Annotated in this window: 58 protein-coding genes (2 of these 58 cut by a window edge); 42 read left to right on the top strand and 16 right to left on the bottom strand. The window is 67.4% G+C overall.

Annotated elements, in window-relative coordinates; translation table 11 throughout:
* Both ACO06P_RS12790 and ACO06P_RS12785 read right to left on the bottom strand, forming a co-directional pair.
* Window positions 1-756, bottom strand: partial view of an ATP-binding protein gene (locus ACO06P_RS12790; protein WP_420345624.1) — the 5' portion only. Its footprint begins 495 nt before the window's first position; 756 of the gene's 1251 nt are visible here — the first part of the coding sequence; its start codon is at window positions 754-756; its stop codon lies beyond the left edge, outside the window.
* Between the two features lie 94 nt (window positions 757-850).
* Entirely contained in the window at window positions 851-1765 is a 915-nt protein-coding gene (locus tag ACO06P_RS12785; protein WP_420345623.1) for a LysR family transcriptional regulator, read from the bottom strand.
* Between the two features lie 138 nt (window positions 1766-1903).
* Here ACO06P_RS12785 and ACO06P_RS12780 point away from each other — a divergent pair, with 138 nt between their 5' ends.
* Complete coding sequence (locus ACO06P_RS12780; protein ID WP_420345622.1) at window positions 1904-2335, top strand: DoxX family protein; 432 nt, start codon at window positions 1904-1906, stop codon at window positions 2333-2335.
* Window positions 2336-2436: 101 nt separating this feature from the next.
* A complete protein-coding gene (locus tag ACO06P_RS12775; protein WP_420345621.1) occupies window positions 2437-3396 on the top strand; it encodes a glutathione S-transferase family protein in 960 nt (319 codons plus the stop codon).
* A 204-nt stretch (window positions 3397-3600) separates the two neighbouring features.
* Here the strand turns inward: ACO06P_RS12775 and ACO06P_RS12770 are convergent, their stop codons facing one another.
* From ACO06P_RS12770 to dapF, 4 genes are all read right to left on the bottom strand, one after another.
* Window positions 3601-4083 carry a hypothetical protein gene (locus tag ACO06P_RS12770; RefSeq protein WP_420345620.1) on the bottom strand — a complete coding sequence of 161 codons (483 nt, stop codon included), beginning with the start codon at window positions 4081-4083 and terminating at the stop codon, window positions 3601-3603.
* Window positions 4084-4166: 83 nt separating this feature from the next.
* Window positions 4167-5114, bottom strand: coding sequence for a signal recognition particle-docking protein FtsY (gene ftsY / locus ACO06P_RS12765; protein ID WP_420345619.1), 948 nt, complete (start codon window positions 5112-5114; stop codon window positions 4167-4169).
* Window positions 5111-6409 carry a tRNA (N(6)-L-threonylcarbamoyladenosine(37)-C(2))-methylthiotransferase MtaB gene (mtaB, locus tag ACO06P_RS12760; protein WP_420345618.1) on the bottom strand — a complete coding sequence of 433 codons (1299 nt, stop codon included), beginning with the start codon at window positions 6407-6409 and terminating at the stop codon, window positions 5111-5113. The genes ftsY and mtaB overlap by 4 nt, the downstream gene beginning before the upstream one ends.
* Complete coding sequence (gene dapF / locus ACO06P_RS12755) at window positions 6406-7254, bottom strand: diaminopimelate epimerase (RefSeq protein WP_420345617.1); 849 nt, start codon at window positions 7252-7254, stop codon at window positions 6406-6408. The genes mtaB and dapF overlap by 4 nt, the downstream gene beginning before the upstream one ends.
* 187 nt (window positions 7255-7441) lie before the next feature.
* Here dapF and ACO06P_RS12750 point away from each other — a divergent pair, with 187 nt between their 5' ends.
* From ACO06P_RS12750 to ACO06P_RS12710, 9 genes are all read left to right on the top strand, one after another.
* Complete coding sequence (locus ACO06P_RS12750) at window positions 7442-8278, top strand: hypothetical protein (RefSeq protein ID WP_420345616.1); 837 nt, start codon at window positions 7442-7444, stop codon at window positions 8276-8278.
* A gap of 303 nt (window positions 8279-8581) precedes the next feature.
* Complete coding sequence (locus ACO06P_RS12745) at window positions 8582-8788, top strand: cold-shock protein (RefSeq protein ID WP_167222589.1); 207 nt, start codon at window positions 8582-8584, stop codon at window positions 8786-8788.
* Between the two features lie 338 nt (window positions 8789-9126).
* Window positions 9127-10497, top strand: a complete 1371-nt coding sequence (gene ffh, locus ACO06P_RS12740; protein ID WP_421935193.1) for a signal recognition particle protein — start codon at window positions 9127-9129, stop codon at window positions 10495-10497.
* A gap of 73 nt (window positions 10498-10570) precedes the next feature.
* Window positions 10571-11029, top strand: coding sequence for a 30S ribosomal protein S16 (gene rpsP, locus ACO06P_RS12735; protein ID WP_420345615.1), 459 nt, complete (start codon window positions 10571-10573; stop codon window positions 11027-11029).
* A gap of 30 nt (window positions 11030-11059) precedes the next feature.
* Window positions 11060-11617 carry a ribosome maturation factor RimM gene (rimM, locus tag ACO06P_RS12730; RefSeq protein WP_420345614.1) on the top strand — a complete coding sequence of 186 codons (558 nt, stop codon included), beginning with the start codon at window positions 11060-11062 and terminating at the stop codon, window positions 11615-11617.
* A 122-nt stretch (window positions 11618-11739) separates the two neighbouring features.
* On the top strand, window positions 11740-12492 hold the full coding sequence (gene trmD / locus ACO06P_RS12725) for a tRNA (guanosine(37)-N1)-methyltransferase TrmD (RefSeq protein ID WP_420345613.1): 753 nt from the start codon (window positions 11740-11742) through the stop codon (window positions 12490-12492).
* A 39-nt stretch (window positions 12493-12531) separates the two neighbouring features.
* Window positions 12532-12987 carry a 50S ribosomal protein L19 gene (rplS, locus tag ACO06P_RS12720; protein ID WP_420345612.1) on the top strand — a complete coding sequence of 152 codons (456 nt, stop codon included), beginning with the start codon at window positions 12532-12534 and terminating at the stop codon, window positions 12985-12987.
* 264 nt (window positions 12988-13251) lie between these two features.
* The gene (leuC, locus tag ACO06P_RS12715) at window positions 13252-14670 is read left to right on the top strand and encodes a 3-isopropylmalate dehydratase large subunit (protein WP_420345611.1); all 1419 of its coding nucleotides are present in this window, start codon (window positions 13252-13254) and stop codon (window positions 14668-14670) included.
* A gap of 113 nt (window positions 14671-14783) precedes the next feature.
* Window positions 14784-14975, top strand: coding sequence for a hypothetical protein (locus ACO06P_RS12710; RefSeq protein ID WP_420345610.1), 192 nt, complete (start codon window positions 14784-14786; stop codon window positions 14973-14975).
* On the opposite strand, the gene ACO06P_RS12705 is transcribed toward ACO06P_RS12710, so the two are convergent.
* Window positions 14969-16369: a glycosyltransferase gene (locus ACO06P_RS12705; RefSeq protein ID WP_421935192.1), complete on the bottom strand. Its 1401-nt coding sequence runs from the start codon at window positions 16367-16369 to the stop codon at window positions 14969-14971. The two genes, ACO06P_RS12710 and ACO06P_RS12705, sit on opposite strands and share 7 nt — an antisense overlap.
* A 421-nt stretch (window positions 16370-16790) precedes the next feature.
* Here ACO06P_RS12705 and ACO06P_RS12700 point away from each other — a divergent pair, with 421 nt between their 5' ends.
* The gene (locus tag ACO06P_RS12700; protein ID WP_420345608.1) at window positions 16791-18440 is read left to right on the top strand and encodes a L,D-transpeptidase family protein; all 1650 of its coding nucleotides are present in this window, start codon (window positions 16791-16793) and stop codon (window positions 18438-18440) included.
* Between the two features lie 112 nt (window positions 18441-18552).
* Here the strand turns inward: ACO06P_RS12700 and ACO06P_RS12695 are convergent, their stop codons facing one another.
* Window positions 18553-18855, bottom strand: coding sequence for a helix-turn-helix domain-containing protein (locus ACO06P_RS12695; RefSeq protein ID WP_420345607.1), 303 nt, complete (start codon window positions 18853-18855; stop codon window positions 18553-18555).
* A 154-nt stretch (window positions 18856-19009) separates the two neighbouring features.
* Between ACO06P_RS12695 and ACO06P_RS12690 the strand changes: the two genes are divergently transcribed.
* The gene (locus ACO06P_RS12690; RefSeq protein WP_420345606.1) at window positions 19010-19246 is read left to right on the top strand and encodes a helix-turn-helix domain-containing protein; all 237 of its coding nucleotides are present in this window, start codon (window positions 19010-19012) and stop codon (window positions 19244-19246) included.
* 66 nt (window positions 19247-19312) lie between these two features.
* Here ACO06P_RS12690 and ACO06P_RS12685 read toward each other — a convergent pair whose 3' ends face one another.
* Entirely contained in the window at window positions 19313-20461 is a 1149-nt protein-coding gene (locus tag ACO06P_RS12685; protein WP_420345314.1) for an IS4 family transposase, read from the bottom strand.
* 489 nt (window positions 20462-20950) lie between these two features.
* Between ACO06P_RS12685 and ACO06P_RS12680 the strand changes: the two genes are divergently transcribed.
* The 5 genes from ACO06P_RS12680 (at window position 20951) to ACO06P_RS12660 (ending at window position 25418) form a co-directional block, all read left to right on the top strand.
* On the top strand, window positions 20951-21484 hold the full coding sequence (locus ACO06P_RS12680; protein ID WP_421938198.1) for a YcbK family protein: 534 nt from the start codon (window positions 20951-20953) through the stop codon (window positions 21482-21484).
* Window positions 21485-21634: 150 nt separating this feature from the next.
* The gene (gene leuD, locus ACO06P_RS12675) at window positions 21635-22240 is read left to right on the top strand and encodes a 3-isopropylmalate dehydratase small subunit (RefSeq protein ID WP_420345604.1); all 606 of its coding nucleotides are present in this window, start codon (window positions 21635-21637) and stop codon (window positions 22238-22240) included.
* A 149-nt stretch (window positions 22241-22389) separates the two neighbouring features.
* The gene (leuB, locus tag ACO06P_RS12670) at window positions 22390-23502 is read left to right on the top strand and encodes a 3-isopropylmalate dehydrogenase (RefSeq protein ID WP_420345603.1); all 1113 of its coding nucleotides are present in this window, start codon (window positions 22390-22392) and stop codon (window positions 23500-23502) included.
* A gap of 177 nt (window positions 23503-23679) precedes the next feature.
* Window positions 23680-25062: an OmpP1/FadL family transporter gene (locus ACO06P_RS12665; protein WP_420345602.1), complete on the top strand. Its 1383-nt coding sequence runs from the start codon at window positions 23680-23682 to the stop codon at window positions 25060-25062.
* 173 nt (window positions 25063-25235) lie between these two features.
* Entirely contained in the window at window positions 25236-25418 is a 183-nt protein-coding gene (locus ACO06P_RS12660) for a hypothetical protein (protein WP_299397877.1), read from the top strand.
* Window positions 25419-25532: 114 nt separating this feature from the next.
* On the opposite strand, the gene ACO06P_RS12655 is transcribed toward ACO06P_RS12660, so the two are convergent.
* Window positions 25533-25907, bottom strand: coding sequence for an Mpo1-like protein (locus ACO06P_RS12655; protein ID WP_420345601.1), 375 nt, complete (start codon window positions 25905-25907; stop codon window positions 25533-25535).
* 148 nt (window positions 25908-26055) lie between these two features.
* Here ACO06P_RS12655 and ACO06P_RS12650 point away from each other — a divergent pair, with 148 nt between their 5' ends.
* The 3 genes from ACO06P_RS12650 (at window position 26056) to ACO06P_RS12640 (ending at window position 28264) form a co-directional block, all read left to right on the top strand.
* Complete coding sequence (locus ACO06P_RS12650) at window positions 26056-27069, top strand: aspartate-semialdehyde dehydrogenase (RefSeq protein WP_420345600.1); 1014 nt, start codon at window positions 26056-26058, stop codon at window positions 27067-27069.
* A 78-nt stretch (window positions 27070-27147) separates the two neighbouring features.
* Entirely contained in the window at window positions 27148-27774 is a 627-nt protein-coding gene (locus ACO06P_RS12645) for a LysE family translocator (RefSeq protein WP_420345599.1), read from the top strand.
* Window positions 27775-28087: 313 nt separating this feature from the next.
* Window positions 28088-28264 carry a hypothetical protein gene (locus tag ACO06P_RS12640; RefSeq protein WP_421935191.1) on the top strand — a complete coding sequence of 59 codons (177 nt, stop codon included), beginning with the start codon at window positions 28088-28090 and terminating at the stop codon, window positions 28262-28264.
* A gap of 142 nt (window positions 28265-28406) precedes the next feature.
* Here ACO06P_RS12640 and ACO06P_RS12635 read toward each other — a convergent pair whose 3' ends face one another.
* Together ACO06P_RS12635 and pdxY are read right to left on the bottom strand one after the other, a co-directional pair.
* Window positions 28407-29030 (bottom strand): DUF1062 domain-containing protein, encoded by a 624-nt coding sequence (locus ACO06P_RS12635; protein ID WP_420345598.1) that lies wholly within the window; start codon window positions 29028-29030, stop codon window positions 28407-28409.
* A gap of 320 nt (window positions 29031-29350) precedes the next feature.
* On the bottom strand, window positions 29351-30208 hold the full coding sequence (pdxY, locus tag ACO06P_RS12630) for a pyridoxal kinase PdxY (RefSeq protein WP_420345597.1): 858 nt from the start codon (window positions 30206-30208) through the stop codon (window positions 29351-29353).
* Window positions 30209-30361: 153 nt separating this feature from the next.
* Here pdxY and ACO06P_RS12625 point away from each other — a divergent pair, with 153 nt between their 5' ends.
* The 11 genes from ACO06P_RS12625 (at window position 30362) to ACO06P_RS12575 (ending at window position 41601) form a co-directional block, all read left to right on the top strand.
* Window positions 30362-31243, top strand: a complete 882-nt coding sequence (locus tag ACO06P_RS12625; protein WP_420345596.1) for an HpcH/HpaI aldolase/citrate lyase family protein — start codon at window positions 30362-30364, stop codon at window positions 31241-31243.
* Window positions 31244-32317 (top strand): MaoC family dehydratase, encoded by a 1074-nt coding sequence (locus ACO06P_RS12620; protein ID WP_420345595.1) that lies wholly within the window; start codon window positions 31244-31246, stop codon window positions 32315-32317.
* Between the two features lie 1609 nt (window positions 32318-33926).
* Window positions 33927-34322 carry a succinate dehydrogenase, cytochrome b556 subunit gene (gene sdhC, locus ACO06P_RS12615; protein ID WP_420345594.1) on the top strand — a complete coding sequence of 132 codons (396 nt, stop codon included), beginning with the start codon at window positions 33927-33929 and terminating at the stop codon, window positions 34320-34322.
* Window position 34323: 1 nt separating this feature from the next.
* Window positions 34324-34707: a succinate dehydrogenase, hydrophobic membrane anchor protein gene (gene sdhD / locus ACO06P_RS12610; protein WP_420345593.1), complete on the top strand. Its 384-nt coding sequence runs from the start codon at window positions 34324-34326 to the stop codon at window positions 34705-34707.
* A gap of 99 nt (window positions 34708-34806) precedes the next feature.
* A complete protein-coding gene (sdhA, locus tag ACO06P_RS12605) occupies window positions 34807-36594 on the top strand; it encodes a succinate dehydrogenase flavoprotein subunit (protein ID WP_420345592.1) in 1788 nt (595 codons plus the stop codon).
* A 71-nt stretch (window positions 36595-36665) separates the two neighbouring features.
* The gene (locus ACO06P_RS12600) at window positions 36666-37445 is read left to right on the top strand and encodes a succinate dehydrogenase iron-sulfur subunit (protein ID WP_420345591.1); all 780 of its coding nucleotides are present in this window, start codon (window positions 36666-36668) and stop codon (window positions 37443-37445) included.
* A 77-nt stretch (window positions 37446-37522) separates the two neighbouring features.
* The gene (locus ACO06P_RS12595) at window positions 37523-37873 is read left to right on the top strand and encodes a hypothetical protein (protein ID WP_420345590.1); all 351 of its coding nucleotides are present in this window, start codon (window positions 37523-37525) and stop codon (window positions 37871-37873) included.
* A gap of 114 nt (window positions 37874-37987) precedes the next feature.
* Window positions 37988-38698 (top strand): FMN-binding negative transcriptional regulator, encoded by a 711-nt coding sequence (locus ACO06P_RS12590; RefSeq protein ID WP_420345589.1) that lies wholly within the window; start codon window positions 37988-37990, stop codon window positions 38696-38698.
* A complete protein-coding gene (locus tag ACO06P_RS12585) occupies window positions 38664-39758 on the top strand; it encodes a glycerophosphodiester phosphodiesterase (RefSeq protein ID WP_420345588.1) in 1095 nt (364 codons plus the stop codon). Before ACO06P_RS12590 ends, ACO06P_RS12585 begins: the two co-directional genes overlap by 35 nt.
* Window positions 39759-39838: 80 nt before the next feature.
* Window positions 39839-41128 carry an NAD(P)H-binding protein gene (locus ACO06P_RS12580; protein WP_420345587.1) on the top strand — a complete coding sequence of 430 codons (1290 nt, stop codon included), beginning with the start codon at window positions 39839-39841 and terminating at the stop codon, window positions 41126-41128.
* Window positions 41128-41601 (top strand): DUF2269 family protein, encoded by a 474-nt coding sequence (locus tag ACO06P_RS12575; RefSeq protein WP_420345586.1) that lies wholly within the window; start codon window positions 41128-41130, stop codon window positions 41599-41601. The genes ACO06P_RS12580 and ACO06P_RS12575 overlap by 1 nt, the downstream gene beginning before the upstream one ends.
* A gap of 14 nt (window positions 41602-41615) precedes the next feature.
* Here ACO06P_RS12575 and ACO06P_RS12570 read toward each other — a convergent pair whose 3' ends face one another.
* Entirely contained in the window at window positions 41616-42602 is a 987-nt protein-coding gene (locus ACO06P_RS12570; RefSeq protein WP_420345585.1) for a Bug family tripartite tricarboxylate transporter substrate binding protein, read from the bottom strand.
* A 190-nt stretch (window positions 42603-42792) separates the two neighbouring features.
* Between ACO06P_RS12570 and ACO06P_RS12565 the strand changes: the two genes are divergently transcribed.
* Together ACO06P_RS12565 and ACO06P_RS12560 are read left to right on the top strand one after the other, a co-directional pair.
* Window positions 42793-43284 (top strand): tripartite tricarboxylate transporter TctB family protein, encoded by a 492-nt coding sequence (locus tag ACO06P_RS12565; RefSeq protein WP_420345584.1) that lies wholly within the window; start codon window positions 42793-42795, stop codon window positions 43282-43284.
* Window position 43285: 1 nt separating this feature from the next.
* Window positions 43286-44770, top strand: coding sequence for a tripartite tricarboxylate transporter permease (locus ACO06P_RS12560; protein ID WP_420345583.1), 1485 nt, complete (start codon window positions 43286-43288; stop codon window positions 44768-44770).
* 61 nt (window positions 44771-44831) lie between these two features.
* Here the strand turns inward: ACO06P_RS12560 and ACO06P_RS12555 are convergent, their stop codons facing one another.
* Window positions 44832-45038, bottom strand: coding sequence for a DUF6494 family protein (locus tag ACO06P_RS12555; protein ID WP_299396334.1), 207 nt, complete (start codon window positions 45036-45038; stop codon window positions 44832-44834).
* A 205-nt stretch (window positions 45039-45243) separates the two neighbouring features.
* Here ACO06P_RS12555 and ACO06P_RS12550 point away from each other — a divergent pair, with 205 nt between their 5' ends.
* The 3 genes from ACO06P_RS12550 to ACO06P_RS12540 all read left to right on the top strand — a co-directional run bounded on the left by ACO06P_RS12550 (window position 45244) and on the right by ACO06P_RS12540 (window position 48272).
* On the top strand, window positions 45244-46038 hold the full coding sequence (locus ACO06P_RS12550; protein ID WP_420345582.1) for a phytanoyl-CoA dioxygenase family protein: 795 nt from the start codon (window positions 45244-45246) through the stop codon (window positions 46036-46038).
* 47 nt (window positions 46039-46085) lie between these two features.
* Window positions 46086-47447, top strand: coding sequence for an NAD(P)H-dependent oxidoreductase (locus tag ACO06P_RS12545; protein WP_420345581.1), 1362 nt, complete (start codon window positions 46086-46088; stop codon window positions 47445-47447).
* A gap of 462 nt (window positions 47448-47909) precedes the next feature.
* Window positions 47910-48272 (top strand): hypothetical protein, encoded by a 363-nt coding sequence (locus ACO06P_RS12540; protein ID WP_420345580.1) that lies wholly within the window; start codon window positions 47910-47912, stop codon window positions 48270-48272.
* 142 nt (window positions 48273-48414) lie between these two features.
* On the opposite strand, the gene ACO06P_RS12535 is transcribed toward ACO06P_RS12540, so the two are convergent.
* Window positions 48415-49116 carry a glutathione S-transferase N-terminal domain-containing protein gene (locus tag ACO06P_RS12535; RefSeq protein ID WP_420345579.1) on the bottom strand — a complete coding sequence of 234 codons (702 nt, stop codon included), beginning with the start codon at window positions 49114-49116 and terminating at the stop codon, window positions 48415-48417.
* A 106-nt stretch (window positions 49117-49222) separates the two neighbouring features.
* Entirely contained in the window at window positions 49223-49381 is a 159-nt protein-coding gene (locus ACO06P_RS12530) for a hypothetical protein (RefSeq protein WP_420345578.1), read from the bottom strand.
* 467 nt (window positions 49382-49848) lie between these two features.
* Here ACO06P_RS12530 and ACO06P_RS12525 point away from each other — a divergent pair, with 467 nt between their 5' ends.
* From ACO06P_RS12525 to mdh, 5 genes are all read left to right on the top strand, one after another.
* Window positions 49849-50775 carry a DMT family transporter gene (locus ACO06P_RS12525; RefSeq protein WP_420345577.1) on the top strand — a complete coding sequence of 309 codons (927 nt, stop codon included), beginning with the start codon at window positions 49849-49851 and terminating at the stop codon, window positions 50773-50775.
* 18 nt (window positions 50776-50793) lie between these two features.
* Window positions 50794-51540 carry an SDR family oxidoreductase gene (locus ACO06P_RS12520; protein WP_420345576.1) on the top strand — a complete coding sequence of 249 codons (747 nt, stop codon included), beginning with the start codon at window positions 50794-50796 and terminating at the stop codon, window positions 51538-51540.
* Window positions 51541-51756: 216 nt separating this feature from the next.
* On the top strand, window positions 51757-52395 hold the full coding sequence (locus tag ACO06P_RS12515) for an outer membrane protein (RefSeq protein ID WP_420345575.1): 639 nt from the start codon (window positions 51757-51759) through the stop codon (window positions 52393-52395).
* A 95-nt stretch (window positions 52396-52490) separates the two neighbouring features.
* Complete coding sequence (zapE, locus tag ACO06P_RS12510; protein ID WP_420345574.1) at window positions 52491-53651, top strand: cell division protein ZapE; 1161 nt, start codon at window positions 52491-52493, stop codon at window positions 53649-53651.
* A 150-nt stretch (window positions 53652-53801) separates the two neighbouring features.
* Window positions 53802-54339: the 5' portion of a malate dehydrogenase gene (mdh, locus tag ACO06P_RS12505; RefSeq protein WP_420345573.1), read on the top strand. Its footprint extends 476 nt past the window's final position; 538 of the gene's 1014 nt are visible here — the first part of the coding sequence; it begins with the start codon at window positions 53802-53804; its stop codon lies beyond the right edge, outside the window.

Genomic DNA, 54339 nt, shown 5'->3' with positions numbered 1-54339 from the left:
GGAGAGCTCGCGCAGTTCGATGATCTCTTCGTGCAGTTCCATCTGCTGGGCTTCGGCCACCGAGAGGTTCAGCAGGTCGTCGACCAGGCTCAGGAGCAACTGGCCGCTGTGATTGATATAGCCGACATGTTCGCTCTGCTGATTGGTCAGCGGCCCGTAAAGGCGGCGGCTCAGCAGATCGGAAAACCCGATGATGGCGTTCAGCGGCGTGCGCAGCTCGTGGCTGACGTTGGCCAGGAACTTCGCCTTTGCGGCATTGGCTTCGGTGACCTGATGCAGCGCGCCGCTCAGGCGCTCGAAGCGCTGGCGGGCGATGGTGGTGGTCATCCGCATCAGCTCCGTGGCCGTGGCCACCCCGTCATAGGCGCCGTCGCGGGTGACGATGAAGCCGTCGATCATCGCCTTCGGTTTGCACGACAGCAGCACCTCGCCGATCTGATCGATGCGCCGGTCCCACTCGACGATCAGGGGGGCCGGGTCCATCAGCTTGGTGATCGGCTTGCGGTTGAACAGCTCCGGCCAGAAAGGCCGCGCCATGTTGGCCAGGAACTCCAGGCGACCGACCAGTCCGATGGGCCGCTCCCCGCGCACCACCGCGACCGCCAGGATCGTGCTGTCGCCGTTCAGCATGGCATGCACGTCGGCGCAGCTGGTCTGTGGAGAAACGGCCGGCGCTTCGTTCACGAGAACGCCCGCGCAGAGCGCTTCGCCGTCTGGGCTGGTGGTGGCGGTTACCTCTGCAGCGGCGCCCATCATGGGGACTGTTCCGGAGTGGTGCTGGTGTTGTCGCGCCACGCTAAACGCTGGGTCGTTAACAAAACCTTTTGGTTGTACCGGCAGAGCCGCAGAGTCAGCGGCCGCTGCCCCCGCAGAGTTCCGCTTCCATCGCCTTCAGGGCCTCATACAGCAGGTCCAGCAGGGCGCGCACGCGTGCGGCCCGGCGCAGGTCGGGATGGGTCAGCAGCCAGAGCCCCGTGTCCAGCTCCGCCGGCGGGTCCATCACGCGGTGCAACCCCGAATCGGGGTCGGCCTGAAAGCAGGGCAGGATCGCCAGCCCCAGTCCGGCACGGGCGGCGCTTGCCTGGTTCAGCAGGGAGTTGGAACGGTAGACGATGGCGCTGTGGTCGATGCGCCGCTGCAGCCATTGCGCGACGGCGGGTGGCCCTGCGCCCTCGTCCCAGGCGATCCAGGGCTCGTCGGCAAGGTTTGCCGGCGCTTCCGGTGTAGGCGCTTCCGGGGTCTGAGGTGAGGCGCGGTAGACGGTGGAAGCCAGGGTCCCGACCCGCCGCCCGACCAGCGTATCCGGCGGCTCGCGGGTCGGGCGCAGGGCGATATCGGCCTCCCGCCGGGTGAGGCTCAGCATGCGGTTGTCGATGACCAGTTCGACGGTGATGTCGGGATAGGCACGGCGGAACGCAGCCAGCAGAGGCATCAGCAAGACCTCGGCGATGTCGTCCGGGGCGGTCAGGCGCAGCGTTCCGGTCAGCCGCAGATCGCGGCCGCTGAGGCGCCGCTCCAGGGCCTCCACCTCGGCCTCCACCCGCTCGGCCGTGCGCAGGAGGTCTTCGCCGGCGGCGGTGGTCACGTAGCTGCCGCTCCGGCGCTCGAACAGCCGGGCGTCGAGGCGCGCCTCGATGGCGGCCAGACGCCGGAAAACGGTGGAATGGTTGACCCGCAGGCGCCGGGCCGCGCCGGCAAGGCTGCCCTCCCGCGCGATGGCCAGCAGGGTACGCAGATCGGCGGTCAGGTCCGTATTTGCATTCATGCAATATATCTTTGCAGATATCGGCAGTCGACGTGCGTTGAAGCAAATCATAGATCGGAGGTCAGAACAAGGCGCCCGGGGCCGGCAAGAGCGGCCTGAAAGCGCAGAGCGGACAGCTTCAACGCAAGGAACCGAGCCATGATCGACACCAGAACCGCCCCTTACGCCGCCCTGACCCTGCGGGTCGCCCTGGGCGTCATGTTTCTCGCCCACAGCCTTTACCTGAAGGTCTTCGTCTTCACCGTGCCGGGCACCGTCGGCTTTTTCGAATCCCTCGGCCTGCCGGCCATCGCGGCCTACCTGACCATCTTCGCCGAGATCGCCGGCGGTATCGCCCTGATCCTCGGCATCCAGACCCGCCTCGTCTCGGTCGCCCTCCTGCCGGTGCTGCTGGGCGCGACCTGGGTCCATGCCGGCAACGGCTGGCTCTTCTCCGCCGAAGGCGGCGGCTGGGAGTATCCGGTCTTCCTCGCGGCGGCGGCCGTGGTGCAGGCCCTGCTGGGCGACGGCGCCCACGCCGTGAAGCTGCCCTTCTTTGGCCAGCAGAAGCCTGCGCCGCAGACTTCTTGAGCCTGCACGGACATCGCGAACAGGGGCCGCCCCGAGTCTCCGCCAACGGCGAGGCTCGGGGCACCTCTCTTAAAACCAAACAAGAACGGAGCACAGCAATCATGAAAGCCCTGATCAGAGGCGTCTGGCATTCCCGCGTCATCGACCGCGACGCTTATGACCGCGCCCGGTCCGAACAGCCGGAGGGCCTCTTCCGCGACTGGGTCAGCGCCGATCCGACGGCGCGCTTTCCGGCGGCGCCGGGGCGCTACCACCTCTATGTCTCCTACGCCTGCCCCTTCGCCCACCGCACCATCCTCTACCGCTCCCTGCTGGGCCTGGAAAAGGTGCTGCCGGTCTCGGTGCTGCATCCGCGCTGGGGCGGGCCCGGCGGCTGGACCTTCACGCCGGACCCGGCCTTTCCGGAAGCGACGGTCGACCACGTCGGCGGCCACCAGGCACTCTGGCAGATCTATGGGAAGGCGCGCGGCGACTACACCGGCAAGGTGACCGTGCCGCTGCTCTGGGACCGGCGGGAGGAGACCATCGTCAGCGACGAATCCGCTGACATCATGCGCATGATGGACCTGGGTTTCGCCGCCTTCGGCGAAAGCGGGCGCAGCTTCTATCCGGCGCGCCTGCGCGACGAGATCGACGCCCTGGGCGGGATGATCCGCCGCCGCGTCAACGGCGGCGTTTACCGCGCCGGCTTCGCCGCCGACCAGCAGGCCTACGACCGGGCGCTGGCGGATTTCTATGCGGCCCTCGACGCGCTGGAGGAACAGCTCGCCGACGGGCGGCCCTACCTTCTGGGCAAGACCGCGACCGAGGCCGACTGGCTGCTGTTCCCGACGCTGGTGCGCCTCGATGCCGCCTATGCCGGCGCCCTCAAGATCAATGCCCGGCGCCTCACCGACTACCCGAACCTGGACCGCCACACCAGGCGCCTCTACGCCTGGCCCGGCGTCGCCGAAACGGTGAAGCTCAATCACGTGAAGCGGCACTACTACGACGACCTGGGCGTCACCAACCCCGACATCGTCCCGCCGGGCCCCGCAACACCGTTCGAAGCGGCGGCCTAGCGGACATTCTTCACGGGGCGAACACCCCCTCACCCTCCCCCTCCCACAAAGGGGAGAGGGAAAACCAGTGCACCTCAAACACCCTCTCCCCTGGCGGGAGAGGGTTGCGCAGGCTTGGCGAGATCGGAGAACGAGCCTAGCCGGAGCTGGGTGAGGGGGAGGGGTGGCCGGTAACCTCGGTCTCGTTGGCATCGAAGCACAGCGTTACCAAGCGCGGACTGCCTTCACAGTGTAAACGCGCTCGCTCGGGGTGCCATCGTAGGGAATCAAGCGATACCTGATTTCCAATGACGTCGCGTCCTCCGATATCGAATACTCGACGAGAGAGTAGCCGAGCGGCGATCGCTTCCCGAAGAAGAGGTCGTCCAAGTCGATGGTGTAGATGTAGCTGCCGCTCTGAACCGTGATTGGGTATATGCCCGGGTCATCCAAAAGCATGTAAGACGGTTTGCCGGCAACGGGCTGCCCGTCGGCTAGGATCTCGACGATGTCGACGCCCCAAACCGCCCAGCCGTAGAGCTGGTCACCAGGTTTTGTGGAGACCGGAAGGGGCAGGACCCGCTGGAAGGAAAAGAACTGGGTTTCCGAGGTTAGGAGGCTGTCACCCGAAACACCGCCGCCTTGGGGACCGGCGCATCCGGCGAGCAGCATGGATAGCGCAAGAAATGCAATGGTGAGAAGTCTCATGGCAGGCCCCCCGAAGATGTCAGCGCCCAAAAGGCACGATCACCTTGCACGAGGCGGCGCCTGCGTCACAGACCGCGTTTCGCTTAGCTGTTCTGCTCCAGCCCCACCAGTGCGCGGGCGAAGTCTTTGGCGGTGAAGGGGCGGAAGTCCTCGGCGCCTTCGCCGACGCCGACGGCATGGACCGGCAGGCCGTATTTCTCGGCCAGCGCCACCAGCACGCCGCCGCGCGCCGAGCCGTCCAGCTTGGTGACCACCAGGCCGGTGAGATCGACAAGCTCCTTGAAGGTGCCGACCTGCGTAAGGGCGTTCTGCCCGGTGGTGGCGTCCAGCACCAGCACCACGTGGTGCGGCGCGCTGGGCTCCACCTTCTTGATGACCCGCGCCACCTTCTGCAGTTCGGCCATCAGTTCGGCGCGGTTGTGCAGGCGCCCGGCGGTATCGATCAGCAGCACGTCGTCGCCCGCTGCCTTCGCCGCCTCCACGGCCTCGAAAGCGAGGCCGGCTGAATCGGCGCCCTGCTTGCCGGCGACGACCGGGCAGCCGGTGCGCTCGCCCCAGATCTTCAACTGCTCGATGGCCGCGGCGCGGAAGGTGTCGCCGGCGGCGAGACGCACCGAGAGCCCTTGCGCGCGGTAGTGGCTGGCCAGCTTGCCGATGGTGGTGGTCTTGCCGGAGCCGTTCACCCCCACCACCAGGATCACGTTGGGCGTCTGCGCCGGATCCAGGACCAGGGGCTGCGCCACCGGCTCCAGCACCCGGGCGATGTCCTCCGCCAGGGCGCTGCGCACCTCCTCCGGGTCGACGTCCTTGTTGAAGCGGGTCTTCGCCAGCTCCGCCGTCAGGCGCGTGGCCGTCGCCACGCCGAGGTCGGCGGTGATCAGCAGTTCCTCCAGCTCCTCCAGCGCTGCGTCGTCCAGCTTGCGTTTGGTGAAGATGCCGGCGATGCCGTCGCCCAGCTTGGAGGAGGAGCGGGTGAGCCCGGCCTTCAGGCGGGAGAACCAGCCGCCTTTTTTCTCTGCCGTGTCGCTCACGCTGCGGGGGAGAGCTGCTGGTGCAGAGGCTCGGCCGTCAGCCGTGCGCCGTCGCGTCCGGTGATGCGGACCCGGACGACCGCGCCGATCTCGCCGTGCTGAAGCAGCACCGGGGCGAAGGTCTCGCTGCGGCCGAGGAAACGGCCGTCATCTTCCTGCTTTTCGATCAGCACGGCGGCGGGCCGGCCGGTCCGGCTGTCGAGGAAACGGTCGAGCGCTGCAGCGCCGGCGGCCCGCAGGCGGGCGGCACGGTCCTTGCGCGCGACCATGGGAACCTGCGGCATCTTCGCCGCCGGGGTGCCCTTGCGCGCGGAATAGGGAAAGACGTGCAGATAGGTCAGGCCGCAGTCCTCCACCAGCGCCAGGGAGTTTTCGAACATCGCCTCGGTCTCGGTGGGGAAGCCGGCAATGAGATCGGCGCCGAAGACGATGTCGGGGCGGAGCTCCCGCAGCTCCCGGCATAGCGCCACGGCTTCGCTGCGCGAATGGCGGCGCTTCATGCGCTTCAGGATCATGTCGTCGCCGGCCTGCAGAGAGAGGTGCAGGTGCGGCATCAGCCGCTCCTCCTCGGCAATGAGGCGGCGCAGGTCCGGGTCCAGTTCGATGGCGTCGAGGGAGGAGAGGCGCAGGCGCTTGAGGTCGGGAACCTGGGCCAGCAGGCGGCGGAGCATCTGGCCGAGCGCCGGGCGCCCCGGCAGGTCGCCGCCGTAGGAGGTGATGTCGACGCCGGTCAGCACCACCTCGGCAACGCCGCGCTCCACCAGATTGCGGACCTGGCGCACCACCTCGCCCAGCGGCACCGAGCGGCTGTTGCCCCGGCCGTAGGGGATGATGCAGAAGGTGCAGCGGTGGTCGCAGCCCTGCTGCACCTGAACGAAGGCGCGGGTGCGCTCGGCAAAGCCGTCGATAAGCTGCGGCGCGGTCTCGGTGACCGCCATGATGTCGTTCACCAGCACCGGCGCAGAGCTCTCCGGCAGGAAGCTTTCCAGCTTCAGCTTTTCCTCGTTGCCCAGCACGCGGTCGACCTCGGCCATCCCGGCGAAGCCCTGCGGGTCGATCTGGGCGGCGCAGCCGGTGACGATGATCTGCGCTGCCGGGTTCTCGCGCCGGGCCTTGCGGATCGCCTGGCGGGCCTGGCGCTCCGCCTCGCCGGTGACGGCGCAGGTGTTGACGATGACGGTGTCGCTGAGCCCGGCCGTCTCAGCATGGCCGCGCATCACCTCCGACTCGTAGGCGTTGAGGCGGCAGCCGAAGGTGAGGATGCGCGCGGCGTCGTGCTTGCTCTGGCCGGTCATGGCCGCAGCTCCTGGGGCGCCAGGCCTTCCGGCAGCAGGCCAGTGAAAGCGGTGGCGACCGGCCCGGTCATCAGCACGTGGCCGTCCTCGCGCCACTCCAGCTCCAGCGCGCCGCCGTCCAAGACCACCTCCACTTTGCGTCCGGTGATGCCGCGGCGCGCCGCGGCGACGGCGGCGGCGCAGGCGCCGCTGCCGCAGGCCTGGGTCAGGCCGACGCCGCGCTCCCAGACGCGCAGCCGCAGACGGTTGGGGCCGATCACCGTGGCGGCGCCGATGTTGGCGCGCTCCGGGAACAGCGGGTCGTGCTCCAGCGCCGGGCCGAGCTGCGCCAGCGGAAGGCTCTCCACCGCCTCCACAAAGAAGACGGCATGGGGGTTGCCCATGTTGACGCCCACCGGGTCGCTCAGCGGTCCGCTGGCGAGGCCCAGGTGCAGGGTGTCGCGCTCCTCGCTCAAGGGGATGTCCTGCCAGCCGGTCAGCGCCTCGCCCATGTCGACGGTGACGCGGCCCTGGCCGGCGGCACGGGCCTCCAGCAGGCCGCGCCGGGTTTCGACAGTCAGCGCATCGCGCCCGGTTTCCGCCATCACCAGGGCGGCGACGCAGCGCGTGCCGTTGCCGCAGGCGCCAACCTCGCCGCCGTCATGGTTGCGGATGCGCATGAAGATGTCGGCGCCGCCGTCGCTCGGCGGCTCGATGATCAGAAGCTGGTCGCAGCCGACGCCGGTGCGCCGGTCGGCGATGGCGCGGGCCAACGCCTCCGACGGTGCAAAGGCCTCGTCCCGGGCATCGACCACCACGAAGTCGTTGCCCAGGCCGTGCATCTTGATGAAGGGCCGCGCGCTCATGAGGCGGGTTATAGGACCGCCGGGCCGGGGAAGTCCATAGCGGGAACCCGGCATCGATCGGAAGCGGCGCCGGCGACAGGTGCCCCATTTTCGCCACAGGGCCGCCCTCATTGCGGGCGTTTCGTGGGAGAGCATCGCTGTGGCGGGCGCGGCAGGGGGCCGCGCCGCTATGCAAAGGGGGAGAGCTATGTATGCGAACACCGTTCTGAAAGCCGCCGGCCAGAAATTCGCCGGCGCTGTGGCGCTCGTCGCCGTGCTGGCGGCCTGCGAACACTCGATCCAGACCACCTCCGGCTCGGACTATCTGGCGGCCTATGCGGCGACGGAGGGCAGCGCCGCGGAGGCTGCGGCCACGGACGCCGAGATCTTCGAAGCCGCAAACGTCGAGCCACAGCTCCGTTTTCCGGCCCGCATCGGTCTGGCGCGCATCGGATCTGACGGTCTCGCGCCGATCCCGGCGGTGGAGGCGGAGGCCTGGCGGGCCCTGGCCGAACGCCTGGGCAGCGGCTATGGCGAATTCGTGCCGGTCTCGCCCCTGATTGCTGCGCTCGCGACGCCGGAACCTCTGCAGCCGGACTATCGGAACAATCCCTGGAGCCAGTATCGCAAGTCGCTGGCCCAGGTCGTGCGCGAGGTGCGCCTCGGCGCGGCGCGCCAGCATCTCGATGCGGTGCTGATCTACGAGACCTCCGGCACCGCCGCGGACACCAGCAACGTCCTGGCGGTCACCAAGCTGGCGCTGATCGGTTTCTTCCTGCCCACCGAGGACGTGGAGGCCCAGGGCGCCGCCCAGGCGGTGCTGGTGGACGTGCGCAACGGCTACACCTACGGCATGGCCTCGGCCGTGGCGGAGAAGCCGGTGCAGCGGATCACCACCTCCGGCAACACCTCCGCCGTGCGGCGCGCGGCGGCGCAGGCGGCCGGCACCCGCGCCGTCGCGGCGCTGACCGGCGAAGTGGAGACCATGGTGCGCGATCTGCGCCTTGCCCTGGCCGAACAGCGGGCAAAGACTGGAGCACAGTAATATGTCCATTCCGGGAGAGGGGGCTATCCATTTGGATTAGCGGGAAAATCAGGTTCGATTCACCTTGCTTTCCCGCGCCGCACCCCCTAGGTCTATGGGTGGTGACGGACGCAAAGTCAGAAGCCGCAGGATCGGTTGCACCGCCGCTGGTCGGAACTCGAGAGGCGTAATCTCAAAAAGTTCGATGGGTGGGGCGGTGATCGTCCGTCCCTGAGCCTTCCTGTACGTTGTTGTGCTTTCACTCGGCCCGGGCAGAAGCGTTCCGGGGCGCACTAAGTTGCAGTTCGAAGGAAGACCCAGACCATGATCACGGGAACCGTGAAGTTCTTTAACACCACCAAAGGCTTCGGCTTTATCGCGCCGGAAGACGGCTCCAAGGACGTGTTCGTCCACATCTCCGCCGTCGAGCGCTCGGGCATGGGCCCGCTTGTCGAAGGCCAGAAGGTGACGTTCGAGGTTCAGCCCGACGCCCGCGGGCCCAAGGCGGTGAATATTCAGGCTGCCGACTGACCAGAGAGGTCAGGGAGCAGGGGACGCCGCCCTTCACGGGAGTATGGGGTCCCAGACCACGAGAAGCGCTTTTCGATACGGCCGCCCAGGACGGGCGGCCGTTTTCGTTTGCGGCTCCTGTAACCGGCATGGTGAAAGACCGGCCATCCCAGGCGCTTGACCTGCCCGCCGCATGTCCCTAATGTCCGCGCCGTTCAGACCAAGGTGACGTAGCCGGCTGAAAGCCCCATATCCCCGGGGCGGCCCCGCCAGTCCGCGAGTTTCGCGCGCTGGCGCGAATTGCTTTGGCCCGAAGCGCCTTCATTGGCGCAAGATTTTTTGAGGATCGACCGAGACCCATGTTCGACAGCCTGCAAGAACGGCTTTCCGGCGTATTCGACAAGCTGACCCGGCGCGGTGCCCTCAGCGAGGCGGACGTGACCGCCGCGCTGCGCGAGGTGCGCGTCGCCCTGCTGGAGGCCGACGTCGCCCTGCCGGTGGTGAAAGACTTCGTCGAGGGGGTTCGGGAGAAGGCGGTCGGGCAGGAGGTGCTGCGCTCGGTGACCCCGGGCCAGATGGTCATCAAGATCGTCCACGACCACCTGGTCGAGACCCTGGGCAGCGAGAGCGTCGGCCTGGACCTGCGCGCCACGCCGCCGGTCGGCATCCTGCTGGTCGGCCTGCAGGGCGCCGGCAAGACCACCAACTGCGCCAAGATCGCCCGCCGCCTGCAGGAGCGAGAGAAGAAAAAGGTTCTGATGGCCTCGCTGGACGTGCGCCGTCCGGCGGCCCAGGAGCAGCTCAAGGTCCTGGGCGAGCAGGCCGGCGTCATGACCCTGCCCATCGTGCCGGGCGAGCCGCCGGTGGCGATCGCCAAGCGCGCCATGCAGGCCGGCGCCCTGGAAGGCTACGACGTGGTGATGCTGGACACCGCCGGGCGTCTGGCCATCGACGAGGAACTGATGGCCGAGGTGGCGGCGGTGCGCGATGCCGCCAAGCCGCACGAAAGCCTGCTGGTGGCCGATGCCATGACCGGCCAGGACGCGGTTACCGTGGCCTCGACCTTCAACGAGACGGTGGGCCTGACCGGCATCGTGCTGACCCGCGTCGACGGCGATGCCCGCGGCGGTGCGGCGCTGTCCATGCGCGCGGTCACCGGCTGCCCCATCAAGCTGATCGGCGTCGGCGAAAAGCTGGACGACCTGGAGGGCTTCCACCCCGACCGTGTCGCATCGCGCATCCTCGGCATGGGCGACGTGGTCTCGCTGGTGGAAAAGGCGGCGGAGACCATCGAGCAGGACGAGGCGGAAAAGCTCGCCAAGAAACTGCAGAAGGGCACCTTCGACCTCGACGACTTCGCCAAGCAGCTCCAGCAGATGCAGAAGATGGGCGGCCTCTCCAGCCTGATGGGCATGCTGCCGGGTATGTCCGGCGCCCAGATGCAGCAGATGAAGAAGGCCAAGCTGGACGACGGCATGGTGAAGCGCCAGTTGGCCGTGTTGTCCTCCATGACCCCGAAGGAGCGCCAGAAGCCGGAGATCATCAAGGCCTCGCGCAAGCAGCGCATCGCCAAGGGCTCCGGCACCACGGTGCAGGAGGTCAACAAGCTGCTGAAGCAGCACAAGGACGCGACCCGCGTGATGAAGCGGGTCCAGAAGATGGGCAAGAAGGGCATGCTGCGCGGCGGCCTGCCGGGAATGATGCCGGGCGGCGGCAACCCCTTCGGCTAGGTGTCGCTTCAAGCCCTTTCGAAACCGAGATAACCGAACAGAACAGCGTGAAAGCAGAAAGAGAGTAACCGCAATGTCATTGAAGATTCGTCTGTCCCGCGGCGGCGCCAAGAAGCGGCCCTTCTATCGTATCGTGGTGGCGGATTCCCGCAGCCCGCGCGACGGCCGCTTCATCGAGCGTATCGGCTCCTACAACCCGATGGTCGCCAAGGACCACCCGGAGCGTATCGTCCTGAACACCGAGCGCGCCAAGCACTGGCTTTCCGTGGGCGCCACCCCCAGCGACCGGGTGAGCCGCTTCCTGGCCGCCGCCGATCTGGCGCCGGCGCGCCGCATCCCGCGCCAGACCAAGAAGAACCTGCCCGGCCAGAAGGCGCAGGAGCGTCTGCAGGAGGCCGAGGAGGCCAAGAAGGCCGCCGAGGAAGCCGCCGCGGCCGAGGCGGCAGCCCCTGCCGAAGAAGCCCCCGCGGAAGAAGCTCCGGCCGAAGAGGCCCCTGCTGAAGAGGCTGCCGAAGAGGCGAAGGCCGAGTAAGCGGCCTGGTGAGGGTCGGGCGGCTCCGCCATGGCGCGCGCGCCGAAAGACGGGGACCCGAAGGACGGGGACCGCGTTTGCCTGGGGGTCATGGTCGGTGCCCACGGCGTGCGCGGTCTGGTGAAGGTCAAAAGCTTCACCGAGGTGCCCGAGGATGTCGCCGCCTATGGCCCGGTGAGCGACCGCGGCGGCCGCCAGCGCTGGACCCTGGAGACCATCGGCCGGGCCAAGGGCGTGGTTCTGGTCAAGGTCACGGGCGTTTCTGACCGCGATCAGGCCCAGGCGCTGCACGGGACCGAGCTTTACGTGGAGCGGGCCGCGCTGCCGGCGCTGGAGGAGGAAGAGACCTTCTACCACGCCGATCTGATCGGCCTCCGCGCCGAGGACCCGGCAGGTGCCGAGATCGGGCGGGTGGCGGCGGTCGAGAACTACGGCGCCGGCGACCTGCTGGAGATCGTCGATGGCGAGGGACGCAGCCGCATGCTGCCCTTCACCAAGGCGGTGGTGCCGGCGGTGGACCTGGCCGAGGGTCGCGTGGTGGTCCTGGCGCCGGAGGAGACCGAGAGCGGCGGGGACAAAGAAGCCTGAGGCCCGGCGCTGAGTGGATTGGGGGGCTGGACAAAGCGGCGCCCCGGCGGCATAAAGCGCCGCCCTGGCCGACGGGCGGTTCCTGAGGCCGGGTGAAAGAGGGCGTCGGGGGAGGAAATGCCGTGGCGGCATGGCGGTCACTGGTCCTGACGCTCTTTCCGGAGATGTTTCCGGGGCCGTTGGGGCAAAGTCTGGCGGGAAAGGCCCTGGATAAGGGCCTTTGGGCGCTCGATGTCCTGGACATCCGGGATTTCGCGCGCGATAAACACCGCAGCGTGGACGACACCCCTTTCGGGGGTGGCGCCGGCATGGTGATGCGGCCGGATGTGGTCGATGCGGCGCTGGGCGCCGCGCAGGAAACCTGGGCCCGTCGGGCCCGGGAGGACGAAGGAGGGTCAGGGGGCGAAGCTCCGGTCCTCTATCTTTCGCCCCGGGGGCGTCTGCTGACGCAGGACCGGGTGCGGGAATTGGCAGCAGGGCCGGGGGTCACCGTGCTCTGTGGCCGCTACGAGGGGGTCGATGAACGGGTCCTGGAGGCCCGCGACGTCCAGGAAGTCTCGGTCGGGGATTACATTCTCTCCGGCGGCGAGACGGCGGCCCTGGTGTTGATGGATGCGGTAATCCGTCTGCTGCCAGGCGTCATGGGGAACGAGGCCAGCCCGGGCGAGGAGTCGTTCGGGGCCGATGCCTTTGAGGGGTTGCTGGAGTACCCCCTCTACACAAGGCCCGCCGAGTGGCAGGGCCGCAAGGTGCCGGAGGTGCTGTCCTCCGGCCACCACGAGAAGATCCGCCTCTGGCGCCAGGCGCAGGCGGAGGAGATTACAAAGCGGCGCCGCCCGGATCTCTGGGCGCGCTACCGGAAGGACAAGCCTTGAGGCCAGGGGGCCCGGGCGAGGGTTTGAGGATTGAGAGCCATGAACGTCATCGAGCAACTGGAACAGGAACAGCTCGGCAAGCTGACCGCCGACAAAGCGCCGCCGGCTTTCGCCCCGGGCGACACGCTGCGGGTCAATGTGAAGGTGCGCGAAGGCAGCCGCGAGCGCGTCCAGGCTTTTGAGGGCGTCTGCATCGCCCGGCGCAACCGCGGCCTGAACTCGGCCTTTACGGTGCGCAAGCTTTCCTACGGCGAGGGTGTGGAGCGCGTCTTCCCGCTCTACAGCCCGCGCATCGAGTCCATCGAGGTCGTGCGCCGTGGCGATGTCCGCCGGGCCAAGCTCTATTACCTGCGCGGGCGCACGGGCAAGGCCGCGCGCATTCGCGAGCAGACCACCGGCCACAGCGGCAAGCTCGAAGCGGCGGCCAAGGAAGAGGCCGCCAAGGCCAAGGCCCAGCGCAGCAAGTCCAAGAAGGCGGAGAAGGCCGAGGGCTGAGCCCCCGGCTTTCCTCCGGAGGTCTTTCCGGACAGGCCTGGAAAAGGGCCCGCCTGGCTGCTTCCTGAGAGCGCCAGCGGGCCTTTTCCGTTGGCGGGAACGGTGTTTGACGATTGTGGCGATGGCGCTATGCTCCGCCTCCCGAAAATCGGCCATAAAACCGGACCATCAGGTCTCGCAAAGGCCGAAATCGTCGCCAGATAGAAACCACGCCCAATAGAAACCACAAGGCCGGATGCAACGGCCGCAAGGAACGAGAAACACATGTCCGCCCGAGACGCCGAGGGTCCGCGCACCCTCTTTGACAAGATCTGGGACAGCCACCTGGTCGACCGCCAGGACGACGGCACCTGCCTGATCTACATCGACCGCCACCTGGTGCACGAGGTCACCAGCCCGCAGGCCTTCGAAGGGCTGCGCTTGGCCGGACGCAAGGTACGCCGGCCCGAGGCGACCCTGGCGGTGCCGGACCACAACGTGCCGACCACGGACCGCTCCAAGGGCATCGAGGAAGAGGAAAGCCGCATCCAGGTGGAGACCCTGGTGCAGAACTGCGCCGACTTCGGCGTGCCGATCTTCGACATGAACGACGTGCGCCAGGGCATCGTCCACATCATCGGGCCGGAACAGGGCTTCACCCAGCCGGGCATGACCATCGTCTGCGGCGACAGCCATACCGCCACCCACGGCGCCTTTGGAGCGCTGGCCTTCGGCATCGGCACCTCCGAGGTCGAGCACGTGCTGGCCACTCAGACGCTGATCCAGCAGCCGGCCAAGAACATGCGCATCACCGTCGACGGCGCCCTGCCGCTGGGGGTGACGGCCAAGGACCTGATCCTCGCCATCATCGGCCGGATCGGCACCGCCGGCGGCACCGGGCATGTCATCGAGTACGCCGGGCAGGCGATCCGCGACCTCTCCATGGAAGGCCGCATGACGGTCTGCAACATGTCCATCGAGGGCGGCGCGCGCGCCGGTCTGATCGCGCCGGACGCGGCCACCTACGACTACGTGAAAGGCCGCCCCATGGCGCCCAAGGCCGGCTCCTGGGAACAGGCGCTCGCCTATTGGCAGACCCTGCCCTCCGACGACGGCGCGCGCTACGACAAGGAAGTGACGCTGGCCACCGGCGAAATCGACCCGCAGGTCACCTGGGGTACCAGCCCGGAGGACGTCGTGCCGATCACCGGACGGGTGCCGAGCCCGGAGGAGGCGCGCGACGACGCCAAGCGCCAGGCCATGGAGCGCTCGCTCGCCTATATGGGCCTGGAGGCCGGCACGCCGCTGTCGCAGGTCGCCATCGACAAGGTCTTCATCGGCTCCTGCACCAACGGGCGCATCGAAGACCTGCGCGAGGTTGCCCGGGTGGCCGAGGGCCGCAAGGTGGCCGAAGGCGTGCACGCCATGATCGTCCCGGGCTCCGGCCTGGTGAAGAACCAGGCCGAGGAGGAAGGGCTGGACCGCATCTTTGTCGAGGCCGGTTTCGACTGGCGCGAGCCGGGCTGTTCCATGTGCCTGGCGATGAACGCCGACCGGCTGCAGCCGGGCGAACGCTGCGCCTCGACGTCGAACCGCAATTTCGAGGGGCGCCAGGGTCGTGGCGGGCGCACCCACCTGATGAGCCCGGGCATGGCCGCGGCGGCGGCGATCGCCGGCCGCCTGGCCGACGTGCGGGAGCTTTAGCGAACCCCAGGGGCGCGGACAGTCCGGCGTCAGACCGGACATCGCGTTCGAGGTCAAGGAGGGGCCTTAACGCCTGCCTTGAGAAGAGGCAGGGAGACACCCAGGGAGATGACATGCCGAAACGCTTTTTGAAGATGCCTGCGGACCGCGGAGGAGCGGGCGGTGAACTGGTTGCGGTGCGCGACATGTCCAGCGGCAAGCTGCGCATCGTCAGGCCCTTTACCCAAGGCATGAAGCGCGACGCCCACGAGCCCGAGCCCGACCTGGCCCTGCTCACGGCGCTGTCCCGCAAGCAGCGTCACTGACCGGCTGCGCGGCGGTCTTTCGCTGCCGGCTCTCCGGTCGCAAGTCCATCGATGGCAGCCGCCGCGCCCGCGGCGCCGGGCTCCGCGCGCAGGGCCTCGCCCAGCGCCGCGGCCCGGGCGCGCAGGCTGGGGTCCTCGGTCGCTGCCAGCGCGGCGGCCAGGGCGGCGGCTGTCAGCCTTTTCTGCGGCAGCGGCGGCGGGCCGGCACCGGCTTTCAGGACCTGCCGTCCCCAGAACGGCTGATCGCCGAACACCGGACAGAGGATGGAAGGGCGGCCCCAGCGCAGCCCCTCGTGGGTGGTGCCGGCGCCGCCGTGGTGAACGACCGCGGCGCAGCGCGGAAACAGCCAGGCATGAGGCGCACTTTCCAGAGCATGCACCTGCGCGGCGGTCTGGTCTTCGGCGATCCCGGCGGCGAGGCCGCCCCAGCCCGTTGCCAGCACGGCGCGCCGACCGGCCAGGGTCAGCGCTTCCAGGACGGTCCGCGTGAGGTGTTCCGCATCCTCCGCCGGCATGCTGCCAAAGCCGACGTAGACCGGCGGCGGCCCCGCCTCGAGAAAGCGTGCCAGCTCTTCCGGCGGCCGCCAGTCGGCGGGACTGTCTGAAAACCAGTAACCGGTGATCTCTTCCTTGACGCCCCAATCCCCGGGCGGCGGCACCAGGTGGCGGCTGAAGCCGTGCAGCCTTAACACCGCTCTGTTCTCCGGATGATGGCCGGCGAAGAGATCCCGCGGCGGCCTGGCGGCCAGCCCCAGACTGTCCCGGCGCCAGGCGCCGATCTGCCCGGCCAGCAGACGGGACATCAGGCCGACCACCAGCCGGTGGCTCGTCCTGTTGCCGAAGCTGCCGAGATCGCCGAGCGGCAGGCCGGGGCTGGGGAAGGCGCCGGTCGGGATGTAGGCCGGAATCAGCGCCGTCGGAATGGCGGTGATCCCCAGCGCCTCGGCGATGGACTGGGCGGCCAGGCCTTTGGGATGGTGATAGACAAGCATGTCGGGCCGGACGTCCTGGGCGACGGCCCACATCTCGTCGAGCTGGCGCCGGTACATGCCCTTGGAGGCGCGCCAGGCCCGCACCTTGCCGGAAAAGGTCCGCAGGGCCTTCTGCATCTCCGGCGTCTGGATCATCTTTCGGACGTCGTCGGTCAGTGGCGTGGCCGCCAGCCCCTGCGCTTCGATCATGTCCTCAAAGCCTTGCCCGGTGGCCAGCGTCACATCATGGCCGCGGGCCTTCAGGACGGCGCCCAGCGCCGCATAGGGCTGCACGTCACCGCGCGAGCCCAGGGTGAGAATGAGGATGCGCATGCGACCGGGATAGAGGCTTTGGCCCCCAGCGTCGAGCCCCGGCAACAGTATCGGCGCTGCTATGGCGTTTAGGATGCGGTGGCTTTGCATGGCGAGGGTATCACCCCCCTCCCGACCTCCCCCCATCAAAGGGGGGAGGGGTGATTTTTGGGTGGCCATACCAGCTTCCCTCTCCCCCTTGATGGGGCAGGGTTGGGGTGGGGGTGCGCCGGCGCACCGATCTTGCCGTCCTGCCGCATCCGGGCTTGAGAGGGCGGCCACCACGCACCGGCGCTGCGCGCTCCCCCTTTTTTGCAGCGTCCCTGGGCCCTGTGGTTGTAGGGGCCGGGGTGGAAACCCGCAGCCCGCTGTGATCCTATAGGGGCGAGAGAGCGGCGCCGAAGGGCAAAACCCGTCGGTGCCTGCGTCCCTGGGGCCAAAAACGCCGTACATGAAGAACGGCGGGCAAAAAACACAGGCCGGGGTCGCCAAAGGGGGCGGCCGAAGGGGGCGGCGAAGAGGGGACGATGCGATGAAACTCCGTGCGATCGGGTTGGGCTTGTGCCTGCTTGTCTTCAGCCTGGGCGCGGCCCCGGGCCCTGCCCAGGCGAGTCCGCTGCAAAATGCCCTGGAGACGCAGCTGCGTGCCGGGGTCGGCGCGGCGGCGACCGACGACGAAATCGAGACCCTGACGGTTCTGGAGCGCTTCTATCAGGCCCGGAGCCTGGAGCCGCTCTGGGTTCAGGAAAGCGGTGCCGGCCCGAAAGCGCGTCAGCTTTCGGCGCTGCTGGCGGCGGCGGACCTCGATGCCCTCGACCCGGCCGACTACGGCACCGAGGCGATTGCCGCCCTGCTGGACAGCACTACGGTGACGGCGCTGGCCGAACTGGAGGTGCGCCTCACCCAGGGTCTGATCCGCTTTGCCGCCGATCTTGGCCAGGGGCGCACCACGCCCCACGTCGCCGACCCGGAGCTCTTCGTGTTCCGCGAGGAGGTGCTGCGCGAGGACGTCCTGGCCGCGGCCGCCGGGGCACAGGACCTGGAAGCCTTCCTGCAGCGCTACCGCCCCAACACGCCGCGCTATGACCGCCAAAAGGCGGCGCTGGCGGAGTACCGGGCGCTGGCGACCCAGGGCGGCTGGCAGCCGATCCCCGAAGGTCCGACCCTGAAGCCGGAGATGACCGACCCGCGGGTCGGCCTGCTGCGCGCGCGCCTGCGCCTCTGGGGCGACCTGAAGCCCGAGAACGACCTGGCCGAGGCGGGCGGCGACCCGGATTTCTACGACGAGCCCATGGTCGAGGCGGTGAAGTGGATGCAGTACCGCCACGGCCTGACCCAGGACGGCGCGGTGGGCAAGAAGTCCCTGGCCGCCCTCAACGTACCCATCGAGACGCGCATCGAGCAGATGGTGCTGAACCTGGAGCGCCGGCGCTGGATGCCGGACGACCTGGGCCGGCGCCACATCTTCGTCAATCTGGCCGACCAGCTCCTGAAGCTGGTGGAGGGGGAGAAGACCCTGCTCGACATGCCGGTGGTCGTCGGCAAGCCCTACCACTCGACGCCGGTCTTCAGCCACAGCATGACCTATCTGGTCATGAACCCCTATTGGAACGTCCCGCCCAGCATCGCCCGCAAGGAACTGCTGCCGAAGATCAAGCAGGATGTGAGCTATCTGGCCAGCAACAACTTCACCCTGTTCAGCGACTGGAGCAGCGGTGCCAGCGTGGTCGACCCGGTGACGGTCAACTGGGCCACGGTCAACCGCAACAGCTTTCCCTACAAGCTGCGCCAGGGCTCGGGCGACGGCAACGCGCTGGGGCGCCTGAAGTTCATGTTCCCGAACCGCTTCAACATCTACCTGCACGACACTCCGGCGAAGGCGCTCTTCGGCAAGGACGAGCGCACCTTCAGCCACGGCTGCATCCGGGTCTCGGACCCGCCGGGCCTGGCCGAGGCGGTGCTGGCGAAGACCGGCGACTGGCCCTTGCAGCGGATCAATCAGACCATCGCCTCAGGCGAGCGGCGCATCGTCACCCTGAACGAGCCGCTGCCGGTGCACATCAGCTACCTGACCTCCTGGGTCAACAAGGACGGCAGCGTGCACTTCCGCAAGGACGTCTACGGCCGCGACGCCAAGCTGGCCGAGGCCCTGCTCGGCGCCCGCGCCGGCGGCTGGCGGTAAGGCAGACGGCTTTCCCCGCACAGAAAATCCTCTCCCCTGGTGGGAGAGGGTTGCGCAGGCTTGGTGAGCGCTGCGAACCTAGCCGAAGCTGGGTGAGGGGGTGCGGCCGGCGCTAGTCGACCGGTTCGGCGAGGCGGACACCGGCGCCGCAGGACGGGCCGGCCTCGATGAAGCGCACGCCGGCCACCTCGAAGGTGAGGCGCAGCAGCCGGGCCGTTGAGGGCTTGATCCTCGTGTGGCCGCGCTCGAAACCGCGCACGGTCACAGCGCTGATCCGGGCGTGCCGCGCAAGATCTTTCTGGCTCCATTCGAGCATGGCACGGGCCGCACGGCACTGGTTCCCGACCAGCAGGCCCGGGGTGGGTCCGCCCCAGTTGAGGGACGGCGAATCCGTGCTAAGGATAGACGCAGCCATCCCCTGACTCCCTTGCAGTCGGATCGTGATCAGGCGCAGTTCGGTGAATGAGCCACCCCGTGATGTCTCTGCGGGGTAGCTCGTCGCCAAACATATTGTATGACAGGTGTAGCAAGCGCAGCGAACTGATGTCAAACAAATTGTATGGCGCTATATGAAGCCAGTATCCGCCGGTCAATGCCGGGCGGCCCGTGGACTTGTGGGCATGTCTCAGGTGGAGCTTGCCGAAGCGGCTGGTGTTGGACGCTCGACGGTCGCTGACTTTGAACGTGGCGCCAGAGAACCGCAGCCGGAGAGCCTCGCTGCCTTGCGCAAGGCTTTGGAGGCTGCCGGCATAGAGTTCCTCGAGGAAACCCGCACACGCGGCGTGGGTGTGTGCCTGCGCCGATAGCCGGTTGGGGCTGTTCACTCTCATTTCGTCATGCTCGGGTCAAGCCCACTGGTGTCCGGTTTAGATTCAAACCCATAGCAAGGCCATTTGATTTGGGTTTTCGCGTGGATCGGGTTGGGCGGTTATCAGCCGATCTATACGGCGTCGGTGCATGAGGTTTGCGCGGACGAGACGGGCGAACTTGAGCGGGCTTTGGATGGTTTTCTGGTCGCCCTGAGCCATGCGCAGGATCAGGAAAGCGATGAGGGCGACGGCAATCTGGATGCGTAGGGCGTTCTCGCTGGCTCCGAGGCAGTGGCGGATTTTGAGGGTTTGCTTGACCCATCGGAAGAACAGCTCGATGGCCCAGCGGCGCTTGTAGAGATCGGCGATTTCCCTGGCTGGGGCCTTGAGATCGTTCGAGAGAATGCGCAAGATCTTGCCGGTGTGGGTCTTGACGCGCACCTCGCGAACCGGGCTGCTGAAGGGGTTCTTGCGGCTGTTAGCCTGACGCTGCGGCAACAGCCCGATGCGGTCGGAGAGGATGCTGGTGCCTTCCACTACGTCGAGTTCAACGGCTCCAGCCAGGGGCGTATTGGACTTGAAGCGGGTGACGATGCGGCAACCGGCGGCATCCATCCTGGCCCACCAGCCGTAATCGTAGTAGGCGAGATCGAAGACGTAGGTAGCTCCTGCCTCTATCGGCATCGTCTGGGCGACGGTGATGTCGTTGACCTTGGCCGCGGTGACCGCCGCATAGATCGGCCGGTCAGCGGCGGGATCATAGATGACGTGCGCCTTGGCGCCGCAGGCTTTGGCTGAAAAGTGCGCCCACTCGCAGCCAATCCCGCTGAGGCGGATACTGGTGGAATCAATCAGATAGACCGCCTCACCGACTTTGCGGCGCAGGCCCCGCTGGGCTTGACCAACCATCGCCGCAAAGAGATCGCTGAATACCGCGCTCGGGCGCAGGGCATTGGCGTCCGACAAAGTCGAGCGTGACACTGGTCGCCCACCCAGGTGGTAGAGCCGCCTGGCATGGCTCTCCAGGCCGCCAACGATCTCCCGCAGGCTCGTCGACCCGGAAAGCTGCCCGTAAAGCAAGGCTATAAACTGGCTCTTGGTTGGCAGACGGCGAACCCGATGGTCCGCTCCGTGCTCAGCCACCAGGCGCTCGAACTCTCCCCAGGGAACCCGCTTTAGAAGATCGTGAAAAACGCTATTCTGGTGTCGCACGGTGTTGTTCCTTTCTCGTGTCCCAGGACGTCGCCAAACGCTTGGACACAAGTAGAATCAACACCGTGCGCTCAGTCCACCAAATCTAAACCGGACACCAGTGGGCTTGACCCGGGTATCCATGGGCATGGCAGTCCCGAACCTCTCCGATTGGGGTTCCAGCGGGCGGCGCCATGGACTCTCGGAACAGGTCCGAGGGTGACGCTTTGACAATCTGGAATAAGGCGACGTCCGAGGCGACAGTAGACTCAGGGGTGGGGACCTGATGGCGTCCGGCTTTCCGCTGTCGCGCCTACTCCCTTCGGATTACCCCTCCCGTTGCTTCGCGCAGCCGAAGCGTGTATTCCGTTAACCGTCCGTTCGTCATTGGGGGCGCAAGGTCTGAACGGACATCTCCCCCGTATCGTATCCGCGCGAGAGAGGACCTAAGGCGGCATGGACCACAGGGCTCACCCTTTGTCTGCAGGGGCGGCGTCGCGCCGCCGATTCGTGACCGGCGCGGCCGCGGGTGCCGCAGCGCTGACCGCCGGCTTGCTGGTGCCGGGCGTCGCCTCGGCCGCCACATCCATGCCGGCAACCCGCAGTCTGGCCTTCCGCTCGCTGCACACCGGCGAGGAGGTGGCCGCCACCTATCTGCGCGACGGCGTGGTCGAGGCCGAGGGTCTGCAGCGGTTGAACCACGTGCTGCGCGACTGGCGCAGCGGCGAGGTCTGGCAGATGGACCGCAAGCTGCTGGACCTGCTCTTCGCGCTGCGCCGCTCCATGGACAGCGACCAGCCCTTCGAACTGATCTCCGCCTACCGCTCGCCCAAGACCAACGCCAAGCTGGCCTCCAAGAGCAACGGGGTCGCAAGGCGCTCCCTGCACATGCGCGGCATGGCCATCGACGTGCGCCTGCCGGAGCGCGACCTGAAGGCCCTGCACCAGGCGGCCCTGGCCCTCCAGGGCGGTGGCGTCGGCCTCTACACCAAGTCCGGCTTCATCCACCTCGATACCGGCCGGGTCCGCCGCTGGGGCGCCTGAGGGCAGGCCACAAGCCCCTCGGAAGCCCGGAAACCCGGGCATGGCTGTCCTGCATGCGCGGGGCTTTGACCTTTTCGCCTGACCTCTTATGATCCGCTTCCGGAACGGGGCAGCGCGCCGCTGCCCGCTCCAGAAGAACATGAGAGAGCGATGGACAAGTTCACCACCCTGACCGGGGTCGCGGCGCCCCTGCCGCTGGTCAATGTCGATACCGACATGATCATCCCCAAGCAGTTCCTGAAGACCGTGCAGCGCACCGGGCTCTCCAAGGGCCTGTTCTACGAGATGCGTTTCGACGAGGCCGGCCAGCCCAAGGAGGGCTTCGTTCTCGACCAGCCGGCCTACCGCGACGCCAGCATCCTGGTGGCGGGAGAGAACTTCGGCTGCGGCTCCAGCCGCGAGCACGCGCCCTGGGCGCTGCTGGACGCGGGCATCCGCTGCGTCATCGCCTCCAGCTTCGCCGACATCTTCTACAACAACTGCTTCAAGAACGGCATTCTGCCCATCGTCCTGCCGCAGGAGCAGGTGGATCTGCTGATGGACGACGCTGAGCGCGGCGCCAATGCAGTGGTGAGCGTCGATTTGGAGAAGCAGGAGATCACAGGGCCGGACGGCGGCAAGATCCGCTTCGAGATCGACGCTTTTCGCAAGCACTGCCTGCTGAACGGGCTCGACGACATCGGCCTGACCATGGAAAAGGCCGATGCGATCACCGCCTTCGAGGAGGCGCGCAGCGGCAGCCAGCCGTGGCTCTAGTCCTCTAGTCTGGTCCGGGAGCGTTAGCGCGCGGGTGCTAAGGCGGCCTCTCTCGAGGGGCAAGACAACCATCCAACACAGGCCGGCCGGTCCCTATGAGGGCCAGCCGGCCCCTTCAAACGAATTCTGCTGCGGGGGAGACGCGAGACATGGCGTCCAACAAGAAGCTTCTGTTTTTGCCGGGCGATGGCATCGGTCCCGAGGTGATGGGCGAGGTGCGCCGGGTCATCGACTGGATGGACAAGCGCCGCGCCGTCACCTTCGACGTCGAAGAGGCGCTGGTGGGCGGGGCCGCCATCGACGGCGAGGGCGCGCCGGTCAGCGATGCCACGGTGGACAAGGCCATGGCCGCCGATGCGGTGCTGCTGGGCGCCGTCGGCGGACCGCAGTGGGACGAGGTGCCCTTCGAACTGAAGCCGGAGCGCGGCCTGCTGCGCCTGCGCAAGGACATGGAGCTTTTCGCCAATCTGCGCCCCGCGCTCTGCTTCGATGCGCTGGTCGACGCCTCGACCCTGAAGCCGGAGCTGGTCTCCGGCCTCGACATCATGATCGTGCGGGAGCTGACCGGCGGCGTCTATTTCGGCGAGCCGCGCGGCATCGAGACCCTGCCCGACGGCACCCGCCGCGGCATCAACACCCAGGTCTACACCACGCCGGAGATCCAGCGCGTCGCCCGGGTCGCCTTCGACCTCGCGAAGAAGCGCGGCAACCGCCTCTGTTCGGTGGAGAAGGCGAACGTCATGGAGTCCGGCGTGCTGTGGCGCGAGGAGGTGACAAAGCTGCGCGAGGCGGAGTTCCCGGAGGTGGAGCTCAGCCACATGTACGCCGACAACTGCGCCATGCAGCTGGTGCGCGCGCCCAAGCAGTTCGACGTCATTGTCACCGACAACCTCTTCGGCGACCTGCTGTCGGACGCCGCGGCCATGCTCACCGGCTCCCTCGGCATGCTGCCCTCCGCCTCTCTCGGCGCCGCCGATGCGAGCGGCCGCATCCCCGCGCTCTACGAGCCGGTACACGGCTCGGCGCCCGACATCGCCGGCCAGGGCAAGGCCAACCCCCTGGCCACCCTGCTCAGCTTCGCCATGATGCTGCGCTACTCCTTCGATCTGGCCGAGGATGCCGATCTGATCGAGAAGGGGGTGCAGGACGTGCTGGCCGCCGGCCATCGCACCGGCGATATCGCCGGGCCCGGCGCCGCCGTGGTCTCGACCGCGCAGATGGGCGAGGCGCTGCTCGCCGCCCTCGATGCCAGGGCGGCCTGAGGCTTCCGGACAACAACCCGGGATTGCTGTTCAGCAAACCGGCGCACGGCCCCCGCAGGCCAAGTCTGCGCCGCATAAGCCATTTTTGTGACACGAGTGGATCAGATATTTTACCACTTAATCACAACGGCTATAGTTCCCCACAACCATAAGCAACAAGCGTTGGGGGGACGCTCAGTGGCACAGACAACTGCGGCAACCCTGTCCGCCAGCCGCCGGCTGCTCGCGGCAATTCCGGCTCTCGCAGTCTCGACGATGATCAGCGGCCCGACCTGGGCCGCGGGTTTCGCCATCAAGGAACAGAGCGCATCGTCGCAGGCGCACTCCTTCGCCAGCGCCTCGACCGGTATCGAGGACATCTCGACGATGTTCTTCAACCCGTCGCTGCTGACCTTTCACGAGGGCAACCAGTTCGTCGTCGTCGGCAGCGTCATCATCCCGCAGGCCGACTTCAAGAACGGCAGCGGCACTTTCACTCCGGCGGTCGGCGGCGGGGCCATCGGCAACGGCACCGGCTTCACTGGGGATCAGGACATCGGCGTCGACGCCTTTGTGCCGGCCACCTACGCGATGATCTCGCCGACCGAGGACCTGCGCCTCGGCCTCGCGGTGACCGCGCCCTTCGGCCTTAGAACCTCCAACCCGGAGGGCTGGGTCGGGCGCTACCACGCGCTGGATTCGCGTCTGACCACCATCAACATCTCGCCGACGGTGGCCTACCGGGTGAACAAGTACCTCTCCCTCGGCGCCGGTTTCGTTGCCCAGTACGCGGATGCCAAGCTGTCCAACGCCATCGACTTCGGCACCATCGGTGCCGGGGCGCCGTTCTTCGGAACGCCGGGCCAGGAGGATGGCCGCGCGGTGCTGCGGGCCGACGACTGGGGCTTCGGCTTCACCCTGGGCGCGACCCTGACACCGATGGAGGGGACGCGCATCGGCCTCGGCTACCGCTCCATGGTCTCCCACACCCTGGAGGGCGATGCCGACTTCGACCTCGGCAGCGGCGTCGGCAACGCCATTTCCGCGGCGACCGGCACCTTCGTCGATACCGGCGCCGACGCCAGCTCTCAGTTGCCGGAACAGGTCAGCCTGGGCATCCACCAGGATATCACCGACGAGATTGCGATCATGGGCGAGGTGCAGTGGACCCACTGGAGCCGGTTTCGCGAGCTGCGCATCAACTTCGACAATCCGGCCCAGGATCCCAGCGTGACCGTCGAGAACTGGACCAATGCCTGGTTCTTCGGGCTCGGCGGCACGTACAAGCCGTTCGAGGACTGGACCTTCAAGGCGGGCGTGGCGTTCGACCAGAGCCCGGTGCCCGACCGTACGCGTACGCCGCGCATTCCCGATGAAGACCGCTATTGGATTTCCGGCGGCGTCTCCTATGATCCCTACGACTGGCTTTCGGTCTCGCTGGGCTATACCCATATCTTCCTGCCGGACGCGGACATCGACCTCGGGTTCGAGGACCCCAACAACGCGGCCCGCGGCAGCCTGGAGGGGACCTACGAGACCTCCATCGACATCATCGCGGTGCAGGGCAAGATCACGTTCTGAGGCCTGTCGGCTGGGAGGCGTCCGGCTGGGAGACATCCGGCTGGGAGACATCCGGCCGCGAGCGGGATGGGTCGGCGCGGTGCCCTGCTTCGCAAGGGTCACAAATCGATCAATTGACCGGGCACCGGCCCGCCGCTACAGTCCTCGCTCACGCTCCAATGGGAGAAGACCTGATGCAAAAGACCCTTACCGCCCTCGTGGTTGCGGCAGGCGTCGCCGGGTTCGCGGGCTCCGCTCTCGCGGCCGGCTGCGGCGGCTATTCCCAAACGGTTGAGATTTCGAAGCCCGTCGTCACGGCGGACGCCAAGCAGTCGACTCCGGTCATCAAGACCACTCCGGAGACTGCCAAGAACTAGGCGACCAGACCCATGGACGATACGAAAGGCCGTCCCTCTGGGCGGCCTTTCTTCTTAAGGGGCGCCTCCGAGGGACAGGATCAGGGACAAGACAGGATCGCTGGCTGCCGCCGCTCAGCGACGGGCCGTCGGGCTGCCGAGATCCTCCCGCAGGCCGCCGCCCAGCCAGGCGAAAAGCATGCGGAAGTCGCTGATGAACGACCACAGCGGGTGGGTGAAGGTGGCCGGGCGGTTGCGCTCGATCGCGGCATGGGACAGCCAGGCGAAGGCGTAGCCGCAGACCAGTGCCGCGGGAAACAGCCACCAGAGGGCCGTGGCGATGCCGCCGGCAAGCAGAACCAGCCCCAGGGACGTGCCGAGATAGTGCAGCGCGCGAGTCGCCGGTTTGTCGTGCTCGCCCAGATAGCGGGGCCAGAAAGACCGATAGTCCTGGGAGCGTTCCACCACGCGCCCTCCCGTTTCGCCGTTGCGAACCCGCCGTGGGCTCACCGCTTGAGCTCCTGCTTGAGCCCCAGCTTGAGCCCCCGGCAGAACTTTGATTTAACCCCTCCCGCGGCCCCGGACAACCACGGCCCCGGACAACTAGGGTCCCGGACAACTAGGGTCCGTCGACTAGGAAAGGCAGACAGGTAGAGTTATGGGATACAGAGTAGCAGTGGTCGGCGCCACGGGCGCCGTGGGCCGCGAGATCATGACGACCCTCTCCGAACGGGCCTTTCCGATCGACGATATCGCGGCCCTGGCCTCCGAACGCTCGGTCGGCAGCAAGATCTCCTTCGGCGAAGACGACGTGGTGAAGGTCCAGAACCTGGCCGCCTTCGATTTCAAGGGCACCGATATCGTGCTGTCCTCGCCGGGGGCCTCGATCTCCGCCCAGTTCTCGCCCAAGGCGGCGCAGAAGGGTGCGGTGGTGATCGACAACACCTCCCACTTCCGCATGGACCCGGACGTGCCCCTGGTGGTGCCGGAGGTGAATGCCGAAGCCCTGGCGGGCTACTCGAAGCGCAACATCGTCGCCAACCCCAACTGCTCGACCATCCAGATGGTGGTGGCGCTGAAGCCGCTGCACGAGTTGGCGCGCATCCGCCGCGTGGTGGTGGCGACCTACCAGTCGGCCAGCGGCTCCGGCAAGGACGCCATGGACGAGCTCTTCACCCAGACCCGCGGCATCTACGTGAACGAGCCGGTGCGCCCGGAGATCTTCACCAAGCAGATCGCCTTCAACGTGATTCCCCACATCGACTCCTTCATGGACGACGGTTCCACCAAGGAGGAATGGAAGATGGTGGTGGAGACCAAGAAGATCCTGGACCCGGCCATCAAGGTCTCGGCGACCTGCGTGCGGGTGCCGGTCTTCGTCGGCCATGCCGAGGCGGTGAACATCGAGTTCGAGAACCCGATCTCGCCGGAGGAAGCGCGCGAGGCGCTGAGCGCCCAGGAGGGTGTGACCGTGATCGATCACCGCGTCGACGAGGGCTATGTGACCCCGGCGGAGTGCGCCGGCGAGGACCAGGTCTACGTCAGCCGCATCCGCAGCGATCCGACCGTGGACAACGGCCTGTCGATCTGGGTGGTCTCCGACAACCTTCGCAAGGGCGCGGCCTTGAACGCCGTGCAGATCGCCGAGACCCTGACCCGCGACTATCTGTAAGGTCACGGTGTAGACCCCACCGAACAGACTTTGGGGTGCGGGCCCCGCCGCCGCCCGCCCTCAGTGATGGAGGAAACCATGTCATTCGATAGCTGGCTGGTCTTCGTCGTGGCGGCGATGCTGATTTCGCTCTCGCCCGGCGCCAACAACCTGCTGGCGCTGACCAACGGCCTGCGGTTCGGGGCCGGCCGCTCGCTGGCCGCGGTGGGCGGGCGCATCGGCGCCTTTGCGGTGATGATCGTCATTGCCGCGCTCGGCCTGGGGGCCGTGCTGGCGGCGTCGGAACTCGCCTTCCAGGTCATCAAGTGGGTGGGCGTCGCCTACCTGGTCTACCTGGGCCTGCGGGCGCTCACCACGCCGGCCGCCGCGCCGAACGATCCCGGCGGCATGGCCCGCGCCAACCAGTCGGTTGCGGTGATGGCGCGGCGCGAGTTTCTGGTCGCCCTCGGCAATCCGAAAGCCATCCTGGTCTTCACCGCCGTCTTCCCGCAATTCGTGGTACCCGGCGAGCCGGCGCTGCCGCAGTTCCTCGTGATCGGGCTCACCTTCCTGGGCACCGAGGTCCTGGCGGCCTTCGCCTACGTGCTCTCCGGCAAGGTCTTCGCACCGCTGTTGCGCGACCGCGCCTCCCTGGTCAACCGCATCACCGGCGGCCTGCTGCTGGCGGCGGCCGGGCTGCTGGCCTCGGCCAGCCGGCGGGCTTGAGTTGACTGCCCCCGGGCTCAGTGTGACGTTTGAAAATCCTTCGTCTGGTTGGATGGACTTTGCAATCGAGTTTGCGGGGCAAAGGCTTTCCGAATCCGTCGCCTGTAGTTCGTCGGTCCTCAGCGACTGCTGTGCTGTGCTAGCCGCAGCGGCAGAAGGGACTCACACAAGACCCCTTGTCCTTCGCGCGGAGCCGAGCGAATTCGAGCTTCATTTCATCCCCGACAAAGCAACGTCGGCTGTGTGCTTGCTTGTCCAGGAGTGGCCAGATTCAGCAAGGAGCGCACTGCACACCCCCGAAGTGGTTTTGACCATGGAAGGCAGCCGCCAGGATGTGGTGATCCCGTTCTGGCGCGCCCTTCGGGGATTGCAAGCCTTCAGGCGAAGAGACCTTTCTGGCGGCTCTCGAAAGCACGTGTTCCCGGACGGCGACTTAGAGAAGTTGACCCTTCGTGTCGAAGCCCTGAAGGCCAAAGCGGCGGCGAACTGAACCGAAGCGGACTGCCGGGAGGGGTGTTCTCCTCCCCTGAAGCAGCCGGGTCGTGTCTGTCCTGGTGCCATCTTCTGCCGGACTGAAGGCCACGTGGCCGCTATGCCTCAGGCATGTCCAAGAAGAACCCGCTGCGGCGTGGTCACCGGGCGGCTGCCGCGATCGCGTCGCAGTCACGCTCTTGCGACAGATCCAACGCAAGTTGCCAGCCATCCTGAGGAGGCTTCTTCAGCCGGCGCGCTCCCGTGGGAGAGATCACCAGCTTGCCTTCGTCCTGCATGCGGTGGAGGTGCTTGCGCGATAGACCGAGTTCTGCCGCGAGGAGCCGGTCCAAGCGCAGAGAGACCGGGATTGCCAGCGCAAAACCGATCTCCAGCCGTGCCGTAGGGCGTGCCGGCACCTGAAGCGTTACCTTCTGTACCTTTGCCCCGCCGCAGGCCGCGATGCGCACAGTTCTGCGCCGCAGGTCTTCGATGTCGAAGGCCAGGTGCCGCGCCAGGCGCGGGTCATTCTGCTGGAGGGCTGCCAGGAGTTGCGGATCGACCGCAGCGGCGGGACGGCGCTCCAGAAACGGGCGGTTCCAAGTCTGGCCGCAGGCCGTGCAGTGGTAAATCAACCAGGCATCGAGGCGCTTGCCGTTGGCGTTAAGGCGGAACTTGTTGCTGCTTTCGAAGGGTTTGGGGTCACCGCAGCGGCTGCAGTGCAGCCAGGGTTGAGGGGCTCTCTGAGGAACCAGCGTCCAGAGGACGCGCAGGGTATCGGACATGCCGGCTTGCTCTTCCCGTTGGGAAGTTCGTCAAGACGACGGCAGTGAGAAGCCGAAGAGGCGCGGTCAGGGGGAGATTCGAAATGCTGGAAAATCAGCCGCGGGGCGGCGGGGATGCCGGTCGCGGTTCAGCCGTGCCATACCGGTCTCGAACCGCCACCAAGAGGAACTCACAGACTTCGGTCCGGCAGCGCGGGGCACTGCCGTGTGGACTGGTGGAACAGAGGAGACCGGCTGTTACGATGGCACGGTGCGGTGCGCCCTTTGCTGTGAGTGGGCGGTTTCTAGCCGAACCGGCTGCGTTTGTGAAGGCTCGATGCTTAGAGCGTCCGGACCGTGAAGCGCCGGCGCGGGGTTTCGAGCCGGTCCTGGGCGGTGATGAGCTGCAGTTCGTCGGCGCCGCTCTCCAGCGTGGTGTCGAGGATCTCGAAGATCGCCGCCGCAGCGGAGCCCAGCGCCTCCGGCAGCGCAGCGGTCTTCAGATAGAAGCCGAGCAGCAGGGCCGCCACCGCATCGCCGGCGCCGTTGGGGCTCATGGCGAGACGCGGGGTGGCGACATGCCAGGCACCTTCGGCGCTCACCGCCAGCATCTCCATCTCGCCCGCGGCATTGCCCGCCGGGCTGAAACTGGTGACCACCACCGCCTTCGGTCCATGTGCGAGCAGCGAGGCGGCGGCATCGCGGATAGCTTCAAGCCCCTCCGGCTTCCGGCCGGTCAGGATCTCCAGCTCGAAGAGGTTCGGGGTCACGATGTCGGCGGCGGCCAGCGCCGGGCCGCGCAGGAAGTCCGGTACGCCGTCTCGCACGAAGAGACCCCTGCCGTGGTCGCCCATGACCGGATCGCAGAGGTAGAGCGCGCGCGGGTTGGCGGCGCGGATGCGCGCCGCGGCATCCAGGATGACAGCCCCCAGCGCCGGATCGCCGATGTAGCCGCTCAGGAGCGCATCGCAGTCTGCCAGGGCGCCGCGCGCCTCCAGGCCGTCCATCAGGCGGGCGACATCCTCGGCGGCAAAGACCTGGCCCTGCCAGTCCGGATAGCCGGTGTGGTTGGAGAACTGCACGGTATGGACCGGCCAGACCTCGATCCCCAGGCGCTGCAGTGCGAAGACGGCTGCCGAATTGCCGACATGGCCGTAGGCGACGTGCGACTGGACGGAGATCACGTTCGGGGCGGACATGGTGGGTTCCAGGGGACTACGCGTGGGCACCAGAAGGGTCTCGGGTGCGCAGCTTGCCACAGGGCGGTGGTGCATTATAGTCGCCAGCCGTGTTCGCAGGTGCGGGATGACCGCCCGCTGCCGCCGTCGTTCCGCCATCGGGAGGTTTCACGCATGACCCTTCGCGCCCGTCCGCGCCGTTCTGTTCTCTATATGCCCGGCTCCAACGCGCGGGCCCTGGAGAAGGGCCGCAGCCTGCCGGCCGATGCGCTGATCCTGGATCTGGAGGACGCCGTGGCGCCGGATGCCAAGGAAAGCGCGCGCCGGCAGATCGTCGAGGCGCTGGCCGCCGGCGGCTATGGCGCGCGGGAGATCATCGTGCGGGTGAACGGCTTCGACAGCCCCTGGGGCGCGGACGACGTGGCGGCGATCGCCCCCACCAAGGCCGACGCGATCCTGCTGCCCAAGGTCGAGACGGCGGCCATGGTGCGGGATCTGGAGGCGCGCATGGACGCCGGCGGCGCCCCTGCGACGATGGGGATCATGTGCATGATGGAAACGCCACTGGGCATGCTGAACGCCCAGGAGATCGCGGCCGCCTCGGAGCGCGTGACCTGCCTGGTCATGGGCACCTCCGATCTGGTGAAGGACCTGCAGGCGGAACACACGCCGGAGCGTCTGCCCGTGCTGACCAGCCTGGGGCTCTGCATTCTGGCCGCGCGCGCCTACGGCAAGGCCATCGTCGACGGCGTTCACCTGGACCTCTCCGACGACGAGGGCTTCGCAGCCCACTGCCGCCAGGGCAGGGAACTGGGCTTCGACGGCAAGACCCTGATCCATCCGAAGACCATCGCCAAGGCCAACGAGGTCTTCGCGCCTTCGGGCGAAGAGGTCGCCTGGTCGCACAAGATCATTACCGCCCATGCGGAGGCGACGGCGGCCGGCCAGGGCGTGGTTGTGGTCGACGGCAAGCTGATCGAAAACCTTCATGTCGAGAACGCCCAGCGGCTGGTTGCCCTGGCCGAAGCGATCTCGGATCTGGAGAGCGCCGCCTAGATGGCCCCAGCAACGGCCCCTGCCGCGCCAAAGCAGAACCCCGGGAACCACTTCGAGGACTTTCGCCTCGGCCAGGTGCTGCGCCATGCCACGCCACGGACTTTGGGTGCCGGTGATCAGGCGCTCTACACCGCGCTCTACGGCTCGCGCTTCGCACCCCAGTCTTCCGACGTCTTCGCCCGGGACATCGGGCTGCCGCGGGCGCCGCTGGACGACCTGCTGGTCTTCCACGTGGTCTTCGGGAAGACGGTGCCCGACATCTCCCTGAACGCCGTCGCCAACCTGGGCTATGCCGCCGGCCGCTTCGGCGCGCCGGTCTATCCCGGCGACACGCTGTCGGCGGAAAGCGAGGTGATCGGCCTCAAGGAAAACTCGAACGGCAAGACCGGCGTCGTCTATGTGCGGACCAGTGGGGTGAACCAGGACGGCGCGCTGGTCGCCGACTACATCCGCTGGGTGATGGTGCGCAAGAAGGACCCGGCGGCGCCGGCGCCGCCGGCGGTGGTCCCCGAGCTGCCGGACGCCGTTGGCGCGGAGCACTTCATCATTCCCGGGGGGCTGGACCTCACGGCCTTCGATTTCACCGCCGCGGGCAGCCCGCACCGCTGGGACGACTATGCGGTCGGCGAGCGCATCGACCACGGCGATGCCATGACCATCGAAGAGGCCGAGCATCAGATGGCCACCCGGCTCTATCAGAACACCGCGCGGGTCCACTTCAACCAGCACGCCGAAGGGCAGGGCCGCTTCGGCCGGCGCATCGTCTATGGCGGCCACATCATCTCGCTGACCCGTGCGCTGAGCTTCAACGGCCTGGGCAACGCAGTGAAGCTGCTGGCGATCAACGCCGGCACCCATGCGGCACCCAGCTTTGCCGGCGACACCATCTATGCCTGGTCGGAGGTGCTGGAGAAGCTGCCGGTCGAAGGCAGGCCGGACCTCGGCATTCTGCGCCTGCGGTCGGTGGCGGCCAAGGACCAGCCCTGCGACGGCTTTCCCTTCAAGGACGCCGACGGCAAGTACGATCCCGCGGTGGTGCTGGACCTGGACTACAGCGTGCTGGTGCCGCGCTGAGGGTAGTCCCGGGGCAGCCGAAGGCCGAGCGCAGGGGACTCGGACTCACGCCAAATCTTGTGTGAAAGTTCGATGACCCCACAAAATTTAGTTGAATCCGTGGAGTCGCTCGTGTAATGACTGAGGCGCCGGGTGCAGAGGAGGAAACCTCTTCTGCGCTGTGCCCCGGAAGAAAGGGCACACCCGACGCCTCAAGAGCTGGATCCAGCTCAGCGCGATCGCGGCGGCCAGTGAGGTCTTTGTCATAATCTGCGCGCAGATACCGGGCCTGGCGTGACCGATAAAGCGCTGCGAGATCGTGACCCTCCCCAAGGGGAGCGAACTCACTTGGTTGGTACCCATCCGTCCTTACAGTCGCTCTTCCGGCTCCCGATCAGTCTGTCATGCTGCGGGCAGAGCCCGCTGCGGACAGTCCTCTCAGACCGGGCACGGGCGTGGTTCCGAAGAACCAACTCCCGCTCAGACGGCGGCGCAGGGCACGCCCTCCGACCTGAAGCCCCCAGGAAAAAGCCTCCGAAGAGCCTCTTTCCCTGACCCCGTCGGTCCGCAAGCGAGCCGCCAGGGTCGGAAGACTTCGCAAGACCCGTGAAGGTCCTGCCGTCCCGGACTGGCCAGCCCCCCGACACGGGGAAGGGGAGCGGCCATCGCCGGAAGATGACGGGCAAGGTCTGACCGACACCTCCCAGACCGATGATCAAGAACTGCAGGGCAACCCGATCACCGGCGCCGGACGAACCGCCTCCGAAGAGACCGCCCATCCCCGAACCTTGGACCCGGCGACCCGACCTCTCAGACCCCCGAGAGGGCCCTCAAGGCGCCGTTCCCCGACCCGAAGGCCGGCAGCTCATCGGAGTCAGATCCGAAGACCCGCCTCCTCCGATCCGTGGAGACCGAAGCCTCCAGGAACCGCCGCAATCCGCTTTCCTCGAACCCGAAAGTTCCAGGTCCCCGAACCGCTTTCCGTTGGGCCGAAACCCTCCGGAAGGGCCGCATTTCCGCCGTTCGGCGCTTTCGCGTGCAAGAAGATGCTCGCTCGAATTCGCCTTTGCGACAACACGAAATTTCCGTGGCGACCCAGAATCTTGTGCATAGTTTCTTCGATCCTGCACATTTCCTTCACATCTTGCCCACAGCTCTGTCCACAGTTGAAGTCTGCATGCGCTTTCGCCGAGTCCGGCGCAATCCGGAGTCCGGCCGCTGCGGGCCACCGGATGCCGGCCCCCGACAAGAGCTGTAACCGTCGCTGGCGGGACGTCATCCATGGCCCCGGGCGTTGCGCCGCGCAGCACCCCGGAGGGCCTCGACCGACCACCCCTTCGGTCGAAAAGCCTTTGATCTTGTAGTGTTTTTTCCGATGGCAAAGGCAGGGGAGGCAGCGCTCCGCGTTGACTTGTGCTGCGCTGCGGTCTAAATCTCAAGCGGTCTAGACGGATTGTTGAGGTTTACCGGGTATGAAGGTCCGCGCGGACAGACAAAGCCCGGCTCCCGGCCTCACTGTCGCCGCCTGCCCGGTCCTTCCGCAGCGCCGCCCGCAGCGCCGCTGTCGACCGGGATCCGAGCGACGATCCGGACCATCCATTGGCAAGCAGCCGAAAGAAAGCAGCCGCGTATGAGCAGTTCCAATCGGCCCCTCTCGCCTCATCTGCAGGTCTACCGGCCGCAGATCACGACGACCCTTTCGATTCTGCACCGGATCACCGGGGTGGCCCTGGCCGTTGGGACCCTGCTTCTGATCTATTGGCTTGCGGCGGCGGCCAGCGGACCCAGCGCCTTTGCCTCCGCGCAGGCGCTGGTCGGCTCCGTCATTGGACGCCTGCTGCTCTTCGGCTGGACTTTCGCCCTCTTCTATCATCTCTGCAACGGCATCCGGCACCTGTTCTGGGATGCGGGCTACGGCTTCGAGATGCGCACGGCGGAGCGCAGCGGCCTTGCGGTGGTCGCGGCGAGCGCGGTCCTGACCGTCGCCAGCTGGATCGCCGGCTATACCATGATGGGAGGGGCCTGAGATGAGCCTGCGCTCCCCTCTCGGTCGGGTCAGGGGCTTGGGCTCGGCCAAGGACGGCACCGGACACTGGTGGGCTCAACGTCTGAGCGCCATTGCCCTCATTCCCTTGACGCTGTGGTTTTGCGCTTCGGTGATTTCGCTGAGCGGCGCGGATTACGGGGCGGTGGCCGCCTGGGCCGGATCGCCTGTCGTGGCGGGTCTTCTGATCCTGCTGATCGCTGCGACCTTTTATCACGCCTACCTCGGTTTGCAGGTGGTGATCGAGGACTACGTCCATAGAGAGCTGGTGAAGATCGCCGGTCTGCTGCTGGCGAAGGCGGCGGCGATCGTCCTCGGATTGACCGGTATCCTCTCGGTTCTTCTGCTGCTCTTCGGGCAGGCCTGAGACCGGGGGCCGGGAACCGTGATCATGGGGATACGGGGCCTTGTGGACGAGCGCCACGCGATGCGGGACACCCGCAACAAGGGGAGTTGAGGACCGAGCATGACCAAGTCCTACGAGATAGTCGACCATACCTATGACGTCGTCGTCGTCGGGGCCGGCGGCGCCGGTCTCCGGGCGACCCTGGGCCTGGCGGAAGCGGGCCTCAAGACGGCCTGCGTGACCAAGGTCTTCCCGACCCGCAGCCACACCGTGGCCGCGCAGGGCGGGGTCTCCGCCTCGCTCGGCAACATGGGCGAGGACGACTGGCGCTGGCACATGTACGACACCGTGAAGGGCTCTGACTGGCTGGGTGACCAGGACGCCATCGAGTACATGGTGCGCGAGGCGGCACCCGCGATCCTTGAGCTTGAACACTACGGCATGCCGTTCAGCCGCACGGAGGACGGCCGGATCTACCAGCGCCCCTTCGGCGGCATGACGACCCACTACGGCGAGGGCATCGCCCAGCGCACCTGCGCGGCGGCCGACCGCACCGGCCATGCCATGCTGCACACGCTCTATCAGCAGAGCCTCCGCGAGCACGCCGAGTTCTTCATCGAGTATTTCGCCCTCGACCTCATCATGGAAGACGGCTCCTGCCGGGGTCTCATGGCCTGGAACCTGGACGACGGCACCATCCACCGCTTCCGCGCCCAGATGGTGATCATCGCCACCGGCGGCTATGGGCGCGTCTATTTCTCCTGCACCGGCGCCCACACCCAGACCGGCGACGGCAACGCCATGGTGGCGCGCGCCGGCCTGCCGCTGCAGGATATGGAGTTCGTTCAGTTCCACCCCACCGGGATCTACGGTGCCGGCTGCCTGATCACCGAAGGCGCGCGCGGCGAGGGCGGCTACCTCACCAACTCCGAGGGCGAGCGCTTCATGGAGCGCTATGCGCCTTCGGCCAAGGACCTGGCCAGCCGCGACGTCGTCAGCCGCGCCATGACCATGGAAATCCGCGACGGCCGCGGCGTCGGCGAGGCCGACGACCATATCCATCTCCACCTGGAACACCTGGAGCCGGCACTGCTGCACGAGCGCCTGCCGGGCATCTCCGAATCCGCGCGCATCTTCGCCGGCGTCGACGTCACCAAGGAGCCGATCCCGGTGCTGCCCACCTGTCACTACAACATGGGCGGCATCCCGGCGATCTACAGCGGCGAGGTGGTGACCGAAAAGGACGGCAACCCCAACAGCGTGGTGCCCGGCCTCATGGCCATCGGCGAGGCGGCCTGTGTCTCCGTGCACGGCGCCAACCGCCTGGGCTCCAACTCGCTGCTCGATCTGGTGGTCTTCGGCCGTTCGGCGGCCAAGCGCTGCGCCGAGATTCTGACCCCCGGCGACACGCAGCGCCCGCTGCCGGAGGATGCCGGCGACTCTGCCCTCGACCGCCTCGACAGGACGCGCCACGCCAAGGGCGAGACGGCGACGGCGGAGTTGCGCCTGGAAATGCAGCGCGCCATGCAGAGCCATGCCGCGGTCTTCCGCACCGGCGAGTCGCTCTTCGAAGGCGTCGGCAAGCTGGACCAGGCCTGGCAGAAGCGCGGCGACATCGCGGTCACCGACCGCTCGATGATCTGGAACTCCGACCTCGTGGAGGCGCTTGAACTGGACAACCTGATGTTCCAGGCCAAGGTGACCATGGAGTCGGCGGCCCAGCGCACCGAAAGCCGCGGCGCCCATGCCCGCGAGGACTTCTCCGAGCGCGACGACGCCAACTGGATGAAGCACACGCTGGCCTGGTGCGGCGAGGACGGCAAGGTGCGCTTCGGCAGCCGCCCGGTCAGCCTGAATACCCTGACAAACGAGGTCCAGACCTTCCCGCCCAAGGCCCGCGTCTACTAAGGCGCGTGCCGGGGTGGGATCGACGGATCGCCCTTTAGCCCTTCCCGAAGTCTGAGAAGAGAAAGATTTCGATGGTCGAGTTTGCGCTTCCCGCCAATTCCAAGATCGGCACCGGCAAGACCTGGCCGAAGCCGGCCGAGGCCGCGAAGACCAAGACCTTCAAGGTCTATCGCTGGAATCCCGACGACGGTGAGAACCCGAAGGTCGACACCTACGAGGTGGATCTCGAGTCCTGCGGACCGATGGTTCTGGACGCGCTGATCAAGATCAAGAACGAGATCGATCCGACGCTGACCTTCCGCCGCTCCTGCCGTGAAGGGGTCTGCGGCTCCTGCGCCATGAACATCGACGGCACCAATACGCTGGCCTGCACCCAGTACCTGAGTGAGATCAAGGGCGAGGTGAAGGTCTATCCGCTGCCGCACATGCCTGTCGTGAAGGATCTGGTGCCGGACCTGACCCAGGTCTATGCGCAGTACGCCTCCATCGAGCCCTGGCTGAAGACCGAGACCCCGGCGCCGGAGCGCGAGCGCCCGCAGAGCCCGGAGGAGCGCGCCAAGCTGGACGGCCTCTGGGAGTGCATTCTCTGCTTCTCCTGCTCCACCTCCTGCCCCAGCTACTGGTGGAACGGCGACCGCTACCTCGGGCCCGCCATTCTGCTGCAGGCCTACCGCTGGATCGCCGACAGCCGCGACGAGGCGACCGGCGAGCGCCTCGACCAGCTGGAAGACCCCTTCCGGCTCTACCGCTGCCACACCATCATGAACTGCACCAAGACCTGCCCCAAGGGCCTGAACCCGGCGAAGGCCATCGCCGAGATCAAGAAACTGATGGTGGAGCGCAAGGGCTGAGGCCCGTCGGCGGCGTGGTCATCCAAAGGCTGGGTACAATCCTGGCGTTTGGCGTTGCGGCACACTACTTCTAGGGCATGATCCTGATCCTGCGAACGGTTCTTGCGGTGGTGATCGCCGGCGCCGCCGGGACGCTGGCCAATGCGGCGGCGGCCGGCCTGTTCCTGCGTCCCGACCTCTTCGAACGCCTGGCCGTGGTGCCGAACCGCTATGTCATCGCCATCGCCTTCGTCGCCGCCGTGCCGCTGATCTACCGCCTGCTGCGCGGCGCCTGGGGCGCCTTCGCCGCGCTGGTGCTGCTGACCCTGGCGCCCTCGCTGCTGGCCAAGCTCGGCCTCGGCGCCATGACCCCCTGGCCCACCGTGCTGGCGCTGAACTTCGTCTACGGTCTCGTCGCCCTCATCGCCTATCGCCTGGTGCTGCGCTGAGGCGTCTTCCCGCTCAAAAGTGGTCCGCCATATTCGGTTTCTAGTGGCCCTTTTGCAGAACCGCCTGTCCGCCTAGGTTGCGCCGCCGCACCCCAGTCAGACCGGACCCGTCCCATGTTCGTTCCCAAGGCCTTCCGCCTCGACGACCGCCGGCAGATCGCCGCGGTCATCGAGGCCTTCAACTTCGGCCTCCTGATCACCGCGCCCGACGGCGTGACCCAGGCGAGCCACCTGCCGTTCCTCTACGACCCGGCGCCCAACCCCGACGGCGGGCCGGAAGGCACGCTGCTGGCCCACCTCGCCCGCGCCAACCCGCAGTGGCGCGACTTCGAGGCCCTGGCCGCCCGGGGACAGCAGGCGCTCGCGGTCTTTCAGGGCCCGCACAGCTACATTTCGCCGACCTCCTATGGCGGCGGCCCGCCGACGGTGCCGACCTGGAACTACGTCGCGGTGCATGCTTACGGTATGCCGCGGATCGTCGACGACCCGATCGCTCTGCGTGGCATGCTCGACCGGCTCGTGGCGCTGCACGAGGACGGGGCACGGCAGCCCTGGTCGACCGAGGGCTTGGAGGACGGCTTCATGACCGCCATGATGCGTGGGGTCGTCGCCTTCGAGATGCCGGTGGCGCGGCTGGAGGCCAAGGCGAAGCTCAGCCAGAACAAGAAGCCCGAGCAGCTTGCCGCCGCGACCGCCGCGTTGGAGACGGCAGAGGACCCGCTGGCGCGCCAGACCGGCACCTGGATGCGCGCCGTGCATGGACGCCTGGAGGAAGAGACGCGAGCTGCCGATGAACGAAGCCAAGGAGCCACAGGAAAAAGCTGAGCCGCCCCGCAGGCGGCTGTCGCGCGCCTCGCGTTTCTGGCTGGGCTGCACCCTCGGTCTCCTGGGCCTTGCCGCCGTCGCGTTCTTCTTTCCCGGCGAACCGCCGGAGGCGGGACTGGGCCGCGTCGCCACATCCTTCGATCTTCAGGGCCATCGCGGTGCGCGCGGCCTGATGCCGGAAAACAGCCTGCCGGCCTTCGAGGCGGCGCTGGCGCTGGGCGTCACGACCCTGGAGCTCGACACGGTGATGACCGCCGACGGTGTGGTGGTGGTGCACCACGACCGCCGCCTGATGCCCGAGCGCACCCGCGATGCGGCGGGTACCTGGCTGGAGGAGGCGGGGGCCGCGCCCCTGATCGGCCTCACCCGGGCCGAGCTGGCGGCCTACGACATCGGCCGCGCCCGCCCCGGCAGCCGCGTCGCCCGGCGCTATCCCGAACAGCAAGGGCTGGACGGCGTCGCTATTCCCAGCCTGGCCGAGGTGCTGGCCCGGGCCGAGGCGCTGAGCGGCGGGCTGATCCGCTACAACATCGAAACCAAGATCTCGCCGCTCTCGCCGGAGGACTCGGCGGAACCGGCGGCCTTCGCCGACGCGCTGGTGGAGACCATCCACGCCGCCGGCGTCGCCGAGCGGGCGGCGGTGCAGTCTTTCGACTGGCGCAGCCTGCTCCGGGTTCAGGAGATCGCGCCGGAGATCGAAACCGTCTATCTCACCGCCGAGCAGTCCTGGCTCGACAACCTGGCCCGCGGCGCGCGCCAGCCCTCGCCCTGGATCGGCGGGCTGGCCATTGACTGGTCTGACGTGACGCCGCCGGCGGCGGTGAAGGCGGCCGGCGGCGCCGTCTGGTCGCCCTTCTACCGCGATCTTCGCGCGCAGGACCTGCGGGAGGCCCAGGCGCTCGGCCTGCGCGTCGTGGTCTGGACGGTGAACGATCCCGGCGACATAGCCTCCCTCATCGATCTCGGCGTCGACGGCATCATCACCGACTACCCGGACCGTGCCCGCCGCGTCATGGAACAGAAAGAGATGCCGCTGCCGCCGGCCTTCCCGGCAAACTGAGCTGCGGCAAGCCGTCCTCTATCGCTTGCACCGCGGCCCGGCTAGACTCCGCGTTAGAGTTGTCGGGGGAATCGTTTTCGATGCGGGTTTTGGTGACCGGTGCCAATGGCTTCATCGGTGCCCAGTTGACCGCCGCGCTCATCGCAGCGGGGCATCAGGTGGTGGCGGCGGTGCGCGATCCGTCGAAGCTTGCGCTCCGTTTCCCGGACATCGAGACGATTGCCGCCGACATGAACCGCGACACCACGGTGGCCGTCTGGCGCGAACGCCTGGAGGGTGTGGACGCCGCCATCAACTGCGCCGGAGTGCTGCAGGGCGGGCGCGGGCAGGACATGGAGGCGATCCATCACCTGGCGCCGGCGGCACTGTTCGATGCCTGCGTCGAGGCCGGTGTCGCGCGGGTGATCCAGGTTTCAGCCATCAGCGCCGATGCGGAGGCCGAGACAGACTACGCGCTCTCCAAGAAACGCGCCGACGATCACCTGCAGGGCCTCGACCTCGACTGGGTTGTCCTGCGGCCCTCGCTGATCTATGGCGAGGGCGCCTATGGCGGCACAGCCATGCTGCGCGCCCTGGCGGCCTTTCCCTGGGTAACGCCACTGGTCGGCGGCGGTGGGCAGCCGTTTCGTCCTCTGCACGTCGACGACCTCGCCCGGACGGTCATCGCCTGTCTGGAGCGGCCGGACCTGGCGCGGCGGGTGCTGGAGCCGGTGGGTCCGGAGGTCGAAACCCTGAAGTCGATCCTTGCCCGCTACCGGGCATGGCTGGGCCGTCCGCCGGCGCGGCCGCTTCCGATCCCGCTTTCCGTCGTGCGTCCGCTCTGCCGTCTGGGGGATCTCTTCGGGCGCGGGCCGCTGTCTTCCAACGCGCTGGCCCAGTTGGAGTACGGCAACGCCGGGCGCGAAACCGGCTTTGCCGAGACGATCGGCTTTCAGCCGGCGCCGCTCGCGCGGCGTCTGCAGCTGCGCCCCGCCCAGACCCAGGACCTCTGGCATGCCCGCCTCTACCTGCTGCGCCCGCTGCTGCGGGGCGTTCTGGTGCTGCTGTGGCTGATCTCCGGCCTTCTGGGTCTGGCGACCCTCGGGGACTTCGCCCTGCCGCTGCTGACCGGTTTCGGCCTGCCGGCGGCGCTGGCAATCGTGACGGCCATCGCCACCTCGCTGCTCGACCTGGTGATCGCCGCCCTGCTGGCGGTCAACTGGCGCCCGCGCCTGACGGGGCTGCTGCAGCTGGCGGTGATCGCCGGCTACACCGCGGTGCTGACCCTGGCCGCCCCGGCGTTGTGGGCCGATCCCTTCGGGCCGCTGCTGAAGAACCTGCCGATCCTCGTGCTGGTGCTGGTGCAGATGGTGCTGGCGGAAGAGCGGTGATGGACCTCTATCTTGTCGCGCGTGGCCTCCATATCTTCAGCGCCTTTATTCTCTTCGGCACCGGGCTGGGCACGGCTTTTCACATGTCCATGGCCTGCCGCAGCGGTGCGGTGGCGGGCATTGCCCGCGTGGCGCGCCAGGTGGTGCTGGCCGACTGGCTGTTCACCCTGCCGGCGGGCTGTGTCCAGCTCGCAACCGGGCTGTGGCTGGTCCATCTCGCCGGCCACGACCTCGCTGCGCCCTGGCTCCTGCTCAGCTATCTGCTTTACGCCACGGCAGGCATCGCCTGGCTGGTGGTGGTGAAGCTGCAGCTGGACCTGCAGCGTCTCGCCACCACCGCCCTGGACCGGAACGCGGCGCTGCCCGACCGCTTCTGGCAGGCTTTCACGCTTTGGGTGCGCCTCGGCTGGGTCGGCTTTGTCAGCCTGATCGGCGTCTTCGTCCTGATGGTCGCCAGACCCGCACTCTGGTGAGCGTCGGTTTGGCTTCAGCTGCGCCGCGCCCCGGTGTCGCGCACCACCGGGATCCAGATGTCCCGCTGGCGGGTGTAGTAGGCATCCACCTCGCCGGGCGTCATCGCCGCCGGGACGATGGAGCCGAGATCCTCCAGCCGGCTGCGGATAGCCTCGGACTGTACGACCTCGTTGACCATGCCGTTGAGCTGCTGGACGATTTCGTCCGGCGTGCCCGAGGGCGCCGAGATGGTGTTCCAGGTCTGGGAGACGAAATCGGGAAGTCCGGCCTCCGAGATTGTCGGAATGTCGGGCACCGCATCCAGGCGCGCCGCCGCCGAGACCCCCAGCGGGCGCACCGCGTCGTCGCGCACCTGCACCACTGCGGTCAGCGAGGGATTGAAGACGAAGCTGAGGCGGCCGGCGATGAGGTCGCGCATCGCCTCGCCGCTTTTCGGATAGGGGACGTGGACGATGTCGGCGCCGATCCGCGAGAGGAACAGCGCGCCGGTGATGTGGGTGGTGGTGCCCGCCGGGCCCGAACCGTACTGGAAGCTGTCCGGGGCGGCCTTGATACGCTCGATCATCTCGGTCAGGGACTGTGCCGGGTCGTCCTTGTTGACGCACATGATCATCGGCACTTCGTTCATCATGGCGACGCCGCGCAGGGTCTGCTTGATGTCGACCGGAAGCGGTTCGAACAGCGCGATGTTGTGGACCAGCTGCGAGGAGGTGCCCACCAGCAGCGTGTAGCCGTCGGGTTCGGCCTTGCTGACGGCCTCCGTCGCCTGCATGCCCGAGGCCTTCGACAGGTTCTCGACCAGGATGCGCTGATCCAGCCGCGGCTCCAGTTCGGCCGCGACGATCCGCGCCACCACATCGGCATTGCCGCCGGCGCCGGAAGCGACCACGAGACGGATCGGACCGGCCTTGGGCCAGTCGGCGGCCTGCGCGGACCGGGCGGCCAGCGAAAGGAAGGGCGTCGCAAGGGCGGCGCCGACGAAGGCACGTCTGTTGATCATTGGAAGCTTCCCTTTCTCTTCTTGAGGTCGATTCTGTCTTTCGTGACGAAATGGGCGATTGACCGTTGACTGTGCCGTCATTTATTGAGAATGCGAATCAATGTCAATATAGCTCCCGCGCAAACCTGGGGTCCTCAACACCTTGCGTCCTCCTGCTTCCGCTATGACACCAGGGGCTGTCGCCGCTGCCGTGGCTGCGCCGGCCGCCATCGCGGCGCTCGGCGGCGCGCTCATGATCCTCGCCCATACCCAGCCGGCCTGGGTCGACGGCCGGATCGGGCCCGGCCTGTTCGCCCGGTGGCTGTCGATGGGTGTCGTCGCCTTGTCGGCGCTCTGGCTGCTGGTGTCCCTGGCCGAGATCCGGGTTATGCCGCGCCGGGCCAAGACAGGGAGCAGCGAGGCCGGCAGCGCGGCCGGTACCGGGAGCGGTTCCCGCCTCCGCGGGCGGTCGGGACCGGGCCTGGCGCTGCTGACGGCGGTGGCGCTGTTCCCGCTGCTGATGCCCTTTGCCGGTCTCGTCGCAGCCTGTGCCGTCACCGCGGCCGTGGCCGGCTGGGGTGCGGGCGACCGCAGCCTGCGTGACCTCGCCCTAACAGCGATGTTGGCCGCCATGGTCGCCGCCGGGATCGGCATGACGCTGCTGCCGCCGACGACCCGTGTGTGGCCCTGGGGGCCGTTCTGAGATGGGCGACCTTTCGGCCTGGTTCGGCCAGTTCATTGCCGTTCTGACTCTGGAGAACGTCCTTCTCTGTTTCACCGGTGCCTTGATCGGCACGGTCGTGGGCGTGCTGCCGGGCATCGGGCCGGCGGCGACCCTGGCGCTGCTGCTGCCGGTGACCTTCGTGCTCGATCCCGCCGGCGCGCTGATCATGCTGGCGGCCATCTATTACGGCGCCCAGTACGGCAGTTCGACGACCGCGATCCTGCTCAATCTGCCCGGCGAGACGTCCGGGATCGTGACCGCGCTGGACGGTCACCGCCTTGCGCTCTCCGGCCGCGCGGGGCCGGCGATCGCCATTGCCGCGCTGTCGTCCCTCTTCGCTGGGCTGGCGACGGCGGTCTTCATTGCCGTCGCGGCCGGTCCGGTGGCGCAGTGGTCGCTGCTGATCTCCCCAGCCGGTCTTGCCGGGCTGATCGCACTCGGCCTCTTCGCTGCGGCGGTGATCGCGCCCGGCAGGCCGCTGCCGGCGGTCATCCTGATTCTGGCGGGCGCCTGTCTCGGCCTGATCGGGACCGATTCCGGCGGCGGCATGCCCCGCTTCACCCTCGGGCTGACCGAACTGCGCGACGGCATCGGCTTCGTCCCCCTGGTGATGGGCCTCTTCGGCATTTCGGAGCTGATCCGCGCCCTGGAAACCGGCAGCAGGCCGGACCGCATCCCGCCCATCGGCTGGCCCTGGCCGACCCGCCGGGACCTGCGCGCCGGTGTCTGGCCCACGCTGCGCGGCACCACGATCGGCGCGGTCCTCGGCGCCGTTCCCGGCGTCAGCACGGTGATGGCGGCGCTGGCGGCCCGCGGGCTGGAGCGCGCCTTCAAGACGCCCGACCGCCGGCTGGGCGAGGGGGCGATTGCCGGCGTCTCCGCCCCCGAGGCCGCCAACAACGCCTCCGCGCAGTCAGCGCTGATCCCCCTGCTCACCCTCGGTCTGCCGGGCAACCCGGTGATCGCGGTGCTTGCCGGGGCGCTGATGATTCACGGCATGGCGCCGGGCCCCGGCTTCATTCCCAACAACCCGGATCTCTTCAACGCGCTGATCGCGAGCTTTGTGATCGGCAACGTGATCCTGATGATCCTCAACCTGCCGCTGGCCGCCGTCTGGGCCTCGCTGCTGCGTGTGCCTTTCCGAAAACTCGTGCCCCTGATCATCGTGCTCAGCATCATCGGCGTACATTCGGTGCACGGATCGATGTTCGATGTCTGGACGATGCTGGTGTTCGGCATCTTCGGGTGGCTGCTGGTGCGGCTCGGCCTGCAGCCGACACCCATCGTGCTGGGCTACATTCTTGGCCCCGCCTTCGAAGAGTACCTGCGCCGCACGTTGCTGTTCTCGCGCGGCGACATGACGGTGTTCGTGACCGACCCCTTCAGCCTTGCCAGCATCCTCTTGATTGCCGGCGGCTGCATGTTCCTCCTGGTCCGCCGCCTCCGCCCGTCGACCGCAGGCTGACGGCCACCGGAACAAAGAGCCGCCTCGCGGCGGCCCTTTGAGGAAATGAGCAGCCTGCCCGTCAGCCCAGCGAGATGTCGCCGGTGATTTCGTGGCTCAGGTCCAGGCCCTCGATGGAGAGCACAATCTTGGCCTTCAGAGTTTCGGAGCCGCCGAGCTTGCCGCTGTCGATGGCGCTGCGCACGGCCCCTTCGATCTCGCGCTGGGAGGTGACGCCGACTTTCTTCAGGAACTTGCGCAGTTCCATGTTGAAGGTTTCCTCGTCCATGACCTGACGACTCCTTTTCGTCTATCGGTTCGCTTTGGTTGCCTTGATAGCGGGCCGGCCCCGATGGGCCAAGCTTTCTCGAACAAAGACCTTCGAAGTCCTGGCTCGCGTGTTGCTTTGCCAGCGGCGGCGCTTTGAGGGATACTGGGGCAAACGGAAATCAAGACGCGCCCGCTGGAAGGCGCCCAGCCCAGGGAGATGACGCATGCAGCTGACCGACGCCCAGCGCGCGGACTTCGACCGCGACGGCTATGTTTTTCTGCCCAAGGTGTTTTCCGAGGCGGAGACCGCACTGCTGCGCGGGGAAGCGGGGCGGGTTTTCACGTTGGAGCGCGAGGAGGTCTGGCGCGAAAGCTCCGGCGCTGCGCGCACCGCCTTCGCTGCCCAGACCTACAGCGAGCCCTTCCGCCGCCTGGGCCTGCACCCGCGCCTCGTGGAGCCGGTCATGCAGTTGCTGGACGGTCCGGTCTATCTGCACCAGTACAAGGTGAACGCCAAGGCCGCCTTCGACGGCGAGGTCTGGCAGTGGCATCAGGACTATGGCACCTGGGCGCGCGACGATGCGATGCCTGAGGCGCGGGCGATGAACATCGCCCTCTTTCTCGATGAGGTGACGGCGGTGAACGGCCCACTGATGTTCATCCCGCGCAGCCACAGGCAGGGCGTCTTCGAGGCCGGGCACGACCTGGAAACCACCTCCTATCCGCTCTGGACCCTGGACCGGGCGACGGTAACGCGGCTGGCCGAGGAGGGCGGCATCGTCGCGCCCACCGGGCCCGCGGGCTCGGTGCTGATGTTCCACTGCAACCTGGTGCACGCCAGCCCGCCCAACATCAGCCCCTGGCGGCGCACCATCGTCTATCTCTCGCTCTGCCACGTCGACAATCACATCCGCCAATTCAAGCGGCCGGAGTGTGTGGCGCACCGCGACTTCGCCCCCATCGTGCCGCTGGCCGACGACTGCCTGTCCGAACTGGCGGCCGGCGCTGCTGCTGAGTAAGCCGACAGCCACGAACCCGGCAGCGCGCAATCCGGAGGAAAGACCCAATGAACCTGCACAGCCTGCTTGCCCGCCGCGCCGCGGCGGATCAGCCTCTGCGGATCGGCCTGATCGGCGCCGGCAAGTTCGGTGCCATGTTCCTCTCCCAGGCTGGGCGCACGCCCGGGTTCCATGTCGCGGCCATCGCCGATCTGTCGCCGGAGCGGGCGCGCGCGTCCTTGCAGCGCATCGGCTGGCCGGAGGAGCGGGCCGGCGCTGGGGATATCGACGCGGCCCTGGCTCAGGGCACGACCTGGATCACCGACGACGTCGAGGCCCTGTTCGGGGCGGATGCGATCGAGGTGGTCATCGATGCCACAGGCCATCCCGCCGCCGGCATTCGCCATGCGCGCCTGGCCTTTGCCCACGGCAAACACATCGTCATGGTGAACGTTGAGGCCGATGCCCTGGCCGGGCCGCTGCTGGCCGCGGAAGCGGAGCGGGCGGGGGTGGTCTACAGCCTCGCCTATGGCGACCAGCCGGCCTTGATCTGCGAGATGGTGGACTGGGCGCGCACCTGCGGGCTGCCTGTAATCGCCGCCGGCAAGGGGACCAAGTACCTGCCGTCCTACCATAGCCTCACCCCCGACGACGTCTGGGAACGCTACGGCATCTCCCCGGAAGACGCGGCGCGCGGCGGCATGAACCCGCAGATGTTCAACTCCTTCATGGACGGCACCAAGTCCGCCATCGAAATGGCCTCGGTGGCCAACGCTACCGGCCTCACGCCCGCTCCGGATGGTTTGGCCTTTCCGCCGGTCGGCGCCGAGGATCTGGCCCGGGTGCTCCGCCCGGCGGCCGAGGGCGGCTGTCTCAGCCACAAAGGCCAGGTGGAGGTCGTCTCCTCCCTGGCGCGCGACGGCAGCGAAATCGACCGCGACCTGCGCTGGGGTGTCTATATCGTCTTCGAAGCGCCGAGCGATTACGTGAAGCATTGCTTCAGCGAGTACGGCCTGGCGAGCGATCCGGAGGGGCGCTACGCGGCAATGTACAAGCCCTATCACCTGATCGGTCTGGAGCTCGGTATCTCGGTTGCCTATGCCGGCTTGCTGGGCCAGCCGACAGGCGCGCCGCGCGGCTGGAACGGCGATGTGGTCGCCACTGCCAAGCGCGACCTGAAGGCGGGAGAGACGTTGGACGGCGAGGGCGGTTACACGGTCTGGGGCAAGCTGATGCCGGCGGCGGACAGTCTCGCCAGGGGGTGCCTGCCCCTCGGCCTTGCGCAGGGCATCACGCTGGCCCGCCCGGTGGCCGAGGGCGCGGCCCTCTGCTGGGACGATGTGGTCGTCGATGCCGACGACCCCAGCGTCGCCTGCCGCCGCGACATGGAACGGCACTTTTCCGCACGCGGCTCGCAGGCGGCGGAGTAGCTGCGTCCGCAGCCGGACGGCACCGCGGGCGCGCGAATCAGTGCAGACAGTATACCTAGGACAAGACGCCTGATTGCACCGCGCCTTGCCCGAACAGGCGCGAACCCCCATATCTTTCTTGGAAGCGAAAAGGCTTCCCAGGTTCGGCAGACGCCGGGAACCTATAGCGAGCGTTCTGTTTCGAACGATGAAGCAGGCCTCGCGCCGGTCGCAGGCAGGGCCGGCACAGAAGGGTTTGGCCGCATCCCAAAGACGTAGACCCCGTCTCTGATGGGTTCGTCCGCCACGCCGGAAGAGGCGGGGCCTTGTGGCAAAACCCACCGCATCTCAGCAACGGTGACGGCATGATGGGTTCCCGGTTGGGAATATACCCGCCGACTCGGCGTTGTCCCTGTGAGATCCGAACGAAGCAATCGCGGACGACATGCAGGCACCGCCGAAAACGAGGAAGGAGACAGTATCATGCGCAAGAAGAACGCACATCCGGGGGGACTGATGAATCGCCTGGGCGCGTCGGTCTTCGCGCTCACGCTGTCAGCCCCTCTCGCACTCGCCGCCCTGACCGCGGCATCCGATCCCGCCGAAGCGCAGGGCCCGCAGTGCGCGCCGCGCGAGGCGCTTCTGAAGAGCCTCTCCAAGAACTATAAGGAGGCGCCGGTCAACATGGGCGTGACCTCCACCGGTTCGCTGCTTGAGGTTCTGGCCAGCCCGAGCGGCAGCTGGACGATTCTGGTAACCGTGCCCGGCGGTCCGACCTGCATGGTGTCGTCCGGCGAAGGCTGGCGCGCATCGCCCGTCCAGGTCGCCCAGGAGCCGGCGGTCTGAAGTTCACACCTCAACACTGTACCGGTTGATCCATGCTTCGAGACGGCGCTGTACGCCTCCTCAGCATGAGGGTTTTGAACGGGCCTCATCCGGAGGCGCGGAGCGCAGCGGAGCCTCGAAGGATGACCGGGCAGCGCCTCGGTCAGGCCGCCGTGTCGTAAGCGGTGACCGACCGGGCGAGGCCGTCGAAGAGATCCAACATGCAACTGCGCCAGGCGCGAAGCACGGTCTCCTGCGGCGCGAGGATGTCTTCGTCGCAGACCGACCGTGCCCATTGGAACTCGGCAAAGACCAGGTAGTCGCCGTAGGCCGGGCGCTCGCCACAGAAGAACGGCGACTCCTTCAGCCGCTGACGCAGCGGTTCGAGAGCGGGATCGAACGCCTCCAGATAGATGGCGCGCTTGGTCGCCAGTGTTTCCAGGCTTTCCCCGTAGCGCGCCTCGCGTGTCTGGCGATAGTAGGCGCGGTCGTCTGTATGCGCCGCCGCCAGCATGTAGGGTGCAAGAATTGGGCTGAGCGCCTTCTGCAGCCCATGGTCGACCCAGAGATTGACGAAGCGGGCCATGGCGCGTCCGCCCGAGCCGTCGAACAGCGAGGGGGCGTCGGGATAGTGGTCTTCCAGGTAGCAGGCGATGTTCCAGGAATCGCTGATCACCGCCGCGCCGTCGACCAGCACCGGCACCTTTGACTGACCGCTGAAGGCGACACGGTCCGCTTCGCTGAACTTGACCGTGCGGTAGTCCGGCTTCAGGCCCTTGTGCGCCAACGCCAGGCGCGCGCGCCAGCAATAGGGGCTGGGACGCCGGTCGTCCGCGCAGAGTCTTTCGTAGAGTTCCAATGCCATCGTCTTCGCCTGCCGCTAGCCGCTATCGGTAAAGGACACCGGGCGGATCGTGGCGAAGGCAAGGCGTCTTGCCAAGGCCGGATTTGGCCGCGCGCCTCGCCGGTTGTCAGCGGACCATGGTGGCGCGGTCCCAGTCGGCATAGTCCGGGGAGTCTTCGACGCGCACGGCCCCTTCGTAGCCCAACGCGACGACGATCTTGTTCTCGGCCAGGGCCGGCCCGCTCAGCAGTCTGACGACCGCGACGGTGGTCAACAAAGCTCTCATGCGTTATTCCTCCTGATGTCAGAGAGGCGACGCGGGACGAGGCTGCCACTTCGCGCCCCGCGACCGCCCGATTGATCCCGCTGCGGTGGGAACCTTGACTACCGGGGGTGCGGCATCGCCGTGCCCCCAATCTTTGTTCGGCGCTACTCTGGTCCGGTTGGCGCTGTCTCCTCGATGAGGCGGCGCTGGGGAATCAGAAAGGCAACGATCAGCGGGGCGACGATGATCGTCGTCGTGGCCATCATCGCGCCGAAGGAACTGCAGTGAGCGGCCCCTGATCTGACAGCTGACCCTCCCCTTTTCTTGGCCCGGCAACTGGTCCAGGCGGATTGCGTCGATGCGGTCCTTGCTGCGGGCCGGGGGGCTGCGCTATCTTTCCCGCTTCCAATCGGCCGCGATTGCCGCCTGACGGCCCCGTTTTCGCAATCTGAGCGACGCTCTTCCCGGCGGAGGCTTTTCGCGCGCCCATGCAGAAAGCATCCTTCTACAACGCATCCCTTTACGGCCTGACCGTTCTGATCTGGGGGTCGACCTGGATCGCTATCGAATACCAGATCGGTGTTGTCTCGCCGGAACTCTCGGTGGCTTACCGCTTTGCGCTGGCCTCTGCCCTGGTTTTCGCCTGGGCCTGGGCGGCAGGCTACCGCCTGCGCTTCCCCTGGCGCCGCCATGGCCTGCTGCTGGTGATGGGCGCCTGTCTGTTCTCGACGAACTTTTTTCTGTTCTACCACGCGGCGGCCTATCTCACCTCCGGCCTGATGGCGGTGGTCTTCTCCATGGCGGTGGCCATGAACATCATCAACGGGCGCCTGCTGCTGGGCCGCCGCTCGGAGCGGCGCACGCTCATCGGTGCGGCGCTCGGGGTCGTGGGCATCGTGGCGCTGTTCTGGCCCGAGGTGCACAGCTTCGATCTGAATGACAGCGGTGTCGTCGGCCTGCTTTTGTCCCTGGCCGGAACCTTCTGCTTTTCGCTGGGCAACATCGCCTCGGCCCGGGCCCAGGCCATGGATCTGCCGGTGCTGTCCTGCAACGCCTGGGGCATGGCCTATGGCGCGCTCATCATGATGGTGCTGGCGCTCGCCGGCGGCGCGCCCATCGCTTTCGATCCGCGGCTGCCCTACGTCGCCTCCCTGCTCTACCTTGCGGTCTTCGGCTCGGTTCTGGCCTTCGGCGCCTACCTGACCCTGCTGGGCCGCATCGGCGCCGACCGGGCCGCCTATGCGACGGTGCTGTTCCCCCTGGTCGCTTTGCTGATTTCAACCGTCGTGGAAGGCTATGTCTGGACACCGGTCGCGCTTGGCGGCGTCGCGCTGGTTTTGTGCGGCAACCTCCTGGTTCTCCTGCCGGCGCGCGCCAGGCTGTCCAAACCCGCTGCCAGCCAATCCTCTCATTGAGTATCGGGAGCGTGTGAAATGTCCGGAACCCTGCTCGTCACCGGCGCCAGCCGGGGTATCGGCGCAGCGGTGGCCCGCCTCGGCGCCGCGCACGGCTATGCGGTCTGCGTGAACTATGCCGCCTCTTCGGACGCAGCGGAGGCGCTGGCCGTGGAGATCCGCGAAAGCGGCGGCACGGCGCTGGCGGTGCAGGCCGACGTGGCGCAGGAGGACCAGGTCGAGCGCCTCTTTGCGACCCTGGATGCCGAACTGCCGCCGCTCAGCGGCCTGGTCAACAATGCCGGCCTCGCAGGGCTGGTCAACCGCCTGGAGGACGCGCCGGCGGAGACCATCCGCCATGTCATGGACCTCAACGTGCTTGGCAGCATCTGGTGCGCGCGTGCGGCGATCCGGCGGATGGCCCGGCGGCACGGCGGCGGGGGCGGTGCGATCGTCAACATCTCTTCCGGTGCGGCGACCCTCGGCAGCCCCGGGGAGTACGTCTGGTATGCCGCCTCCAAGGGAGCGGTGGACAGTCTGACCATCGGCCTGGCCAAGGAAAACGCCGCCGAAGGCATTCGCGTCAACGCGGTGGCGCCCGGTTTCGTGAACACCGGGATCCATGCGGCTTCCGGCATGCCAAACCGTCTGGAGAAAATCGCCCCCACCATGCCGATCGGCCGCGCCGCCGAGCCGGAGGAGATCGCCGAAGCCGTGCTCTGGCTGCTCTCGGATGCGGCGTCCTACACCACCGGCGCCGTCCTGCGCGTTGCCGGCGGACGCTGAGGGTCAATGCCGCCTTCGATATCAACCGCCGATATCAACCGCCGATATCAACCGCCGATATCAACCGCCGATATCAACCGCAGCTTCGCCTCTCGTGATCATTAGTAGACAGTTATACGCAATCGGGTGCATCCTTCTTCTCAAGTGATTGGGGGATCATGAGTAAGGGGGGGAAAGCCAGTGTCGCGGCCGATCTTGGCATGGGCGCTTGGCGCCGTGATCTGGGCAACGACCGCGGGTATGCCGCCGGCGTTTGCCCAGGATGGATTCTATGTCGGCCTGAGGGGCATCGGTTCCTTCAGCGAGGTGGATGTCAGCACCAGCAGCTTCGGCGGCGCCGAGTCGGTCGAGAACGACGATGACCACGTGATCGGGGTCGGCGCCATCGTCGGGTATCGCTGGCAGGACATTCCCTTGCGCACCGAGATCGAGGGCGGCTATCGCTTCCGCTTCGACATGGACGTGCGGGATTCCGGACCGCCTACCGTCGACTACGAAACCAACATCGCGACCACCACCGTGTTGCTGAACGCCTACCTGGAATGGCGCAACGAGTCCGATTTCACGCCCTTTGTCGGCGGCAGCATCGGCTGGGCCCGCAACATGGCCGAAAACAAGCGCACCGTTCTCGGGACCTCTGCCAGCCAATCCGACGATGTTGACGAAGACAACCTGGCCTGGGGGGTGGCGGCCGGCGTGGACTGGCTGTTTCTGGATAACGTCTCGGCGGAGCTCGCCTACCGCTTCATCAATCTCGGCGACGTCGATGCCGGCAGCTTCGCCGGCGGCGACAGCGTCGAGGCGGAGGACTACATCTCGCACGACGTCATGCTCTCGGTGAGTTACCGCTTCTAGGGCAGCTGCCGCTTCCAGAACGGGCGCCTGTCGCCGACCCCGTCTCTGGCCCCGGCCCTTTTCCAACGGCCGGCTTTGCCGTAAGAAACGGCGCCATGGTGCAAGACCGGCAAGATGACAGCGCAGGAGGGGCCGCCCGAAGCGGGCCCCTGGCCGCCTATCGCGCGCGCCGGCGTGCCGGTGAGCTGCGCCACGATCCGGGCCAGGAGCTGGCGGCGGAGAAGCTGCAGAGCCTGCACAACGCCCTGCGCCACTACGAGCCGGCGGGCGGCGCCGGCGGCTGGAAGGCGCGCTTCGGCCTGGCCCGGCGCCGTACCGAACCGCCCCTGGGCCTCTACATCTTCGGCGGCGTCGGCACCGGCAAGTCGATGCTGATGGACCTTTTCTTCGAGGGCGCCCCTTTGGAAAAGAAGCGCCGCGTCCACTTTCACGCCTTCATGCAGGAAATGCAGGAGCGCCTGCATAGCTGGCGCCAGGACGAAGCCAATGCCGACAAGGCCGACCCCCTGCCGGCCCTGGCCGGCGAACTGGCGCAGGAGGTCTGGCTGCTCTGCTTCGACGAGTTTCATGTCGTCAACATCGCTGATGCCATGATCCTCGGGCGCTTCTTCGAGACGCTGTTCGAGAAGGGGGTCGTCGTCGTGGCCACTTCCAACTGGCCGCCGGACCGTCTCTACGAAGGCGGGCTGCAGCGCGATCGCTTTCAGCCCTTTATCGACCTGGTGAAACAGCGTCTCGACGTTCTCGAACTGGACGGCGGCATCGACTACCGCCAGCAGCGCCTGAAAGACATCGCCACCTACCATGCGCCCCTGGGGCCGAAAGCCGATACGGCGCTCGACAAGGCCTTCGCCGAGCTGACCGAAGGGGCCACGGCCGTGCCCGACCGGGTGCTCTACAAGGGCCGGGAGATCCCGGTGCCGCTGGCCGCCCGCGGCGTCGCACGGTTTTCCTTCGCCGACCTCTGCGAACAGCCGCTGGGGGCCGGCGACTACCTGGCCATCGCCGGGCTCTATCACACGCTGGTGCTGTCCGGGGTGCCGCGCCTTTCGGAGGACAAGCGCAACGAGGCGCGGCGCTTCATGACCCTGATCGATGCGCTCTACGAACACCGGGTCAAGCTGATCGTCGCCGCCGAGGCGCCGCCGGAGCGTCTCTATCCCTCCGGCGACGGGTCGACGGAATTTCAGCGCACCGTCAGCCGCCTTCAGGAGATGCGTTCGGCCGATTACGTCGCCGCTGCGCACATGACCTGAAAGCATCCGGTCCAAAGGACACCCGGGCGCCTTGCCCCGCCCCTGAAATCGCGCTAGGTAAGCCCCGCCCGCGGCGGATATCCGCGCAGTAGAACGGGCGGCGGGCGCGCATCACTCCGGACAGGTTTCATCCATCAGGGAAACATCACCATGGCTCGCAACAAGATCGCGCTCGTCGGCGCCGGTAACATCGGCGGCACTCTGGCCCTGCTCGCCGGCTTGAAGGAACTGGGCGACGTTGTCCTCTTCGACATCATCGACGGGGTGCCGCAGGGCAAGGCCCTGGATCTTGTCGAGTCCTCTCCGGTCGAAGGCTTCGATGCCAAGTTCGTCGGGGCCAGCAAGTACTCGGCCATCAAGGGGGCCGATGTGGTCATCGTCACCGCCGGGGTCGCGCGCAAGCCGGGCATGAGCCGCGACGACCTGCTGGGTATCAACATCAAGGTGATGAATGCGGTTGGCGAGGGCATCCGCAAGAACTGTCCGAAGGCCTTCGTGATCTGCATCACCAACCCGCTGGACGCAATGGTCTGGGTGCTGCAGCAGGCCAGCGGGCTGCCGGCCAGCCGGGTGGTCGGGATGGCCGGCGTGCTCGATTCGGCGCGCTTCCGGTACTTCCTGGCCGAGGAAATGAGCGTCTCGGTTGAGGACGTCAGCGCCTTCGTCCTCGGCGGCCACGGCGACACCA

The organism is Pelagibius sp. (genome assembly GCF_965227505.1).
Lineage (GTDB): Bacteria > Pseudomonadota > Alphaproteobacteria > Kiloniellales > Kiloniellaceae > Pelagibius.
Note: the sequence above shows the minus strand (reverse complement) of the source record. Positions and strands in the feature narration are given on the sequence as shown.

Coding starts and splice junctions, on each gene's coding strand:
- ACO06P_RS12785 (WP_420345623.1), bottom strand. CDS start 1,765: ATGAATGCAAATACGGACCTGACCGCCGATCTGCGTACCCTGCTGGCC.
- ACO06P_RS12780 (WP_420345622.1), top strand. CDS start 1,904: ATGATCGACACCAGAACCGCCCCTTACGCCGCCCTGACCCTGCGGGTC.
- ACO06P_RS12775 (WP_420345621.1), top strand. CDS start 2,437: ATGAAAGCCCTGATCAGAGGCGTCTGGCATTCCCGCGTCATCGACCGC.
- ACO06P_RS12770 (WP_420345620.1), bottom strand. CDS start 4,083: ATGAGACTTCTCACCATTGCATTTCTTGCGCTATCCATGCTGCTCGCC.
- mtaB (WP_420345618.1), bottom strand. CDS start 6,409: ATGACCGGCCAGAGCAAGCACGACGCCGCGCGCATCCTCACCTTCGGC.
- dapF (WP_420345617.1), bottom strand. CDS start 7,254: ATGAGCGCGCGGCCCTTCATCAAGATGCACGGCCTGGGCAACGACTTC.
- ACO06P_RS12750 (WP_420345616.1), top strand. CDS start 7,442: ATGTATGCGAACACCGTTCTGAAAGCCGCCGGCCAGAAATTCGCCGGC.
- ACO06P_RS12745 (WP_167222589.1), top strand. CDS start 8,582: ATGATCACGGGAACCGTGAAGTTCTTTAACACCACCAAAGGCTTCGGC.
- ffh (WP_421935193.1), top strand. CDS start 9,127: ATGTTCGACAGCCTGCAAGAACGGCTTTCCGGCGTATTCGACAAGCTG.
- rpsP (WP_420345615.1), top strand. CDS start 10,571: ATGTCATTGAAGATTCGTCTGTCCCGCGGCGGCGCCAAGAAGCGGCCC.
- rimM (WP_420345614.1), top strand. CDS start 11,060: ATGGCGCGCGCGCCGAAAGACGGGGACCCGAAGGACGGGGACCGCGTT.
- rplS (WP_420345612.1), top strand. CDS start 12,532: ATGAACGTCATCGAGCAACTGGAACAGGAACAGCTCGGCAAGCTGACC.
- leuC (WP_420345611.1), top strand. CDS start 13,252: ATGTCCGCCCGAGACGCCGAGGGTCCGCGCACCCTCTTTGACAAGATC.
- ACO06P_RS12710 (WP_420345610.1), top strand. CDS start 14,784: ATGCCGAAACGCTTTTTGAAGATGCCTGCGGACCGCGGAGGAGCGGGC.
- ACO06P_RS12705 (WP_421935192.1), bottom strand. CDS start 16,369: ATGCAAAGCCACCGCATCCTAAACGCCATAGCAGCGCCGATACTGTTG.
- ACO06P_RS12700 (WP_420345608.1), top strand. CDS start 16,791: ATGAAACTCCGTGCGATCGGGTTGGGCTTGTGCCTGCTTGTCTTCAGC.
- ACO06P_RS12695 (WP_420345607.1), bottom strand. CDS start 18,855: ATGGCTGCGTCTATCCTTAGCACGGATTCGCCGTCCCTCAACTGGGGC.
- ACO06P_RS12690 (WP_420345606.1), top strand. CDS start 19,010: ATGAAGCCAGTATCCGCCGGTCAATGCCGGGCGGCCCGTGGACTTGTG.
- leuD (WP_420345604.1), top strand. CDS start 21,635: ATGGACAAGTTCACCACCCTGACCGGGGTCGCGGCGCCCCTGCCGCTG.
- leuB (WP_420345603.1), top strand. CDS start 22,390: ATGGCGTCCAACAAGAAGCTTCTGTTTTTGCCGGGCGATGGCATCGGT.
- ACO06P_RS12660 (WP_299397877.1), top strand. CDS start 25,236: ATGCAAAAGACCCTTACCGCCCTCGTGGTTGCGGCAGGCGTCGCCGGG.
- ACO06P_RS12650 (WP_420345600.1), top strand. CDS start 26,056: ATGGGATACAGAGTAGCAGTGGTCGGCGCCACGGGCGCCGTGGGCCGC.
- ACO06P_RS12645 (WP_420345599.1), top strand. CDS start 27,148: ATGTCATTCGATAGCTGGCTGGTCTTCGTCGTGGCGGCGATGCTGATT.
- ACO06P_RS12640 (WP_421935191.1), top strand. CDS start 28,088: ATGGAAGGCAGCCGCCAGGATGTGGTGATCCCGTTCTGGCGCGCCCTT.
- ACO06P_RS12635 (WP_420345598.1), bottom strand. CDS start 29,030: ATGTCCGATACCCTGCGCGTCCTCTGGACGCTGGTTCCTCAGAGAGCC.
- pdxY (WP_420345597.1), bottom strand. CDS start 30,208: ATGTCCGCCCCGAACGTGATCTCCGTCCAGTCGCACGTCGCCTACGGC.
- ACO06P_RS12625 (WP_420345596.1), top strand. CDS start 30,362: ATGACCCTTCGCGCCCGTCCGCGCCGTTCTGTTCTCTATATGCCCGGC.
- ACO06P_RS12620 (WP_420345595.1), top strand. CDS start 31,244: ATGGCCCCAGCAACGGCCCCTGCCGCGCCAAAGCAGAACCCCGGGAAC.
- sdhC (WP_420345594.1), top strand. CDS start 33,927: ATGAGCAGTTCCAATCGGCCCCTCTCGCCTCATCTGCAGGTCTACCGG.
- sdhD (WP_420345593.1), top strand. CDS start 34,324: ATGAGCCTGCGCTCCCCTCTCGGTCGGGTCAGGGGCTTGGGCTCGGCC.
- sdhA (WP_420345592.1), top strand. CDS start 34,807: ATGACCAAGTCCTACGAGATAGTCGACCATACCTATGACGTCGTCGTC.
- ACO06P_RS12600 (WP_420345591.1), top strand. CDS start 36,666: ATGGTCGAGTTTGCGCTTCCCGCCAATTCCAAGATCGGCACCGGCAAG.
- ACO06P_RS12595 (WP_420345590.1), top strand. CDS start 37,523: ATGATCCTGATCCTGCGAACGGTTCTTGCGGTGGTGATCGCCGGCGCC.
- ACO06P_RS12590 (WP_420345589.1), top strand. CDS start 37,988: ATGTTCGTTCCCAAGGCCTTCCGCCTCGACGACCGCCGGCAGATCGCC.
- ACO06P_RS12585 (WP_420345588.1), top strand. CDS start 38,664: ATGAACGAAGCCAAGGAGCCACAGGAAAAAGCTGAGCCGCCCCGCAGG.
- ACO06P_RS12580 (WP_420345587.1), top strand. CDS start 39,839: ATGCGGGTTTTGGTGACCGGTGCCAATGGCTTCATCGGTGCCCAGTTG.
- ACO06P_RS12575 (WP_420345586.1), top strand. CDS start 41,128: ATGGACCTCTATCTTGTCGCGCGTGGCCTCCATATCTTCAGCGCCTTT.
- ACO06P_RS12570 (WP_420345585.1), bottom strand. CDS start 42,602: ATGATCAACAGACGTGCCTTCGTCGGCGCCGCCCTTGCGACGCCCTTC.
- ACO06P_RS12560 (WP_420345583.1), top strand. CDS start 43,286: ATGGGCGACCTTTCGGCCTGGTTCGGCCAGTTCATTGCCGTTCTGACT.
- ACO06P_RS12555 (WP_299396334.1), bottom strand. CDS start 45,038: ATGGACGAGGAAACCTTCAACATGGAACTGCGCAAGTTCCTGAAGAAA.
- ACO06P_RS12550 (WP_420345582.1), top strand. CDS start 45,244: ATGCAGCTGACCGACGCCCAGCGCGCGGACTTCGACCGCGACGGCTAT.
- ACO06P_RS12545 (WP_420345581.1), top strand. CDS start 46,086: ATGAACCTGCACAGCCTGCTTGCCCGCCGCGCCGCGGCGGATCAGCCT.
- ACO06P_RS12540 (WP_420345580.1), top strand. CDS start 47,910: ATGCGCAAGAAGAACGCACATCCGGGGGGACTGATGAATCGCCTGGGC.
- ACO06P_RS12535 (WP_420345579.1), bottom strand. CDS start 49,116: ATGGCATTGGAACTCTACGAAAGACTCTGCGCGGACGACCGGCGTCCC.
- ACO06P_RS12530 (WP_420345578.1), bottom strand. CDS start 49,381: ATGAGAGCTTTGTTGACCACCGTCGCGGTCGTCAGACTGCTGAGCGGG.
- ACO06P_RS12525 (WP_420345577.1), top strand. CDS start 49,849: ATGCAGAAAGCATCCTTCTACAACGCATCCCTTTACGGCCTGACCGTT.
- ACO06P_RS12520 (WP_420345576.1), top strand. CDS start 50,794: ATGTCCGGAACCCTGCTCGTCACCGGCGCCAGCCGGGGTATCGGCGCA.
- zapE (WP_420345574.1), top strand. CDS start 52,491: ATGGTGCAAGACCGGCAAGATGACAGCGCAGGAGGGGCCGCCCGAAGC.